55 protein-coding genes (2 of these 55 only partly in view) are annotated in these 57,671 nt (G+C 47.7%); 14 read left to right on the plus strand and 41 right to left on the minus strand.

What is annotated here, in order from left to right; genetic code table 11:
- The 6 genes from P402_RS0114640 to P402_RS0114665 all read left to right on the plus strand — a co-directional run.
- A protein-coding gene (locus P402_RS0114640; RefSeq protein ID WP_026829366.1) for a Glu/Leu/Phe/Val family dehydrogenase crosses the window boundary here: on the plus strand, positions 1–330 show its 3' portion. 813 nt of this gene lie to the left of the window's left edge; 330 of the gene's 1,143 nt are visible here — the last part of the coding sequence; its start codon lies off the left edge, out of view; it ends in the stop codon at positions 328–330.
- A gap of 14 nt (positions 331–344) precedes the next feature.
- Complete coding sequence (gene pdhA / locus P402_RS0114645; protein ID WP_026829367.1) at positions 345–1,397, plus strand: pyruvate dehydrogenase (acetyl-transferring) E1 component subunit alpha; 1,053 nt, start codon at positions 345–347, stop codon at positions 1,395–1,397.
- Between the two features lies 1 nt (position 1,398).
- Entirely contained in the window at positions 1,399–2,397 is a 999-nt protein-coding gene (locus P402_RS0114650) for an alpha-ketoacid dehydrogenase subunit beta (protein ID WP_026829368.1), read from the plus strand.
- 12 nt (positions 2,398–2,409) lie between these two features.
- Positions 2,410–3,615 carry a dihydrolipoamide acetyltransferase family protein gene (locus P402_RS0114655; protein WP_026829369.1) on the plus strand — a complete coding sequence of 402 codons (1,206 nt, stop codon included), beginning with the start codon at positions 2,410–2,412 and terminating at the stop codon, positions 3,613–3,615.
- Positions 3,616–5,016 (plus strand): dihydrolipoyl dehydrogenase family protein, encoded by a 1,401-nt coding sequence (locus P402_RS0114660; RefSeq protein ID WP_026829370.1) that lies wholly within the window; start codon positions 3,616–3,618, stop codon positions 5,014–5,016.
- 70 nt (positions 5,017–5,086) lie between these two features.
- Complete coding sequence (locus P402_RS0114665; RefSeq protein ID WP_026829371.1) at positions 5,087–5,590, plus strand: methylated-DNA--[protein]-cysteine S-methyltransferase; 504 nt, start codon at positions 5,087–5,089, stop codon at positions 5,588–5,590.
- On the opposite strand, the gene P402_RS16760 is transcribed toward P402_RS0114665, so the two are convergent.
- From P402_RS16760 to P402_RS0114750, 17 genes are all read right to left on the minus strand, one after another.
- Positions 5,579–5,983 (minus strand): VOC family protein, encoded by a 405-nt coding sequence (locus tag P402_RS16760; protein WP_051525173.1) that lies wholly within the window; start codon positions 5,981–5,983, stop codon positions 5,579–5,581. The two genes, P402_RS0114665 and P402_RS16760, sit on opposite strands and share 12 nt — an antisense overlap.
- Positions 5,984–6,248: 265 nt before the next feature.
- A complete protein-coding gene (locus P402_RS0114675; RefSeq protein ID WP_026829372.1) occupies positions 6,249–7,268 on the minus strand; it encodes an aldose epimerase family protein in 1,020 nt (339 codons plus the stop codon).
- Positions 7,265–8,755, minus strand: coding sequence for a UDP-glucose--hexose-1-phosphate uridylyltransferase (locus tag P402_RS0114680; protein ID WP_026829373.1), 1,491 nt, complete (start codon positions 8,753–8,755; stop codon positions 7,265–7,267). The genes P402_RS0114675 and P402_RS0114680 overlap by 4 nt, the downstream gene beginning before the upstream one ends.
- A gap of 30 nt (positions 8,756–8,785) precedes the next feature.
- Positions 8,786–9,784, minus strand: a complete 999-nt coding sequence (galE, locus tag P402_RS0114685) for a UDP-glucose 4-epimerase GalE (protein ID WP_026829374.1) — start codon at positions 9,782–9,784, stop codon at positions 8,786–8,788.
- Positions 9,785–10,957, minus strand: a complete 1,173-nt coding sequence (locus P402_RS0114690) for a galactokinase (RefSeq protein WP_026829375.1) — start codon at positions 10,955–10,957, stop codon at positions 9,785–9,787.
- The gene (locus P402_RS0114695; protein ID WP_026829376.1) at positions 10,954–13,086 is read right to left on the minus strand and encodes an alpha-galactosidase; all 2,133 of its coding nucleotides are present in this window, start codon (positions 13,084–13,086) and stop codon (positions 10,954–10,956) included. Before P402_RS0114695 ends, P402_RS0114690 begins: the two co-directional genes overlap by 4 nt.
- Positions 13,087–13,100: 14 nt before the next feature.
- Positions 13,101–15,095: a beta-galactosidase gene (locus tag P402_RS0114700; RefSeq protein ID WP_026829377.1), complete on the minus strand. Its 1,995-nt coding sequence runs from the start codon at positions 15,093–15,095 to the stop codon at positions 13,101–13,103.
- A gap of 25 nt (positions 15,096–15,120) precedes the next feature.
- Positions 15,121–15,906: a carbohydrate ABC transporter permease gene (locus P402_RS0114705; protein WP_026829378.1), complete on the minus strand. Its 786-nt coding sequence runs from the start codon at positions 15,904–15,906 to the stop codon at positions 15,121–15,123.
- Positions 15,907–15,919: 13 nt separating this feature from the next.
- Positions 15,920–16,885 (minus strand): carbohydrate ABC transporter permease, encoded by a 966-nt coding sequence (locus tag P402_RS0114710; protein ID WP_026829379.1) that lies wholly within the window; start codon positions 16,883–16,885, stop codon positions 15,920–15,922.
- 75 nt (positions 16,886–16,960) lie between these two features.
- Positions 16,961–18,271, minus strand: a complete 1,311-nt coding sequence (locus P402_RS0114715) for an ABC transporter substrate-binding protein (RefSeq protein WP_026829380.1) — start codon at positions 18,269–18,271, stop codon at positions 16,961–16,963.
- A 28-nt stretch (positions 18,272–18,299) separates the two neighbouring features.
- A complete protein-coding gene (locus tag P402_RS0114720) occupies positions 18,300–18,782 on the minus strand; it encodes a hypothetical protein (protein ID WP_026829381.1) in 483 nt (160 codons plus the stop codon).
- Positions 18,783–19,015: 233 nt separating this feature from the next.
- Positions 19,016–20,164, minus strand: a complete 1,149-nt coding sequence (locus P402_RS0114725) for an ROK family transcriptional regulator (protein WP_235188890.1) — start codon at positions 20,162–20,164, stop codon at positions 19,016–19,018.
- Between the two features lie 156 nt (positions 20,165–20,320).
- On the minus strand, positions 20,321–21,025 hold the full coding sequence (locus P402_RS0114730; protein WP_026829383.1) for a hypothetical protein: 705 nt from the start codon (positions 21,023–21,025) through the stop codon (positions 20,321–20,323).
- Between the two features lie 118 nt (positions 21,026–21,143).
- Complete coding sequence (locus tag P402_RS17220) at positions 21,144–21,272, minus strand: hypothetical protein (RefSeq protein ID WP_268745046.1); 129 nt, start codon at positions 21,270–21,272, stop codon at positions 21,144–21,146.
- 87 nt (positions 21,273–21,359) lie between these two features.
- Entirely contained in the window at positions 21,360–22,211 is an 852-nt protein-coding gene (locus tag P402_RS0114740) for an MBL fold metallo-hydrolase (RefSeq protein ID WP_026829384.1), read from the minus strand.
- A gap of 74 nt (positions 22,212–22,285) precedes the next feature.
- The gene (locus P402_RS0114745) at positions 22,286–24,955 is read right to left on the minus strand and encodes an MMPL family transporter (RefSeq protein ID WP_026829385.1); all 2,670 of its coding nucleotides are present in this window, start codon (positions 24,953–24,955) and stop codon (positions 22,286–22,288) included.
- A 35-nt stretch (positions 24,956–24,990) separates the two neighbouring features.
- Positions 24,991–25,434: a MarR family winged helix-turn-helix transcriptional regulator gene (locus P402_RS0114750; protein ID WP_026829386.1), complete on the minus strand. Its 444-nt coding sequence runs from the start codon at positions 25,432–25,434 to the stop codon at positions 24,991–24,993.
- Between the two features lie 148 nt (positions 25,435–25,582).
- Between P402_RS0114750 and P402_RS0114755 the strand changes: the two genes are divergently transcribed.
- On the plus strand, positions 25,583–25,774 hold the full coding sequence (locus tag P402_RS0114755) for a hypothetical protein (RefSeq protein ID WP_026829387.1): 192 nt from the start codon (positions 25,583–25,585) through the stop codon (positions 25,772–25,774).
- 60 nt (positions 25,775–25,834) lie between these two features.
- On the opposite strand, the gene P402_RS0114760 is transcribed toward P402_RS0114755, so the two are convergent.
- The 3 genes from P402_RS0114760 to P402_RS0114770 form a co-directional block, all read right to left on the minus strand.
- Entirely contained in the window at positions 25,835–26,284 is a 450-nt protein-coding gene (locus tag P402_RS0114760) for a universal stress protein (RefSeq protein WP_026829388.1), read from the minus strand.
- 29 nt (positions 26,285–26,313) lie between these two features.
- The gene (locus P402_RS0114765) at positions 26,314–26,763 is read right to left on the minus strand and encodes a general stress protein (RefSeq protein ID WP_026829389.1); all 450 of its coding nucleotides are present in this window, start codon (positions 26,761–26,763) and stop codon (positions 26,314–26,316) included.
- Positions 26,764–26,841: 78 nt separating this feature from the next.
- Positions 26,842–27,570: a hypothetical protein gene (locus P402_RS0114770; RefSeq protein ID WP_026829390.1), complete on the minus strand. Its 729-nt coding sequence runs from the start codon at positions 27,568–27,570 to the stop codon at positions 26,842–26,844.
- A 115-nt stretch (positions 27,571–27,685) separates the two neighbouring features.
- Here P402_RS0114770 and P402_RS0114775 point away from each other — a divergent pair, with 115 nt between their 5' ends.
- Positions 27,686–28,318, plus strand: coding sequence for a FusB/FusC family EF-G-binding protein (locus P402_RS0114775; RefSeq protein WP_026829391.1), 633 nt, complete (start codon positions 27,686–27,688; stop codon positions 28,316–28,318).
- Between the two features lie 53 nt (positions 28,319–28,371).
- Here the strand turns inward: P402_RS0114775 and P402_RS0114780 are convergent, their stop codons facing one another.
- The 4 genes from P402_RS0114780 to msrB all read right to left on the minus strand — a co-directional run bounded on the left by P402_RS0114780 (position 28,372) and on the right by msrB (position 36,952).
- Positions 28,372–29,892 (minus strand): GGDEF domain-containing protein, encoded by a 1,521-nt coding sequence (locus tag P402_RS0114780; RefSeq protein WP_081776661.1) that lies wholly within the window; start codon positions 29,890–29,892, stop codon positions 28,372–28,374.
- 204 nt (positions 29,893–30,096) lie between these two features.
- Positions 30,097–32,634 (minus strand): HAMP domain-containing sensor histidine kinase, encoded by a 2,538-nt coding sequence (locus tag P402_RS0114785; RefSeq protein WP_026829393.1) that lies wholly within the window; start codon positions 32,632–32,634, stop codon positions 30,097–30,099.
- Positions 32,635–32,793: 159 nt separating this feature from the next.
- Entirely contained in the window at positions 32,794–35,706 is a 2,913-nt protein-coding gene (locus tag P402_RS0114790) for a S8 family peptidase (RefSeq protein ID WP_026829394.1), read from the minus strand.
- Positions 35,707–35,851: 145 nt separating this feature from the next.
- Complete coding sequence (msrB, locus tag P402_RS0114795; protein WP_026829395.1) at positions 35,852–36,952, minus strand: peptide-methionine (R)-S-oxide reductase MsrB; 1,101 nt, start codon at positions 36,950–36,952, stop codon at positions 35,852–35,854.
- Between the two features lie 187 nt (positions 36,953–37,139).
- Between msrB and P402_RS0114800 the strand changes: the two genes are divergently transcribed.
- Positions 37,140–37,526, plus strand: a complete 387-nt coding sequence (locus P402_RS0114800; protein ID WP_026829396.1) for a DUF302 domain-containing protein — start codon at positions 37,140–37,142, stop codon at positions 37,524–37,526.
- Between the two features lie 136 nt (positions 37,527–37,662).
- On the opposite strand, the gene P402_RS0114805 is transcribed toward P402_RS0114800, so the two are convergent.
- The 8 genes from P402_RS0114805 to P402_RS0114840 form a co-directional block, all read right to left on the minus strand.
- On the minus strand, positions 37,663–37,890 hold the full coding sequence (locus tag P402_RS0114805; RefSeq protein WP_026829397.1) for a sulfurtransferase TusA family protein: 228 nt from the start codon (positions 37,888–37,890) through the stop codon (positions 37,663–37,665).
- A gap of 34 nt (positions 37,891–37,924) precedes the next feature.
- Positions 37,925–39,061, minus strand: coding sequence for an MBL fold metallo-hydrolase (locus tag P402_RS0114810; RefSeq protein WP_026829398.1), 1,137 nt, complete (start codon positions 39,059–39,061; stop codon positions 37,925–37,927).
- Between the two features lie 32 nt (positions 39,062–39,093).
- On the minus strand, positions 39,094–39,660 hold the full coding sequence (locus P402_RS0114815; RefSeq protein WP_026829399.1) for a sulfurtransferase TusA family protein: 567 nt from the start codon (positions 39,658–39,660) through the stop codon (positions 39,094–39,096).
- A 48-nt stretch (positions 39,661–39,708) separates the two neighbouring features.
- Positions 39,709–40,005 carry a rhodanese-like domain-containing protein gene (locus P402_RS0114820; protein WP_026829400.1) on the minus strand — a complete coding sequence of 99 codons (297 nt, stop codon included), beginning with the start codon at positions 40,003–40,005 and terminating at the stop codon, positions 39,709–39,711.
- Positions 40,006–40,027: 22 nt separating this feature from the next.
- Positions 40,028–40,333, minus strand: coding sequence for a rhodanese-like domain-containing protein (locus tag P402_RS0114825; RefSeq protein WP_051525198.1), 306 nt, complete (start codon positions 40,331–40,333; stop codon positions 40,028–40,030).
- Between the two features lie 75 nt (positions 40,334–40,408).
- Complete coding sequence (locus P402_RS0114830; protein ID WP_014969361.1) at positions 40,409–40,888, minus strand: DsrE/DsrF/DrsH-like family protein; 480 nt, start codon at positions 40,886–40,888, stop codon at positions 40,409–40,411.
- Positions 40,889–40,945: 57 nt separating this feature from the next.
- Positions 40,946–41,209, minus strand: a complete 264-nt coding sequence (locus tag P402_RS0114835) for a metal-sensitive transcriptional regulator (protein WP_026829402.1) — start codon at positions 41,207–41,209, stop codon at positions 40,946–40,948.
- A gap of 85 nt (positions 41,210–41,294) precedes the next feature.
- Positions 41,295–42,158 carry a LysR family transcriptional regulator gene (locus P402_RS0114840; RefSeq protein WP_026829403.1) on the minus strand — a complete coding sequence of 288 codons (864 nt, stop codon included), beginning with the start codon at positions 42,156–42,158 and terminating at the stop codon, positions 41,295–41,297.
- Between the two features lie 112 nt (positions 42,159–42,270).
- Here P402_RS0114840 and P402_RS0114845 point away from each other — a divergent pair, with 112 nt between their 5' ends.
- Positions 42,271–43,137, plus strand: a complete 867-nt coding sequence (locus P402_RS0114845; protein WP_026829404.1) for a sulfite exporter TauE/SafE family protein — start codon at positions 42,271–42,273, stop codon at positions 43,135–43,137.
- Here the strand turns inward: P402_RS0114845 and P402_RS0114850 are convergent.
- Positions 43,134–43,991, minus strand: coding sequence for a YihY/virulence factor BrkB family protein (locus P402_RS0114850; RefSeq protein ID WP_026829405.1), 858 nt, complete (start codon positions 43,989–43,991; stop codon positions 43,134–43,136). The genes P402_RS0114845 and P402_RS0114850 overlap by 4 nt on opposite strands.
- 185 nt (positions 43,992–44,176) lie before the next feature.
- On the opposite strand from P402_RS0114850, the gene P402_RS0114855 reads away from it, so the two are divergent.
- From P402_RS0114855 to P402_RS0114865, 3 genes are all read left to right on the plus strand, one after another.
- The gene (locus P402_RS0114855) at positions 44,177–45,277 is read left to right on the plus strand and encodes a nitric oxide synthase oxygenase (RefSeq protein WP_026829406.1); all 1,101 of its coding nucleotides are present in this window, start codon (positions 44,177–44,179) and stop codon (positions 45,275–45,277) included.
- Entirely contained in the window at positions 45,274–45,720 is a 447-nt protein-coding gene (locus P402_RS0114860) for an NUDIX hydrolase (protein WP_026829407.1), read from the plus strand. The genes P402_RS0114855 and P402_RS0114860 overlap by 4 nt, the downstream gene beginning before the upstream one ends.
- A 141-nt stretch (positions 45,721–45,861) precedes the next feature.
- Positions 45,862–46,548, plus strand: coding sequence for a hypothetical protein (locus tag P402_RS0114865; RefSeq protein ID WP_026829408.1), 687 nt, complete (start codon positions 45,862–45,864; stop codon positions 46,546–46,548).
- Positions 46,549–46,732: 184 nt separating this feature from the next.
- Here P402_RS0114865 and P402_RS16765 read toward each other — a convergent pair whose 3' ends face one another.
- The 8 genes from P402_RS16765 to tnpA all read right to left on the minus strand — a co-directional run bounded on the left by P402_RS16765 (position 46,733) and on the right by tnpA (position 57,113).
- Positions 46,733–47,512, minus strand: a complete 780-nt coding sequence (locus tag P402_RS16765; RefSeq protein WP_051525174.1) for a GNAT family N-acetyltransferase — start codon at positions 47,510–47,512, stop codon at positions 46,733–46,735.
- A gap of 104 nt (positions 47,513–47,616) precedes the next feature.
- Complete coding sequence (locus P402_RS0114880) at positions 47,617–49,005, minus strand: amino acid permease (protein ID WP_026829409.1); 1,389 nt, start codon at positions 49,003–49,005, stop codon at positions 47,617–47,619.
- Between the two features lie 224 nt (positions 49,006–49,229).
- The gene (locus tag P402_RS0114885) at positions 49,230–51,035 is read right to left on the minus strand and encodes a mechanosensitive ion channel (RefSeq protein WP_026829410.1); all 1,806 of its coding nucleotides are present in this window, start codon (positions 51,033–51,035) and stop codon (positions 49,230–49,232) included.
- Positions 51,036–51,256: 221 nt separating this feature from the next.
- Positions 51,257–53,128, minus strand: coding sequence for an ABC transporter ATP-binding protein (locus P402_RS0114890; protein ID WP_026829411.1), 1,872 nt, complete (start codon positions 53,126–53,128; stop codon positions 51,257–51,259).
- Positions 53,125–54,849 (minus strand): ABC transporter ATP-binding protein, encoded by a 1,725-nt coding sequence (locus P402_RS0114895; protein WP_026829412.1) that lies wholly within the window; start codon positions 54,847–54,849, stop codon positions 53,125–53,127. Before P402_RS0114895 ends, P402_RS0114890 begins: the two co-directional genes overlap by 4 nt.
- The gene (locus P402_RS0114900) at positions 54,842–55,330 is read right to left on the minus strand and encodes a MarR family winged helix-turn-helix transcriptional regulator (RefSeq protein ID WP_026829413.1); all 489 of its coding nucleotides are present in this window, start codon (positions 55,328–55,330) and stop codon (positions 54,842–54,844) included. Before P402_RS0114900 ends, P402_RS0114895 begins: the two co-directional genes overlap by 8 nt.
- Positions 55,331–55,617: 287 nt before the next feature.
- Positions 55,618–56,709, minus strand: coding sequence for an IS200/IS605 family element RNA-guided endonuclease TnpB (gene tnpB, locus P402_RS0114905; protein WP_026829414.1), 1,092 nt, complete (start codon positions 56,707–56,709; stop codon positions 55,618–55,620).
- Positions 56,710–56,714: 5 nt separating this feature from the next.
- Positions 56,715–57,113 carry an IS200/IS605 family transposase gene (gene tnpA / locus P402_RS0114910; protein WP_026829415.1) on the minus strand — a complete coding sequence of 133 codons (399 nt, stop codon included), beginning with the start codon at positions 57,111–57,113 and terminating at the stop codon, positions 56,715–56,717.
- A 206-nt stretch (positions 57,114–57,319) separates the two neighbouring features.
- Here tnpA and P402_RS0114915 point away from each other — a divergent pair, with 206 nt between their 5' ends.
- Positions 57,320–57,671, plus strand: partial view of a class I SAM-dependent methyltransferase gene (locus P402_RS0114915; protein WP_152538838.1) — the 5' portion only. 311 nt of this gene lie beyond the right edge of the window; the window shows 352 of its 663 coding nt (coding positions 1–352); it begins with the start codon at positions 57,320–57,322; the stop codon falls past the right edge of the window.

Below are 57,671 nucleotides of genomic sequence, written 5' to 3' on the forward strand. Positions count from 1 at the left end.
GGATCGGCCAACAATCAACTCGCCGACGATGCACTTGCGCTCGAATTAAAGCAACGCGGCATTTTATATGCGCCCGATTATATCGTCAACGGTGGCGGTCTGATTCAAGTTGCCGACGAATTATACGGTGCGAATCATGAACGTGTCTTATTAAAAACAAAACATATCTATGATGCGGTCCTCGAAGTATTCCACGAGTCTCATGCGGAATCGATCACGACACTCGAAGCAGCCAATCGGATGTGTAACAAACGGATTCAAATCCGCTCTCGTCATAACAACATCTTTACGAATACAATCAAACCGAAATGGAACATCCGTAACGACTAATGGAGGTGACACTGATGGAAACTGAATTTCCGATTTACCGGATCCTTGATGATGCGGGACACGTGATCGATACATCTAAAACCGACTCGCTGACAAAAGACTTGAGCCTCGCGCTATTCACACATATGAACCGGATCCGGACGTTTGACCGGAAGGCGATCAATCTGCAACGTCAAGGACGGCTCGGTACCTATGCTCCGTTCGAAGGACAGGAAGCGGCACAGGTCGGCAGTGCGTATGCGCTGCAGGACAAAGACTGGGTCTTCCCGACCTACCGGGATCACGGGGCGACGCTGACGTTTGGCGCCGATATGGTCCGGACGTTTTTGTATTGGAATGGCCGCGTCGAAGGCTGTGTCCCGACCGATGAGCTGCATATCTTCCCACCCGCTGTTCCGATTGCCACACAAATCCCGCATGCCGTTGGTGCGGCCTGGGCGGAAAAACGAAAAGGATCGACCCAAGTCGCTGTCGCTTACTTCGGCGATGGGGCAACATCGGAAGGTGATTTCCACGAAGGCATGAACTTTGCCAGCGTCTTCCAGGCTCCGGTCATCTTGTTTAATCAAAACAACGGGTATGCGATTTCCGTCCCGATTCAAAAACAGATGCATTCGGAAACGATTGCTCAAAAAGCATTAGCTTATGGTATGCCGAGCGTCCGGATTGACGGGAATGACGTTTTCGCCGTCTACTTAACGATGCAAAAGGCACTTGAAAGAGCCCGCTCCGGCGGCGGTCCGACCTTAATCGAAGCGGTCACATGGCGATTCGGTGCCCACACGACAGCGGATGATCCATCGAAATACCGGGATCAGGAACGCTCCCGGGACCGGATTGATCCCCTCACCCGCCTGGAAGATTTCATGAAAGAACAGGGATTCTATGACGAGCAGGAAATCGAAGCAATCCGGACCCGTCATCAAGAAGAGGTCGAAGCCGCCGTCAAAACAATGGAAGCCTTCCCGCCTCCTGACGTCAATGATTTATTCGACCATACGTACGCAACATTACCGGACGATTTAGTCCGTCAAAAAACGGACTATCTGACCGCAAGGGGGAATTGACATGGCGACACCTATCAATCGACAAACGGAGATGACGCTCGTCCAGGCTGTCACCGATGCCTTACGGACAAAACTGACGGACGATGAGACGACGCTTGTACTAGGCGAGGATGTCGGAAAAAACGGTGGTGTCTTTCGGGCAACGGACGGTCTACAGGAAGAGTTCGGTGAGGACCGGATCATTGATACGCCGCTGAGCGAAGCGGGAATCGTCGGAACGTCGATCGGTCTCGCGGTCAACGGGTTTAAGCCGATCGTCGAAATCCAATTTCTCGGTTTCATCTACCCTGCTTACGAACAAATCATGACCCACGTCTCCCGCATCCGGATGCGGACGATGGGGCGTTACGGCGTGCCGATGGTCATTCGGGCGCCTTATGGGGCCGGCATTCGGGCGCCGGAAATTCACTCGGACAGTACGGAAGCCCTCTTCACCTCGATGCCCGGCTTAAAGGTCGTCTGTCCGGCAACGCCTTACGACGCCAAAGGCTTATTGATTGCAGCGATTGAAGATCCGGACCCGGTCTTATTCCTCGAATCGATGCGCAGTTACCGCGCCTTTAAGGAACCGGTTCCGAGTGAGGCGTACACGGTTGAAATCGGCAAAGCCAAATGCGTCACGGAAGGTCACGACGTGACACTCATCGCCTGGGGGGCGATGGTGCAGGTTGCCCAAAAAGCAGCGACCGAAGCAACGACACGCGGTATCTCCTGTGAAGTGATTGATTTACGGACACTTTATCCGCTTGACCGGACGACGATTGCCGCCTCCATCCAAAAAACAGGTCGGGCTGTCATCGTTCATGAAGCACAGGCAACGGGTGGACTCGGGAATGATTTGATTGCTTTAATCAATGATACTTCGTTCTTGTATTTACGGGCACCGATTGCTCGGGTCACCGGATTCGATGTGCCGGTTCCATTATTCGCGCTCGAAGACCATTACATCCCGACGCCGACTCGTGTGCTTGAAGCGATCCAGCGTACGATCGATTTTTAAGGAGTGAGCAGGATGATTGAAGTGAAATTGCATGATGTGGGGGAAGGCATGACGGAAGGTGAAATCGCAAACTATCTGGTCCAAGTCGGCGATCGGGTCACAATTGACCAACCGGTCGTCGAAGTCTCGACTGACAAGATGGTCGCCGAATTGCCGGCTCCGGTGTCCGGGGTCGTCACGGATCTGTTAATTCCTGTCGGACAAACGGTTGGCGTCGGGACAGTCTTGTTATTGATCGAGGCAACGGAAGCACAACCGGCAGTCACCGTTGAACGAACGGTTGAACGGTCCGAGCAATCGCAACAACAACCAACCATGACCACTCTCCTGACGGAACGTCCAAAACGTGTGTTGGCGACACCTTACACCCGGAAAATTGCCCGCGATCTTGGCATCGATCTGGAACTAGTTCCGGCTGTCGATCCGTCCGGTCGCGTCACGGAAGAAGATGTACGTCGTTTCGTTGAAAGCGGAACGACTCCTGAGCCCGATCAGCGTCCAGTCGCGGTCGAGGCACCACCTGCGCCGGTCGATACGATTCCGTTCCGGGGCATTCGTAAACAGATCGCCAAAAAGATGACCCAGTCACTCTTTACGATTCCGCATGTCACCCACTTTGAAGAAGTTGACATGACCCGTTTGCTGGCATTGCGCGAAGAATTGAAAGCTGCCGGGAAACCGATCAGCGTCAACGCTTTTTTCATCAAAGCCTTGATCGTCGCCTTACAAGACTTCCCGGTCTTCAACGCCAAGCTCGATGAAGCAAACGAACAGATTATTTTGGAGCGGCAGTACCATATCGGTGTCGCGACTGAAACGACCGACGGATTGATCGTGCCGGTTGTCCGGGACGCCGACCAACTGACGATGCAACAGTTGCATACGCGTGTCGCGGAACTGTCTTCCCGCGCTAAGACGGGAGACTTGCGCGCTGCGGATCTGAAACCAAGCACCTTTACGATGAGTAATGTCGGACCACTCGGCAGTACAGGCGCAACGCCGATCATCAATTATCCGGAAACGGCGCTGATCGCCTTCCACAAAACGAAAAAACGGGTCTGTGTCGACGACCAGGATCAAATTGTCATCCGCTCGATGATGAATCTGTCGATGTCCTTTGATCATCGTGTGGCGGACGGCGCGACCGCCGTCGCCTTTACGAACCGGTTTGCCGGACTGATCGAACACCCCACTACTTTATTGATGGAGTTGATCTAAATGGTTGTTGGTGAACTGACCCAAGAACGTGATCTGTTGATTCTCGGCGGCGGTCCGGCCGGCTATACAGCTGCGATTCGCGCCAGTCAATTGGGACGAAAAGTGACCTTAATTGAACAAGCACAGCTCGGAGGGCTTTGTCTGAACAAAGGCTGTATCCCGTCCAAAGTTGTCGCGCATGCGGCGGAAGTGAAACAACAAATGAACCATTTGACTGCACTCGGTTTTTCGATCGAACCGACGCATGACTTCAACCAATTGGTAAAGTACCGGGACGGGATCGTCCATCAGTTACGCGCCGGCGTCGAAGCTTTATGCCAGGCAAACGCCATCGAATACATCCAAGGGACCGCCTCGTTCTTGGCGGACGACCGGATCGGTGTCGAACAGGGACATCAGTTCGACACGTACCGGTTCAATGATGTCGTGATCGCAACTGGAAGCCATAGTCTTCAGCAGACGTCCCCTCTCATCTTAAATGCAGAACAACTCTACCAGCTGACCGACTTGCCGGACCGGCTCGTCATCATCGGTCAGGACTATATCACGATTGAAGCAGCAATGAGTTTTCAGGCACTCGGCACACAAGTCACATTGATCGCCGACGCGTTTCAGCTCGATCCGAGCCTCGACAAAGAACTGCGGCGGCTCTTTAAAAAACAAAAAATCCGACTCGTAACGGGCATCGTGACCGCCATCGAGACAACGGATGAAGTGACGGTCACCGTCGTCAAAGAAGGACAGGAAACGACCTGGACCGCTCCATTTTTATTCCACTCGTTACCACGGATTCCAAACACACTGGAGTTGGGTCTCGAACGCATCGGTGTGACGATGGCAGAAGACGGCACGATTCCTGTCGATCCGTTCGGGCAAACGAGCCGGCCCCATATTTATGCGCTTGGTGACGTTACACCCGGTCCGCCACTGGCAATCCGGGCCATTCATGAAGCCAAACGAACCGCCGAACAGTTGGCAGGACAATCCCCTGATCCGACGATGCCCTATTATCCAACGGTCATCCGCTCCCTTCCACCGATCGTCTCGATCGGATTGACGGAGCAAGCGGCGACGGATGCCGGTTATGCCGTCCGGGTTGGTCAATTCGCCTTAAACGCCAATGGTGCAACGACGATTGAAGCCGGCAGTGGATTTGTCAAAGTCGTCACGGATGCCACGACGAGTCTGTTATTAGGTGTTCATATGATTGGCGAAGGATCGATTGAACTCGCCGGCACCTTTGCCCAAGCGCTTGAAATGGCGGCCAAGGAAGAAGATATCCGTTTCCCGGTCATGCCGCATCCGAGCCGGAATGAAGCCTGGACGGAAGCCATCGAATCTTTGGTTGGACAAGCTATCCACTTATCCCCCCGGCAACAAGCTATCTTGACGAAGTCGTAATCCAAAAACCGGTCAACTGAACAGTGACCGGTTTGTTGTATGAATTTTTTTAGTTGAAGGAGGGACAACGATGGACTTGTACTTTACGATGCTGAACTGGAACGGTACATCATTCCCGATTGCTGCGACGACGGATGGACTGTGTTACGTCGGCGCCTTAAACGAACCGGCTGACCTGTTTCCCGACTGGGCTCGGAAACAGTTGCCGCGTGCGGATCTCATCGAAGACACCCGGATGATGCAACCGTATCAGGAACAGTTGATGGAATACTTAAACGGCACACGGACCCATTTTTCGTTTCCGCTGCACTTGATCGGAACCCCTTTTCAACTGGAGGTCTGGAACGCCTTACGTCACGTGCCATATGGCGTGACGGCGACCTATTCGGATATCGCGGAACGGATTTACCGACCGAATGCGACACGCGCCGTCGGTACGGCAATCGGCAAGAATCGTGTCTTGATCGTCGTCCCCTGTCATCGAATCATCGGCAAAAAAGGTGGTTTGACCGGCTACTGGGGTGGATTGAATATGAAGCGGCAACTATTAGCATTGGAACAGTTAACCGGCTGATTCGCGTCCGTTTTCGGAGTACTCCAAAACGAAAGTGACCCCAAAAGGATCCGTCACTTGAGCATATAACCCACCGAAACTCGGCACGCCCAACGCTTCCATGATCTGACCGTCTTCTGCCAGTGCCGCGTAGGCGGCTGAAATTTCTTCGGTCGTCTCAAATGACAGCAGCAGCAGGATGTGCGAAGCCGCCGGAAGCGCTGACGAGACGTCCCACAGCATCAATTCAAAAGCATCATTCGCCAAATGGGCATGAAAGATTTCCTGTTGACCTAGCGCATTTGTTTCCGATAAGATGCGGCGTGGTTTTAACCCCAATGTCCGGTCATAATACGCAATGGCCTCTGCCGCTGTGCCATTCAAGGTAATGCAAGGTGTCGCTGGGTAACGCATATTCTCTCCTCCTCTTCGTGTCCCATCCCTTTCTCTAATCCGACGGTCGTTCCCTGCTTGATGCTCCGGAATAATTAGTTCTGATAAGCGGGTTCAAAAATCGCTGATAAACAAACAAGAGGCTGACTCAAAAGTCAGTCTCTACAAAGATAAGGGTGGCAGAATGATAATCTGCCACCCTTATCTCGTAAAAAAAGAATTACTCGCTACACACGGTTCTTGTTTGACTGGTCCCCATGTTGCCTGAAATCCATCTGTCCGTCCTTTACGAACCATCTGTCCCGAAGCGATATGTCGTTTCCCAGCGGTATGTCTCGCCCGGTCGTACTAACACGTCCGGGAAAGATGCCTCTTTGACGGCATTCGGATGGACCTGTGTCTCAAGACACAGACCGAGTGACGGACGTGAAGCGACACCGCGAATCGTATAGTTTGTTTCGAGTTGTGTACCGGTGTAGAGGACAACGACCGGCTGATCGGTCGTCACTTCCAGAAAACGGCCGCTTTCCCGGTCTTCCAGTCGAATCGCTTGTCCCGACAAGACGAACGGATGGTCATACCCGTTGCCGGCTGCCGTTGTTTCCGGATGCCCGGACTCCGCACCACTGCGGATCGAACGTCCGGTACGAAAATCAAGGGGTGTTCCGGTCACGTCACGAACCTCTCCGATCGGCAACAGATCCTCTCCGACGGGCAGGTACGTGTCACTCGGTACTTGCAAACGATGATCCAGAATATCCCGACGTAAGTTCCCCGACAGGTTCCAGTACGTATGGTTCGTCAAGTTCAACGGTGTTGTTTGGTCCGTCGTCGCTTCCATCGTCAACGTCAACGCCAGACCGTCGAGTTGATAAATCGCATCCAGCGTGACAGTACCGGGATAACCTTCCGCTCCATCCGGACTGACGTGCCGTAAATGGAGCTGCGTTTCCGTCATCTCCATGACTTCAAACAGTGCTTGATCAAATCCGTGAATCCCGCCATGAAGATGGTGCTCTCCGTCATTGGCTGCCAACGGATAAACGGTGCCCTCGACTTCCATCCGCGCTTGGCCGATGCGTCCGGCGACCCGGCCGACAATCGCTCCAAAGTACGGGGAATGGTTTTGATACTCTTCGACGGTCTCCAGTCCAAGGACAACACTTTCCCTCACACCGTCCCGGTCTGCAACACGAATATCGTTGATGATGCCGCCGTAGTTCCAAATCTCAACTTCAATCCCAGGTTGCGTCAACGTGTGCCGCACGAAATCGATTTCCGGAAGTGATTTTGTGTGCTCACTCATCGTCGATCACCTGCCACTTGGCGGCTGACTGTCTCAAGAAACCGCCCGAGTCCGGCTTGTCCGTGCTCTGTCTGCTTGAAGACACCACAGTCTTCGAGACCGCGAACGAATTTTGCTGCGACAGCCTGGCGGACATAGTCTGATACGTCTTGTCCGGCATAGGTTGCCTTCAGTTCTTCCGCCCAAGCTTGGTGCGACGGAGCGACTTGGCTTGTGCCGGTGATGAATTGTTCGACTTCTTTCAGTTCACTGAGCAGACGGGCCGGCAGAACAGCGAGTCCCATCACTTCAATCAAACCGATGTTCTCGCGTTTAATATGGTGAATATCCGCATGCGTATGGAAAATGCCGTCCGGATGTTCCGCCGACGTCCGGTTATTGCGCAAAACCAAATCCAGTTCAAATCGTTCTCCGCGCATCCGGGCAATCGGTGTCACCGTGTTATGGCGGACACCGTCCGTCGCCGCAATGATCTCATGCTCGGCATCTTCGTATGTCAACCAAGTCTGATACACCTCGTCTGCTGCATCGAGCAAGGCCGACGCATCGGAACTGCTCAAGCGCACGACCGTCAGCGGCCAGTGCAGCGTTTCGCCGGTGACGTCCGGATGATCCGGTAAAACAAACTCGTGCAACGCCTGTGCCCGGTCCATCGCAAATTCATAACGACCACCCTGATAATGGTCATGCGTCAAAATCGAACCGCCGACGATCGGCAAGTCGGCATTCGACCCGGCAAAATAATGCGGAAACTGAGCAACGAATTCAAGCAACCGCGCAAACGCTTGACGGTTAATCACCATGTCCCGGTGCTCCTGCGACAAGATGATGCTGTGTTCGTTGTAATAGACGTATGGGGAGTATTGCAAAGCCCACGCTTCGCCTTCAAGGGAAAGCGGAACAATCCGGTGGTTGGCTCGGGCCGGATGATTGATGCGGCCGGCATAACCGACGTTTTCAACACATAGAAGACACGTCGGATAGCTCGAATCAACGATTTCCGTCTGCGCCGCCGCAATTTCACGCGGATCTTTTTCCGGTTTCGAGAGATTGATCGTAATATCGATTTCACCATACACCGTATCCGCCTGGTATTGAATATTCTTAGCGATTCGTTTTGTTTGAATATAGTTGTTCGCTTGACTGAGTTGATAGAAGTAATCGGTCGCCTGTTGCGGACTTTCCGCATACAACCGACGGAAGGTCGAAGTGATGGTCGACGGACGATCGACGAACACATCCATCAGTTCCGCTGCCAACCGTTCTTTCTCGTCAAGACGTGCTGCCAATTGTCCGGCAGCAATCTGTTGTTCAATCATCGCATCCAAGATGTCGGGAATCGACGCGGTGTCGACAGTACCCGGATCCGTGTAAGCTGCTTCGCCCAGCAACGCCAATAATCGGTTTCGTGCATACACCGCGTCTTCCGATTGAATTAACTGGTGACGGATTGCCTGCTCTACTAATTGTTTGATGAGTTCGTTCATCGCCTTCACTCCCCTAAATCCATTCTCTCTTTATCGTACCGGTGTCTTGTAGCCTTTCGGACGTTGTTCATGCCAGCGCCACGCATCTTGAATGATCGTTTCGATGTCCGTCCGGCTTGGCTTCCAGCCTAAGACTGTTTTCGCCTTATCCGATCCGGCAATCAACGTACTTGGATCGCCGGCACGTCTTGCGACGACTTGTTCCGGAATCGCATGTCCCGTCACGCGGCGTGCGGCTTCAATGATTTCCCGGACTGAAAAACCGCGGCTTGAGCCAAGATTAAAGACATCACTCGGATTGCCCTGTTTTAAATACTCAAGCGCAAGCAGATGGGCATTGATTAAATCCTCGACATGGATATAGTCACGGATACATGTCCCGTCCTCCGTCGCATAATCATCGCCGTAAATCGAAATCACCGGACGTTGATTGTTTGCAACTTCGAGAACGAGCGGGACAAGGTGGGTTTCCGGTGTATGGTCTTCCCCGATTTCACCCGTCGCGCGTGCTCCTGCAACATTAAAGTAGCGGAGTGCGACATAGTTCAGACCATATGCCGTTTCACACCAACGCATCATCTTCTCCATCATCAGCTTCGTTTCACCGTAAGCATTCGTCGGATTTGTCGTGGCCGTCTCAAGAATCGGCATCTGTTCCTGTTCCCCGTATGTGGCAGCTGTCGACGAGAAGACGATTTGCTTCACGTCATGTGCCATCATGGCTTCGAGCAATACTTGTGTGCCGTAAACGTTGTTGTCGAAGTAGGCGAGCGGATGCTCCATCGATTCACCGACTAACGAGAAGGCGGCGAAATGGACGACCTGATCGATTGTTTCCGTCTCAAACACCGTATCAAGGAAGGCACGATCCCGGATATCCCCTTCGTAAAAACGGGCTTCCGGATGAACGGCTTCCCGGTGACCGGATTTTAAATGATCGATGACGACAACTTCCTGTCCGGCATCCACCAGTTGATAAACTGCATGTGATCCGATATATCCTGCTCCACCTACTACGAGTACTGCCATTTAGATGACCTCCTGTTCGACTTCTCGTGCTCCATCACCAACCGTTGCCGTGTAGAACGATGCCGGATAACCGATTGCGGTCTCGTATGCTTGACCGACTGCCGTCATGAATGTATCGACCGTTTCGGCTTTAACGATGGCAATCGCACAACCACCAAAACCGGCACCCGTCATTCGGGCGCCAAGGACTCCCGGTTGCGCCCAAGCTGCTTCGACCAATGTATCCAGTTCTTTCCCCGTCACTTCGTAATCCACTCGCAAAGAATGATGTGAGGCATTCATCAGTTGACCGAATGCTTCGAGTCTCTCTTCTTTTAGCGCATCGAGCGCCTGCAACGTCCGCTCGTTTTCAGAAATCGCGTGACGCGCCCGGCGTTGTAATCGTTCGTCCTCAAAAGACACTGTTTCGAATTCATCCATCGACCATTGGCCGAGTGACGCATACGGTCGGTACTGTTGCAGATACGTCAGTGCCGCTTCACATTCCGAGCGGCGCTCGTTGTATTTCGAATCCGCCAGCTCACGGCGCTTATTTGTATTCATGATGATGATCGTATAACCGGACAAATCAAGTGGGGCATACGTATAGTCAAGCGTCTCACAATCAAGTAACAGACCGGATCCCGCTTTGCCCATCCCGATTGCAAATTGATCCATGATGCCGCTGTTGACACCGATGTACTGGTTTTCGACCTGCTGACCATATTTGACGAGTTCGATCCGATTAACATTCAGATTGTACAGTTTATCGAGCAAAACACCGATGACCAGTTCAAGCGAAGCGGACGAAGACAGTCCGGCACCATTCGGGATATCACCTTTGATCAAGATGTCGCATCCTGTATCAATCCGGTAACCGGCTTCCCGTAATATATGAATCATCCCTTTGGCATAGTTGGCCCAGCCATCGGCAGATCGATGCGTTAAGTCATCACCTGCGACTTCGATGATGCCGTCGGCTTCAAAGTTCAGCGAATAAAACCGGAACACCGCATCATCCCGCTTGCGGGCGACCGCATGAGTCCCGAGCGTCAAGGCACATGGAAAGACATGTCCACCGTTGTAGTCTGTATGTTCTCCGATCAAATTGATCCGCCCCGGCGCAAAAAAGCGGTGGGTCGACGGTTGACCGAATTGTTGTTCAAAAATATGTTCTAATGTCTGGTCTGTCATGCGATCGGCTCCTTTGACTCTGATGTAGGGATGCTGCGGTGAACCGGCTGAATGTGTAGACAACAAGCTTCATAATCTGTCGTATAGGTGATTGTCAATCCTTGTTGCATCAAGTACGCACCGCTGAGCTGACGCCCGTCGACCTGATACACACCTGTTTTCTCAAGTCCGTGCAGACGGAAGTGGTACTGGTTTGAGCCGTGCTGACGCATCGGTGCTACTGCCAGGACAACCGTTTGATCGTTTGACGTATATTGCATGAGGGAAGCAGCCACGTGGTCTGCCGACAATCGGTACTGACGTCCGAATTGAACGGTTTCCCGAATTGTTTTATACGTCGCAATCCACTCGGTTGCTTCCTTTAACTCTTCAGCTGTCCATTCGCTTAAGTTGCCGCCGATGCCAAGTGTTCCTTGCATCGATGAGACGAAGCGGGTCGCAAGCGGTAAGTTCCGGCCGTTCAGCCAGTTTGGACCATCCGTCACCCAACAACTCATCATTTTCGCATTATAGGCAAACGAAAAATCATGTTGGATCGTCAAACGGTCCAGTGGATCCGTGTTATCACTCGTCCAGACCTGTTCCGTCCGTTTGAGAATCCCAAGATCAATCCGTCCGCCGCCTCCGGCACAGGCTTCAAAATCCACTTTCGGGTGACGTGTCCGCAACTCGTCAAAGATCCGGTACAATGCATCGACATGACGCTTCCATAATTCTTGCTGCGCTGCTGGTGTAGCGTCTTTTAGACCCGGTTCTGAAAAAGCGCGGTTCATGTCCCATTTGATGTAATCAATCGCGTGTGTCTCAAGCAACTCATCCATCATCTCGAACACGAATTGTTCGACTTGCGGTAAACCAAGGTTCAGAACAAACTGATTGCGCGATGTCGTCCGGCGTGCACCGGGACTATGGTAAATCCAGTCCGGATGTGTCCGGTAAAGATTTGAATCGGGATTAACCATTTCCGGTTCCACCCACAAGCCAAACTGCATGTTTTGTTGTTTCACGTACTCGATCAACGGTGTTAAACCGTTTGGGAATTTTTCCGGATTCACGATCCAGTCACCGAGACCGGCCTGATCGGAGTTTCGTTCACCGAACCAGCCGTCATCAACGACGAACAGTTCGCAGCCGATTGCGGCCGCTTGATCGACGAGCGCCCGTTGTCCGTGTTCCGTCACGTCAAAATAGGTCGCTTCCCAGGAATTATAGAGGACGGGCCGGACCTTGTTCCGGTCTGATTCCGGCATGATGACGTCACGCTGGAAATCATGCGCCCGGGCACTCATCCCGGCAAAGCCGTCTGCCGCGTATCCGATATAAAAGTCCGGTGTCGTCATCTGTTGACCGGCTTCGAGTTTCCAACTGAAATCAAATTCATTCATCCCGCCCGATAGTTGAACAAATCCAAAGGCATCCTGTTCGAAGTGCATCGACCAGTTACCGGAATAGGCAAAATGTCCGTAAATGACTTCACCGGTTGATTCGGTCGCCCCTTGTTCAAGTGCAAACCAGGGATTCGCCTGATGACTCGTCACACCCCGGCGGCTGTCAATCGTCTTACGTCCCGACGTTAGTGGCGTCACCTGTTTTTGGAATTCACCGGTCCATGTCCCGGCGAAGTGGTGCACGTTCAAGTTCGGCCGTTGCAGAATTCCCATCGCAAAGGATTGGGCTGTCGTCAACCGGATTGATTGTGTTCCAGTATTCTCAATCACGAGGGACCGTCCGATCATATCGTACGCTTCGTACACGTCATATTTGATGCCGACCCGGAGTTCTTGTAACGAATCAAACAACCATAACGTCAATCCACTGTCGGATTGCTCGGCGCGTTCAAACACGAACTGACTGATTCGTTGTCCGTCCTCCCGTTCTGATTTCAAAGTCGGTTCTGTGTAGACCATCTCACCAAATGGAATGAAGTCGTAAACCGCGACACCATCCGGTGATTCAAATGAGCTATGCGCAAGAACCGGATTCGGTAATGCTTCATAGTCGGATGGATACGGCAGACGTGCTCCAAAATACGTATGCAACACCTTGCCGTGCTGTCCGATCGTCACGACATGCGCGACATGTTGTCCTTCGAGGACGAACCGCTGATTCGGCAGTTCAAGAATGGCCATGGTCGTTCTCCTCCTTACGTTGTCAGAATCAGCGTCTCGAGTGGGGCGAGTGTCACTGTTCCACTATATGTCTCGTTCGTATTCAACTCTTTATAGGAAGCATCGAGCACCACGTCCCGGCTTGCTTTTGTATCATGGTTCATGAAGAAGACGAAATCACGTGTTTCCCCGTGACGGCGGACGACCTCGACTTGATCCGGTGCTTCAAACATCTGAACGCCGGCATCAAGAAACGCTTGCCGGTAAATCGTATCGATCATCGCATCATCAATCGATGCACCAATGTACGTGATTGTTCCTTTATAGACATTCCGTGTCACGGCAGCGACTCCGTCATAAAACGTATCGCGGTAGACAGCAAGCGGTTCAGCGGTCGTCGGTGTAATCAAATCACACCAGAGCCGGGCCGGTGAACCTTGGCCTTCAAAGGCACCAATGCCTTCCACCCGGTTTTCCTGCACGGCTTGCAACGATTCGTACTCATCGATTTCGATTCCTGCATACGGTGCGAACTTGCCTGGTAACGTTAAAGGCAAGACATTGTTATGCGGGTCCTTGACGCCGGTCCGGTACGTGAAGATGACGTGTCCGCCCTGCTCCATGTAATCAATCAGTGATTGGTCAAATGTCGGGTTCGTTAAAAAATAGAGTGGAACGATGATCAGTTTGTATTGATCGAGCCGGTCACCCGGGAAGACGATATCCGTCGACGCTTGACGCCGGACGGCACCGCCGTAGAAACGGACGAACTCGGTCCGGAAATCAAACGCATCACTGTGCGGCTGATGGGTCCAGGCCCAGACGTTCTCCTGATCAAAATAGACGCCGACTTCCGCTTGATAGTTGCTTGCGTTGATTTCGTCACCAAACGTATTCAGTTCGGTCATGATTTGTTTGACTTCGTTGAATTTACGCTTCGGTTTTCCATCGTGATCGATGATCCCGTGGCAAAACTCTTCCGTTCCGAACAATGCTGCCCGGAAGCGGAAGTAGACGATGGCTTCCGCACCGCGTGCGACCGCCTGATACGTCCACAAACGGATATGACCGGGGCGCGGCAGGTAACCGATTTTACTCCAGCCCTGCGCTCCACTGAGTTGCTCCATCACCCAAAATCCTTTTCCTTGTTTCGAAGAGCGGCAGAGATCATGATCGCTCGCCATTTTCTCGAAACGGTTCGGTTCCGGCAAACCGCCCCAGACCGGATAGTTATCAAAAGCAACGTAATCGAGATCCTGTGCCATCTGTTGTTGATTGACGGCCATATCACTGTACACGAGGTTATGTGTAATGAACGCATCCGGATGAATGTGTTCCCGGAGTGCATCGACCTGCAGTTTGTTGTAATGGTTGTAACCGTCGGCACAGAAGCGATCGAAGTCGACGAGTAATGACGGGTTATGTTCCTGATAGACTTTCCGCGGCACCGGGATCTGCTCCCACGCCGTGTAGGTCTGACTCCAGAAGACGGTTCCCCATGTTTCATTTAACGCATCGAGCGTGCCGTAACGGTTTTTGAGCCAAATCTGGAAAGCAGCCCGGTCGACGTCGCTGTATGAACGATCTGATTTTTCATGGCCGTATTCGTTGTCAGTCTGCCAACCGATCACACGCGTATGTTTCCCGTACCGTTTCGCCATCTCAGTCGTGATGGCAACCGAAAACTGTTGATACGTCTCGCTGTGAACTGTATAGTGGCGACGGGCTCCAAAGCTGATGGTCACACCATGCTCGTCTGCCGGAAGAATCTCCGGATACTTGTGACACATCCACGCCGGTGGTGTTGCGGTCGGTGTCCCGAGGACGATGTCAAAACCGGCGACACTCAAGCGTTCGATAATATCGTCCCAAAACCGGAAATCGTAAACTCCTTCTTCCGGCTCCATCATCGTCCAGGCAAATTCCGCCAACCGAACGACGTTGACACCAAGTTCTTTCATCAATCGGAAGTCTTCCTCCCATAACGTACGTGGAGTTTGTTCCGGGTAATAATCGACGCCTAAATACATTGTGCTCCCCCTGACTCAAAACAAATTATTTTACTGCACCTGCCGTCATTCCTTTTTGGAAGAAACGTTGGAAGAAGATATAGAAGACCATTGTCGGTAAACTGATTAATACGAGTGACGCATAGATTTTCCCCGGATCACCGCCGAGCGCATCTTTGAAGAAGCTTGGTGCCATCGTGACCGTTTGATAAGCCGGATCCGTCATGAACGTCAAGACCATCAAATACTCATTCCACGAGTTGAGGAACGCATAGATTAACGCTGTTGCCAGTGCCGGTTTCGCAAGCGGCAACATGACTTTAAAGAAGACTTCAAGAATCGTCGCGCCGTCAATGTATGCGGCTTCCATTAATTCGTTTGGCAACTCGTCAAAATATCCTTTAATCAGCATCAGACCGAACGGCAGGAAGAACGCGACTTCCGCCCCGATCAAGCCCCAGTGGTTATTCAGACCGTCAAACGACCGTAATGTGAAGAACAACGGAACGATCATGGAAGCGACCGGTAACATCAGACCGGCAAGTACCATGTTGAACAACAGACGTTTTCCGGCGAATTCGAGTTTCGAGAACGCGAATGCGGCAAACGCAAGAATCGTGATCGAAATGATGATCATGAAGAAAGCGACGAAGAAACTGTTAAAGACGAATGTCGGGAAATTCGGGTTTTGCAGCGTTGCGATATAGTTTTCAAATCCGTTGACACGTAAGCTCTCCTTGAACATGACGAAGATCGGGAACAGCCAGACGATCGAAGCAAGCATCAGGACGAGGTTGATGACCCAACGGCTTTTTTTAGATTCTACATTCATGGGACGTTCCTCCTTAGTTATCCATTTTCTTTTGAACACGTAACTGGATGTACGTAATCAGTAAAGCGATTGTCAGCAAGATGATGGCAACAGCACTTGAAAAGCCGACTTCTTGTTGCAGCATTGATTTACGGAACAGGTACGTCGAGATGAATTCTGTTGAAGAACCGGGCCCGCCGGCTGTTGTGATCCAGACCAGGTCAAACGTCTTCAGACCACCGATTACACCGAGAATCGATAACGTGAACGTCGTTCCTTTTAAGTTCGGGAAGACGATGCTCCAAAGCGTCCGGAAGAATCCGGCACCATCGATTTTAGCGGCTTCAAAGATTTCTTTTTCAATCGTCAGCATCGCCATGTAGTACATGACCATCGATGAACCGGTCCACTGGAAGATGTTGATGGCAATGACCGAGTACAACGCGATATCCGGATCACCAAGCCAGTTTTGTTCTAAGCTGCCGAGACCAATCGCCCGGAGGAATTCGTTGATGTAACCGAATTGGAAGTCGTAAATTTGTGAGAATGCGGCACCAAGGACGACCGGACTCAGGACAACCGGGAAGAAGAAAACCGATTTCATGGCGGTCCGTAACGGTCCCTGTGTGTGCAGGAAATACGCGAGAACAAGACCGATAAAGGCTTGAATCGTAACGGTTAAGATCGTGAAGATGAACGTATTTTTAAGCGAGAGGTAGAAATCCGGATCCCGGAACATTTCCGCGTAGTTTTCAAACCCGACGAAGACTTTATCAAATGAAATGCCGTCCCATGAGAAGAAGGAGTTATAGGCGTTATAGAAAATCCCGTAATAGATAAACGCGACGACAAACAGGACGATGGGTCCGACGAACGCCCAACCGACCATGTTTTGTTTCATTTTTCCTTTTCTTTTCTTTTTCGGAACATTTGAACGGGGTGCCGGTTTCAGCGGCTCGGCTTTTGGTTTGATCGGCAATTCTTGTTGCTCTGTCTGCATAACGATTTCCCCACTTTCTTGATCTTTAAAAATCAGGAAGTGGCACGCAGAGCGCACCACTTCACTGTATCGTTCTTATTTTTTCGATTGATCGGCTGCATCCTGAACACGTTGGAGTGCTTCTTTCGGATTTTGACCCGTCGCGATGTTTTGAAGTTCCTTACCGAGGATATCGTTAAGTTTTGTATCACGGATACCACGGCTTGCTACAGCTTTAGAAAGTGTTTCGTTCAGCATTTTGTATGACTCTTTTTCCCCTTCAGATGTGAAGGCTGCATCTGAATCAATTTTGACATCCTTGATTCCAGGTGCCATTTCGAACTCACCCATGTAGACTTCCTGTCCTTCACCTTGGCTCATGAAGGCAACAAACTCAGCTGCACCTTCTTGTTGTTTTGATTCTTTATTGACGGCAAGCGCCATATCGATTGATGCGATGATTGGTTGTTCTGTTCCACCTGCAAGGTTTGGAAGCGGTGTGAAGCCAAGCTCATCTTTGATTTTCCATTTGTCTTTTTTCTCAGCTGTCGTCATCGAGTGAGCTTCCCATGAACCGATAACCCACATCGCTGCTTTTTTATCGAAGAACTGGTTCATCCCGTCATTGTATGTCGCAAGTCCGAGTGCTCCTTCTTGGAAGACTTTATCTTTGAAGAGATCCTGCCAAACTTGAGCTGTCTTGACCATCTCGTCGTCTGTCCATTTCGCTTCGCCGGACAAGACTTTTTGAATGTAACCCGGTGCGACCTGGTGGCTTAAAACGTTGTAGACATCGATATCGATCCACGCATCTTTTGCTCCAAGCATCAATGGAATGACTTTATCGCCCGACGCTTTGATCTTTTTGACAGCGTCGACTGTTTCTTTGTAGTTCTTCGGTGGTGTGACACCGTATTTATCAAGCATCGTTTTGTTGTACATCAAGTAGGCTTGACCCGTAAAGCCGATTGGGACCGCATATTGTTTACCGTCAATCGTCGTTTGATCGATGCCGAGCTCGACGAATTTGTCTTTCCATCCTTTGCCGGCTGCTTTATCCATGTAAGAATCGACTGGCACGACACGGTCTTTGTACTGCTGGATCATTGGTTCTTTCAGACCGATGATGTCTGGTCCCTTACCAGATAACATCGCGACTTGAAGTTGTTTTTCATAGTCTTCGCTGTAACGTTTGAACTCGACGACATATTTGTCTTGTGATTTGTTGAAGGCATCGACGACTTCCTTACCGGCTTCAGGCTGAGGTGCCCAACCCCACCAGGAAATGACGGTTTTTCCGTCTTTTGTTGTCGCCTGTTTTTCATCTTCGCCACCACAAGCGGCAAGTAATGCCGATAATGTCAGAACTGATGCAGCTGCGAGTACTTTGGTTTTTTTGAATTTCATGTGAGTGATCCCCTTTGTATGTGAGTGGTCAAGCGTACTTTCTAAGCTGTTGCCCTTCAAGCTGTGCGTGTTGACACCATTGTTCGATGACTTCCATGCCAATCGGCATCCGTTGGAGTTGAATCAAGACTCGTGCAATCAGTCGCAGACGGTAGTCTAACGTGTCCACTTCCGGTGTCACGAACAGATAAAATTCTCCACCGAGCGTCAAACAACCGGCTGTGCGCATGTGTTGCATCAACACCCGTAATTCAATGTATCCGTTCTCATTTTTTCGAAGATGAAGTTCTGAAGATCGAATCGTCAGTACCCCTTGTACGGACGACATTCGAAATTGAAAGACTCCATCTTGTCGTGGCCGAACGAGAACGCCGTCTTGATCTGCAGACCGCTTATCTCCCGGCTGTTGTTCCGTCATATCTCCTGTCAAACGGTTCACGTAAAAGCCACGGATTGCTCCGTAACGCCCGAAAGCTTCACGGTAGGAAACCCATAAATCCTCTGTTTCCATCTGCGCGACGCCCCCTTCTTTCTGTTTCAGCTTAACCGGTCCCTGCCGGTCTGCATCCACCTCCACTGGTTGATGAAAACTTAGTAAATTAAATTTATTATCTAACTTTAAGAAAACTATAGCACATGCTGTTTTGTTTTGTAAACGGTTTCAAAAAATATTTTTTCTTCGTTCTTTTCACAAAAAAAGCTTGCCGGATCCGGTGAAAACACCGTAACCCAGCAAGCTGCATTTTAAATGGTTTGAAAAATACTGTTTGTTGCGAGTGCCGCTGCACTGAGTGCCCCTTGTTTTTCACTCCAGGGAACCATCTTAACATCGGTTTCACGTGAAGCCGTCGTCAAGGCCGTGTGTTCGACCCGTTCTTTGATTTGATCGACGATGGAAGGAGCCAGTTCAAACATCGGTCCTCCAAGTAAAATCCGCTTCGGATTGATCAGATGAATCGTATTCAGGACACCGATTCCGATGTATTCACCCGCCCGGTGGTACGCGGCTTTCGCGTACGGATCCCCGTCCGTCAGACGTTTTCTCAGTTCCGCCAGTGTCTTGACTTGCGGGTCAATGGCTTCAAAATCACGCAACAACGCTTTTTCCCCAGCCAATGCTTCGAGACATCCCCGATTCCCGCAGGAGCAAATCGGGCCATCCAAATCAAGTCGCATATGCCCGACCTCACCTGTAATGTGATTTTCGCCGTCAATCAGCTTCCCGTCCAGGACATACGCCCCTCCGATTCCTTCTCCGGCATACAGATAGAAAAATTGGTCGACCCCGACGCCTTCTCCGAATAACAATTCGAATGAAGCGAGAGCCCGGACATCGTTTTCGATAAAAACAGGGTACGCAAACCGATTTTCCAAATGTTCCTTTAATGCCACATCATGGAGATGAAAACGAGGGGCAAATAAAATCACTCCGGTCTCCGGATTGACCATCCCGTGAACGGATATTCCGATGCCGTGAATCGTTCCGACCTGCTCCGTCGCCTCAATCAGTTCTTCACACAACAGAACGACAGCCTGCATTAATTCTTCGTTTGTATCAAATTTACCCATCGTTTCCACTTCGTGAATCGTATTTCCGCTTAAATCCGCGATGACTCCGATGAAGCGGTGACTTGTCGCATCAATCCCGATGACATATTGTTCTTTCGCCACGAGTTCGAGCAGAATCGGCTTTCGTCCACCGTTTGAAACACCGAGTTCACGCTCTGTCACGAGTTGATCCGCAATCAGTTCTCCGACGATGTTCGAAACGGTCGGTTTCGTCAGTTTTGTTTGTTGTGCCAGTTCCACTCGTGAAATCGGTTGATACATCCGAATCAAACGTAATACAAGTGCCCGATTGTAGGAACGCATCCACTTTGAATTTCGTGGCATCTCTTTAACCATGTTCGTCCCGCATCCCTTCCATTCTTGTCTCTATATCTATTCTCGCATATTTTGTAAGGGATTTCATGGTTACCCAAAGATTCGTTGCGATTTAACTTTTCCGAAAACGCTCGGTGAATTCACACGACCTCATCCTGTTTTTAGTCACGCTTCATCATACGGCTGTTCAATGACTAAGACACGACTTCCGTCTGCATTTTCGGTCAGTTCCATTTCGATGATGGCTTCTCCGACCAACAGCACAATCGGTAATGCTGGATCGGTGTTCCGGAAAAAACCGACCCGTCCCTGATAAACATCCATATAGTCGGCAAATAAAAACGTTCCGTTGACATGCAGTTCATCTTGATTCGGATTAAATTCAAGTCGCGGCACGCCATACCATGCCTCACCGTTCAAATACAGCAATGGCTTTTTCCCCATCACTTCACTCGATTCCCGCCGCATCTCGATTGCTCCTTCGGTGTCATAATACAACCGGTCTGTTCCTCTGGTTGCAATGACGATTGGATTCCCTTGATACAACACAATTTCTAAAATTTCATCCGCCTGTTCCACGTAGTAACCGGATGCGTCAGAGATCGCAAAACTAATCGTGTACAGTTGCATCCACGATACGATATCTGCTACCTCGACCGGTTTTAAAAACAAAGCCGAAACGAGCCGGACCTCACTTTTTGTCATCGCTAAATTAACATAAATATCAGCCAGTTGAATCGTTCGGATCTCGTTTGACTGATACACCTCATCATAGTCGGGAACAAACATCGTTTCATAATAATCGTCCATTTCACGTAATTCAAGCGGCGGCATACGACGGTCAAAGTCGGCAATCTGGATGCGTTTCATGGGGAAGTGCCTCCTTTTCGTAAAGTTCATTTTGTCCTTTGTATTGAATTACCCAATATCTGGTTCCGTTGCACTCCCCTAAAACGAAAAAAATCACCCTGGGCTACAGGATGATCCGTCATTTCACAAAAAATTGATACAGCAGATATAAGGCAAAGCCAATCACTACAAGGACCGTGAAAATATTAGCTGTTCCAAAAAACACACGATTGGCCGTTTCATTCCGATCTTCAGGCTTACGATCCATTACGAGAACTCCTTTGCTAAAATCCATTTTTTTCTATCTTATACATAAGGAATTCTCGAATGATCTGTTCAGCACCTGCTGTTTTAATTATTTTTTCGCACCATTTGCAAAAAATACGAGTGTTTCTTCTTCGTCTGTCGTCAGTTCCCGTCCGACCAGCTCACGGTACAGCCGCTGCATCTCCGGTAGATGCCCTGCTGCTCGTTGCGTCACTTCAATGATTTGGCGTAAGACGTGTACCTCTTTCTCAAACGCGCCCTTCGACATCGCTTCGCCGTGCGACCAGACATAATAGTCAGCGTCGTACTCGGCGATGACATCCAGTAACCGGGTCGTCTGCCCCACCGTATAGTTCCACTTGGCAGAAAAGATGTCGGCATACATCGCATCTCCTAAAAATAAAACCCGTTCTTCCGGAATATAGACAAGAGCACTCCCTGGTGAGTGGTCATTCTCGACCTGCCGTAACAGACACGTCACGCCTCCAAGGTCGATTTCAAGTTCTCCCGAGAAACGAATCGTCGGCAAGATGACTTCAATCTCCCGGTCCTTCCCGAACTCGAGTTTGATCGCATCGGCACAAAACGGAATTTCAATCCCCTGTTGGATCCGCTCCGCAAGCGCCTCGTCCGACCAGTCATAGTCCATCATCTTCCGCATCTCGTCGACGGTCCGTTTGGTCGCAATCGTCGGTACAGCCATCTGCTTCATACCGAAAATATGATCCCAGTGCCAGTGGGTCAATGCGACGAGATCCGGCCGTCTCAACCCGTGTTTCTCTATCTCGTCCAAAAAGAGTGTCGCGTGCTGACTGGAGTTACCGGTATCAATCACAAGACTCCGCTCGTCGCCCGTAATGACGGCAACGATTGGCCGATCCGTTTCACTGACGGGCGTTTGATACCAAATCCGGCTCGTTAATTGTTTAAACTGTTGCATCTTGATCGCCTCCTGTTTGTAGTATAACGAAAAAGTCCATCCGGATGATGTCCGGATGGACCAGTCGAATCAACTTACTTCTTATTTTGCTTTTGACGGAACGGCCACCAGACACCTTTTCCGAACGATACCGTGATCGCTGGAATCAGGAGCGGTAAGACAATCAATCCGTACAGGAGCAGACCTGTGATAACGATCGTCGCAATTTGAACCAGACTCAGAACACCCGACGGCATCATCGCACCAAATGTTCCGGCAAGGATGATGGCAGCCGTAATGATGACGGAGCCCATTTTCTTCATCGAGACATACATCGCTTCATTTGTCTCGAGTCCATTAATCGTTTCTTCCCGGAACCGGTCGAGCAGGAAGATCGAATAATCGATTCCTAAGGCAACGAGCATGACGAATCCGAAAAATGGAACGGCCCAGCTGATGCCGTCATAACCGAGACCATTGACGAAAATCAGTTCAGCAATCGATACCGACGTATAGTACGTCAACAGAAGCGAACCGATCATAAACAACGGCATGATCAATGAGCGGAACATAATCGCAAGGACGATAAACAAACTGATGATCATGATGACGACAGTCCGTGAGAAATCGGCTTTTGACGTATCATTTAAATCACTGTTGATGCTCGAGATACCGCCATACGCAACTTGTGCCTGTTCAAGCGGTGTATCTTTCAGTGTACTCGCTGTCGTTTTCTTGATGGCAGCGACCGTTTCGATTGCCTCCGGTGAATACGGATCATTGTCCAGGATGACTTCGAATTTCAGACCGGTTTTGTCATCAATCGTATAGCGGTCGATGACAGGCTCGAAGTCTTTACTCGATAAGGTGTCTTTTGGAATGAACATCCCGGTACCGCGAATCGTTTTGGAGTTGCCCATCTCTTTTAGGAAATCGGCTGCTTCTTTCAAACCGTCTTCGATTTTACCAAGACCATTATTAGCAGATCCGACACCATCAGCCAGTTGGGTTAATCCGCTACCGAGTTGACCGGCTTGTGCGCCTTGCGTTTCAATTCCGGTTGCCGCTTGTGCGATTCCCGTTTGAATTTGTGTCAATTGACCGGATAACGCTGTCAATGTTCCGACAGTTTGCGGAATGTTTTCTGCTGACTGCAATCCTTGGCCGACAAGCGCCAACTGCTGATTGATTTGACCAAGACCATCTGCAGCTTGTTGCAATTGTGCTGCACCCGCTGACGCCTGGTCACCGGCCGGAATCTGACCACTGATATTCTGTAAATTGTCTTCCACAGTCTGAAGACCTTGACCGACTTTACCAAGTCCATCTTTTGCATCCGTCAGACCAGATGCAACTTGTTTCAATTGTTGATCGACATATAAATCGTCAATGACATCGCCTGTCGGACGCGAAATCGACCGGACAGCTTTGACACCATCGAGTTTGACCAGTTCACGGCTCAACTGTTCTGCATACGGAACCGTTTTTTCAGTCACGATGTTTTGGTCGTCCTTCAGAATAATATTGACCGGTAACGACTCACCGGCACCAAATCCGTCTGAAATGGCATTTAATCCTTTAACCGTCTCATACTTTGCACCAATCTCATCGACGGTGTTGAACGATAGATCGTCATCGTATGTGAACAAGGTCGGGATTGTTACGACAGCGACGATGGCCATCGCAAGCAATGGACGACGAATCGATAAACCACCGTATCGGGCCCATAAACGACTGTCCTGATGACTTGCCGCATTTTTTGACGGCCAGAACAATTTCTCTTTTAACGTCGCCATGAAAAACGGGACGAGTGTAAAGAGAACCAGTAACAAGACCGCGATTCCGACTGCAACGGCGACCGACGATTTAAAGATCGGGAAATCAGCGAAACCAATCGCCGAGAAGCCGACGAGGACGGCAAGACCACTGATGAGAAGGGTCCGTCCCGCTGTTTTATAGGTATTGACGATGGCTGTCTCGACATCATGTCCGGCAGTCAATTCTTCTTTATACCGGCTCAGAAGCAGGATACAGTAATCCGTCCCGATCCCGAAGAGAATCGCTACCAGGAAAATCTGCGTGAAGTTCGAGACCGGGAATCCGAACCAATCAACGAAAAAGGCGACAAATGATTGACTCATTAAATAAGTTACACCAACCGCAAATAATGGAACGAATGGTGTGACGATCGAACGGAAGACAATCAACAACAGACCAAAAATCAGACCGACTGTGATTAATTCCGTTCGTTTCAATCCTTCTTGTGAACTTTTGTTCACATCGGCATTGATGAGTGATTCACCCGTCAGATAAATCGTCCGATCGTCCGGTAAGAGGTCACTTCGGATATCTTCAGCGAGTGCCGTGATTTCTTCTTGCGTACCATCAACGGTAATCGGAACGAGAACTGTTTTTTTGTCTTTTGAAATCAATTGTCCTTCCGTTTCCTTACTCTCAAACGGATTCAGGACTCCTGTCACCGGTTTATCCAGCTTCTCTAAATCTTTGACGATTTGACCGATTTCCGTCCGGTCTTCTTTCGTAACGGCTTCCTTTAATGGAATGACCAGCGAAATCGTTTCTTCACTTGCACCGGCTGCTTTTAAAATATCCGCTGCCCGTTGTGAATCTGTATCACTCGCGAGCTGAATGGCACCTGCATCTTCTGCTTGTTTCGATAAGTTTGGTGCTGCTAAAAATAATCCGACTGTCGCAAGCAACAAGACGATTACGATCGGCCAACGCCATTTGACGATTTGTCGCATTCCCGTTCCACCTCTTCTGTGTCTATTTTTCTAAATTAATCTTCAATCTTTAAAATGGCTTTGACTTTCCGGAATGTCTCGATGAATTGTTTGATTTCGTCATCATCGACCTTGCCATCAATCAATTGTTCCAAATAACTATAAATCGCTTGATCCGAGGCCTCGACGACTTCTTTTCCCGCTTCCGTCAAAATGATCCGTTTTGTCCGGTGATCATCTTCCGAACGTTCGACTTCGACCAAGCCGTGTTCATTTAACTTTTTCAGACGATTTGAAATCGCACTTTTGTGAACACCTTGGATGACGGCAATCCGTCCGGAAGCGATTGGTCCATATTTATCGACTAGCTTCAACAAATGCAGTTGTTCTGGTGAGTAGAGACGCCAAACCGGTGAATCCACTGATTTCAAGACACGTTCTGTCCCATGAATCATCACTTCTTCAAATAACTGAACGGCTTCCCGAAGATTTTCCTTCATGATTAGTTTACCCCCTAAACTCATACCAGTAGTTTAGCCCCTAAACCAGATAGCGTCAACTCCAAACTGTCACAAAATATCCTGACATACAATTCCAATCTTCGTTATGATGGAAGAGCATACATCCTACACAAAGGGGGATTAACACATGACCGCATTATTTTGGATTGCACTCGTGATCTGTGTACTTGGACTTATTTTTACAATGATGGTCGGACAGAGTCGGAACGAAGAAACTTACAGCAACAGCCAAACGGCGAAAAACATGTCCTGGATGTACTTGGTATTGTTGCCCGTCATCTTGATTATTCTAGGCGTGTTTTATTATTTATTGACATAAGTCGAAAGAATGAACAAAAAAAAGCTGCCTCGATTAACCATCGAAGTAGCTTTTTGGCACTTATTTGAGTGTTTTCGGGCGAACGATATAGATGTCACATTTGGCGTAACGGGAGATGTTTTCAGAGACACTCCCAATCATGATTCGTTCCATCGCATTCATCCCGACGGCTCCACAAACGATCAGTCCCGCTCCGACACGCGGTGCGATAACTTTCGGAATCAAGGTCTTAGGTGACCCGCTTTCAATGACCAGTTCGACCTCTGCTACGCCTTCTTCAATCGCCCGTTTTTGATATTTATCAAGAAGTTCCTGTGCGTACTCCGTAACGTTTTGATCGATGAATCGTTGGTTGGCACGGACGTTGGCAAAGGTTTGGATATCAATGACATGTGCGATAACGAGCTTTGCTTGATCGAGTTTTGCGAACTGGACGGCTTTTTCGAAAGCTAAGTCTGCCGTCTTTGATCCATCGACCGCGACTAAAATTGTATGATAGTGACTCTCCATCGTTGTTCACCCTTTCCACTCAGGCACGTTTACAACATCCGATCGTTTTCATTCTCAAGTGCCCGGTTCTCGTGATCAAGCTTCCGCTCCGCCTCAATGCCTTCCGGTTCACTCTCTAAAATACTCTTCGGCTCAGGTGCCGGGCGTTTCGCCCCTTCTTCGTCCGCAAGCAGGACATAGGCACCGTTTTTAACGCTCGCCACATGCTTGTCGACCTCTCCGTCCGCTAAACCAAGTGAATCAAAAGCGGCACGTGTTTCCTCGTCCGTTACCGGTTTTCCGGTAAAGCGTTCGAACAATGTCCGTTTCCCGGCAACGAGTTGTGCGGCCGATTGCCCCCGTAACATCGCCATATCGGTTTTATCCTGCAGGACGACGTATAAATCTTCTTCTAAATATCCTGCAAAATGCAGATCTTCAATCTGGCGAATTAAATCCGTCTCATTTTCGTACGTACCGATCAACTGTTTTTTCCCCATTGGTCATTTCCCCCTTTTATACTTCTATAAGGGATATACCCCAAAAAACCAAAAGCAACGTCATCAACTGTTGTTTTCTTACGAAACCGGTCTTTTTTCTTCCGCAAACAATTTTTCACGTTTCCGAAAGACGATAATCACCGCTACAGTCACAATGATGACACTGAAGATCGTGATGCCCTGTTGAAAGTCTGTCAATCGTCCATTAAAGAACAGACCAATGTAATACCAGATCATGACGAGTCCGAATACCCAATCGGTATGAACGAAAATAAAGAATGCGGCTCCAAGCGCAAAAAGAATCAGCATCACCGTGACCCATTCCGACGTCGTCAATCCGAATAGATCGTCAAATCGAAAGTCCCGCAAAATCCGAAAGGGCAGAATTAAAATCTGAATGCTCGACCAGGCGAGAAAGACTGAAAACGGTGAGCGCATCCAGGGGGAACGGTTCGGGTGATGCTGAATTTTCATATAAATGATGCATAAAGCAATAAAAGAAATCGTCGTCAAGACAAGCTCCCATGGCGGACCGATGATGCTGCTGGCACCATATCCGATCATCGTCAGCATGAACCACCCGCTCATATCAAAAATCAATGTCCGGTCGGCCGGGTAAGCCTGAACCGGTCGAATACACCAAATCAATAAGGTCGTATAGACAACGCCAAAAATCGCATCAATGAACGGTGCCGGCATGATTGCGAGACGTTCTCCTGCCGGTGCATCATACCAGACGACACGGGCCAAGAGGACAAATAAAAAACTGATCAAGTTCAACAAACGAAGTCCGGTTAACGGTTGCATGATCGGACACCTCCTCAGGTATTCATTTCCCGCCTGTCGAATGACGGAAACAAGGAAAATGTCGTTTTGACAAAAGAGATTCAGTGAATAGAGGACTACAAAGGAGCGATGTCATATGGAACCCTTCATTAAGCCGTTTCAATACAATTTCATCCGGAGCCAAGTCGATTTATTGACCCAACAGCTGACGACAGTCCATGATCCGGATGTGTTGGATGCTGTTATCTACAGTGCCGCCCAAAAGATTTTTGACCTGATTCCGGTTCTGACTGCGGAGCAAGAAGCATTGCTGATGCTCGTGCGAAATGTAAAGTCGGAAGCTGATTTAATCCGGTATATCGAGAAGATACAACCGCTCGTCGCGTCTTTTCCGTCCATTACGGAATCACAACTTCAACAACTATTTCGAAAAACAAAGAAGTTACGGCATCCGCCGCTTCATTCCTTCGATTTTTTCAAGACGACCTATTTAAGCTGGAATGATACCGGAAACAAAAAGAAGTTTTTTGTCTATCCTCTTCAAGGAGAATGGATCGGCGTCGAAGGTCATTACGTTCCCACCATAAAAAAAGGCATCTGTACGGTCTGTCATCAATATAGCGATGTCACTTTGGTCTCTGCTCGTACGCATCAGTCAGCTGACCACTACCGGGCTGTCGGCAACTATATTTGTATCGACAGTGACCATTGTAATGAGCAAGTGACGGATCCCACGTCTCTTGAAAAATTATTGGCTAAAATGAAGTAACAACAACAAAAGAGGAGCGGACCGAGTTGAATCGGCGCTCCTCTTTTGATGGATCAGACTTCCACATGAAACTGATTTTTCCCGCGGCGTTTTGCTTCATACATCGCGACATCTGCTTGCTCAATCAGGGCTGTGCGCGACGTGGCGTGGGTCGGATAAATCGCACCGCCGATGCTAGCGGTCATGAAGACCGGTGTCTCCTGGAGAATGAACGGCCGCTCGAACAAGTCAATCAACTGTTGACCGCATGCTTCGATGTCCGACTCCTCTTTCACATCAAATAATAACACCACAAATTCATCCCCACCCTGTCTCGAGATGACCGTGTTATGCGGTAATCGTTTTTCAAGACGGTTGGCAATGTCGATGATCAGTTGGTCTCCGACATGATGGCCGTATGTATCATTCACTTGTTTAAAATGATCGATATCAATGAAATACAAGCCGACGAAACGTTGATGGATTTCTGCCCGCCGCAACTCTTCCTTAAACAAACGGGCAAATAAATACCGGTTCGGTAAATTGGTCAGGGCATCATGGTAGGCCATATGCTCCATCTCTTCGAGCGCCTGTTCGAGAGCGGCCGTCCGCTCCTCGACCTTTGCCTCCAGATTTTCACGCAGACGCTGATTATCCATCACAATCCGTACCTGTCTTGAAATCAGCAACGGAACCGCAATCATCAGACCAATCGTCAACCCATTCCAACTGACGGCCTGCCGCGCCATTGTCACGAATAAAATCAAAAGGAAAACATAGGGCATAACGAGACGAATCCCATCGAGAATCTGACGATTGATCTTTAATCCAATTGGCCGTTCATCGACATCAAACAGGATAGCCGCCCCGCCAATCAACAAGACCGTTGCTAACCAGATGGGATCGAGCCACATCACAGAAATCGGAAAACCTGACCGGTATAATGCGACATATAGTAAATCAGCAATGAGTTGTAGATGAAATCCAACTAAAATCATCAACAAGGGAATGCTGTTTCCACGTTTCATGACGCCAAAAAATAAGATGATCATTCCTCCGAGCAACAACAAGTCACCGAGTGGATACCGAAGCAACAAAAAGGTCTCAAAGCTGAGTAACTCCGCCTGTTCCAAGTAAGGAGTGACAAGATAATGCCAGGAAATCGCCCCCGTCACGATCAAGATAATCAATTCATCAAACAAAAAGAACCGTAAATTCACCTGCGAACGACGACTGATTAAAAAATAACAAAACGCCAGCAAATAAAAACCAATTTGCAGGCTGAATACTAAATCAATGCCGTCAAAAGATCCCGATCGTTCAAGGTTGCGCCTTTCAACAATCAATTGTGCTGTCTCACCAATTGCTAACGATACATTTCCGAACAACAACAGTAAAAACAGACGTTGCGTAAAGGGACGAGTCGGATGACGGCGCACCGCGATCACTAGCAAGACCGTCGAGACGACAGCACCCAAAATCATAAACAGGCTGTTGCCTATTTTTGAAAGTTCCGAAGACGTGCCGATGATTCCTAACCATAACGTATGAGACAAGACCCATCCGCCAATGATTCCAAAGATTAGTTTATACATCGTTCACGCCCTTCCCTTTTTTTTGACTAGTTCGTTTGTCCTATATGATTATCGGCAAAACTTTTGGTTTTTTAACTATCTTTCCATTATATTTAAATATTCTTTACCTGTCCTGTTTTTTCTTCGAAGCAGGGCACACGATTTTCACTTGATTAGAAAAAAAACAAGCACCGTTGCCGAAGCAAAGCGGTACTTGTTTTGACTTTAGACATTCTCGGTAATGTGTAACGGCAACTGGACCGTAAACGTACTGCCTTGTCCTTCTTTTGACTCGACATGAATCACACCGTCGTGTTCTTTGACGATTTCCTTGCAAATCGATAATCCAAGACCCGTTCCACCAATCCGGCGTGTATCTGAGTTATCGACCCGATAAAATTTATCGAACAGTTGGGAGAAGGCATAATGTGGAATGCCAATCCCGTGATCCGTGATCCGAATTGTGGCATTTTCTTCATCGGTGCCGATACTGACTTCAATTAATCCACCTTCTGGTGAATACTTAATCGCGTTATTCACCAAGTTGTTCAGTAATTGTTTAATGCGCGCTTCATCACCAATGATTGCCGGACGTTCCGTCCCTAACATTCGGACACGAATGTCATGTTGTCCATTCGACACATCATATAAGTCGACGACCTGCTGAACGATTGTACATAAATCAAGATGCGCCATTTGGTACAGTTGTCCTCCGGACTGCATCCGCTGAACATCCAAGAAATCGGTCACCAAATTCGACAACCGTTCCGTTTCCGTATGAATCGTCGCTAAATACTTCCGTTGCTTCATCGTATCGATCTCACGGTTCAACATCAGCTCCGTAAATCCATAAATCGACGAGAGTGGTGTGCGCAATTCATGCGATACGGTTGAGACCAGTTCAGTTTTTAATCGATCGGCCTCTGTTTCCCGGGTAATATCCCGAATGACCAGGATGACACCTTTCCAGCCACCCTCAATATCAATCCGCTCTGCATAGACTTCTAAATGGGCCGTATTGTTTCGAACATCAAATTGAACTTTATCCGGAGAGACATCTCCTGCCCGAATCAAGGTCAAATAATCATTAAAACGATCGACATCATCCACGATATTACGCATCACTTCAATCACATAACTGCCGGATGATAACGTCCGGTCTTTCGTGAACTCTGACTGGAGTTCCGGTACAAGTTCAAACAAGGGACGGTTCACGTATAATTCATCATTTCCGTCTTCCAGATAAATGATGGCTTCTCGAATCGAATCAAGAACTTGTTCCGTTTTTTGTTTCTCTTGTTTCATCTCGTCATAAGAACGTGTCCGAAGCAATGATAACGTCATCTGTTGGGAAAACTCACGCATATCGGCTAATTGTTGCGCTTTATACGTCGACTGGTAACGTACCATGTAAACCGCCGCCATTAACTGATTTGTTGATGGATCGTAAATCGGCAGTGCGACTTCATGGGTACTGAAGCTGTAAGGAACATCATCCTTCCGGGAAACCCGTTTCTCTGACTGGACAACTTGATTGCGAAGCATCATCCGATTGAGGACAGATGTTTCATCTTCTAATAATGCCTCGACTTGTTGAATCTTCATCCCGTTTGTCGTAGCTCCGATATACTGTCCATCCTCATATAATAGTAAGGAACCATACTCAGAGGACGTGATTTCTAACATCTTCCGCACGATGGCCGGATACGACTCCACCGTCTCACGGACCGCAAGTGCTTCTGTCAACTCACTTCGCATTTTCAGCTTTTCCTCGTTTTGCTTGGTCGTTTGATATGCTTCTTCCAATTCTTCCTGTTGTGCTTGGAGCTCTTCCTGTTGTGCAAGCAATTCCTCACTTTGCGCCTGTAACTCTTCGTTTTTCCCTTGTATTGCTTCTGTATGGGAGCTGGTTGTCACTGCCATTTGATTAAAGGATGACCGAAGCATTCCAATTTCATCGGTGCGTTGCTCATTTAAGTCCATTTCAATCGGTTCGTTCCGCGATAACTTTTGATTGTCATCAATCAGACGCAACAGTTGTTTCGTCATACGTCGGATAAATGGATGCACGAACAATAAAATAAACCCAACCAACACTAAGATGCTCGAAATCCAAATCCACTGTGTTTTTGCGACTTCACTCCGCAGATTCATGACGGCATTTTCCTGTTGAGCTTGTAAATTATCTCGGTAATCCTCAAGTGCCACTGATGCCCGTTCGATATCCGGTGTAATATCAATTGATCCGTCCGCTGAAGGTTTCAATTGTCCCTGCTCGACAAGCCGTTTTGCAATCGGCAATGAAAACAGACTGTCACCTTGTAAAAAATCTTCATTAATCTTATTGTCTTTTTTTCCATTGACGTATGATTGCGTGACCGGGAAAAGCGCTCCGTAATACAAGTCATATAAATTCATCATCTGTGCAGCAAATTCTTCTTCTTCATCTGTTTTTGCTTTACGGGAAAACCAATCGGTCTCACTCTTGATTTCGGTTCGTAAATCCTCGACTTCATCAAACCGGTCTTGATCTCCGAAAATGACGAATCCCCGAAGCCCGAATTGAACGGTCTGCCAGTTATCCCACAGCGTATCTGCCCGTCGGTTTTGCTCGCTGATAATCTCCAGATTGTTACGCGATGACTCGATCCTGCCCTCCATATAATCGTAGACAAAAAACGAGGTGACTGAAACCAACACGAGTACGGTATAAAAAACTGCCAACAATTGCCTTCCGATCCGCCTCCGAATCCATTTGATCATGAAATATCCTCCTCATCATCCTCGTAGAATGATGCTTTTTTGAAATAAATGTAATCACTTAAAAGTATCATAATTCTAAAAAAAATACTTTAAAAATAAGATATCTGGTAAAAAAAACAAGCCTTTTCCGTTTTACCCGAAAAAGGCTTGTCTGAAGACTTATTTTTTAGCTTTTTTGACGACGATTGACGTGCTCGTACTTTTTTGTTTAAAGCTGTTTTCAACATAAACAGAAAGCTTTGCTCCTGCTTTTTGTTTGGCAATCTTGACTGTGAACGTACCTTTTGAAGTGACCGTTCCTTTACCGATTACTTTTTGCTTTGCGTTTTGAACATAGACACGCGCTTTTTTCTCACCTGTCCCGGTTACTTTCGTTTGACCGGCTGTGACTGTTTTGACTTTTGGTGCCACTGGAGGAGCAACAACTGTAATCACTGTCGCTTTACTCGAACGGTTCGCAATGTCTTTCACTGTGATAGCAAGGCGGGCATTCGGTGCTTGTTTTTTGACCTTCACCGTGAACTTCCCTTTGCTGTCGACAGTTGCTGTACCGACGACTTTATTTTTTGCATCTTTGATCGTGATTTTACCTTTGGCAATCGCTGTCCCTGTTACGGTTGTAGCACCGGCGAGGACACGATTGACTTTCGGAGCAGCCGGAGCCTTTCCTGGTAAAACTTCTGTCCGTTCCGATGTTACATCAAGACCATTCGCATAACGAATCGTCAAGACGGATGCTTTTTCCTGACGGGGAATCGTCACACTGTATTTACCGGCTGTTGCTGTTGTTTTTGCTAACATTTTTGCTGTGTCTTTTGTATCCGTCAACTTTTTCGTCGACCAGATTTCAACTTTTGTACCCGTTTTGACTTGTCCACTGACAACGAGTTTGTTGTCATAGACCGGATTTACTTTTCCGTTTAAGTGCAGTTGAGAGATGGCACGTGTGATGTTGACTTTTCCATATCCCGAGACCGGGCTGACGAATGCCGGGAAGTCCGGAGTGCTGTCCTTCTCGTATCCTGGTGGATATTCATCTTCCATATCTTCGTCTTCATCGTACCAATCATTCGGATTCTCAAAGGCGAGTGGTTCCGCACTCGTCCGTAAGATTGTCTCGATTTGTTTTGGTGTCAGTTTGGAATCGAGTGACGCAAGAATTCCAGCGACTGCTGCGACATGTGGTGACGCCATGCTTGTTCCGTCCATGTAGACTGTATTACCGTCCGGGACAAGACTTGCGATTTTCGAACCTGGTGCAACTACATCGAGTCCGATGCCGTAGTTCGAGTAATCGGCAACCATGCCGAGCGGGTTAGTTGCGCCGACCGAGATCGCATACTCAGAGCTCGCCGGGAAACCAACAGACATATCATATTCGTTACCTGACGCTGCGACGACCGTTACACCATGATCTGCCGCATATTTCATCATATACGCCATCGTCCGGCTTTCACCGCCGCCAAGACTCATGTTGATGATTTTTGCCCCGTGATCGACTGCATATTTAATTCCGAGTGCAATTGCATCGGTTTCACCTTCACCGTTAGCGTTCAAAACCTTAACGGGAAGAATTTTTGCTGACTGATGGATACCGCGAATCCCGTAATCATTTTCGAGAGCCGCTGCGATCACACCTGAGACGTGTGTTCCGTGACCGTTATCGTCGAGTGCATTTCCGTTACCATTCACATCGACGTAGTTCTTTTCCTGGGCAATATCAACTTTTCCTTGGAAGTCCTTGAGGCGATAATCGACCCCTGTATCAATAACTGCAATCGTGACTGGTTTTAACTTTTGACCTGCATTGTTTTTCAAGAATTTTTCGAATCCGATTCCCGCATCCGGGAACTGTTCGACGCTCGATTTTTGGTTGAGCGACCATTGATAGTCGTAGTTGATGTCTCCTGTTGCACGGTATGTCTGGACTTCTTCGACATACTCCACAGCATTTGATTTCTTTAACGATTGTTTGAGAACGGCTGCCGACTGATTTTTAACTGTCGGATCTTCCGTGACGATGACAAACTCACCGGTTTTACCAAGCGACAACTTCTCAACGTCTGTTGCCTGTGTGCCGGCGATTTTCATCGTCCGCTGCGTGTGACCCGGTTTCAACTTAACGATGAACCGTGTTTTCGCTTCTGACTTCACTTGAATCCCGAACGGTTTGAATGCTTCTGTTAAATCTGAACCGCCGATGCTTTCAATGTTCGCCGTTTTTGCGACTTGATTGATTTCCGTTGCGATGACTTCCGGTGACGCGTCACGTGTCAAGGCATATAAACGGTTGACCGCTGCTTGGTCGGTTTTCGTCAATGTGTACGCTGTCCCGTTGACAAGAGCTGTCATGGCCGGCTTCAGTGATTTTAAATCTTCGTAAGCTTGTGTCCGTTTATCCTTGTTAAATAATAATGTTTTAACGACATACGGTGATGCTTTGTAATACAACGAGGTTAAGCTGCGTCCTTGTTCCGATTGGCTCAACACTTGTTTTTGAATCGCATGCATCAAGGCAAGCATCGGTTTTTCGTCCGACGTTTGTTTGAGTGCTTCTTCCGCCATACAGCTCATATCGCTGATCGGCTCGTATTCAACCGCCAGCTTAACATTGTTGTACGTCAACTTGACGTTTGCTGGTTTGACCGTTTTAACTTCTTCCGTCTCCGGATAATAATCGACTTTGACGTAGTACGGTCCGTCCCATGCATAAGGAACAGCCAGCTTCGTGATGTCTTTGTCACTTGGTTCCGCGTATCCGCGGTAACGGTCAAAGGTCTCATCCTTCGAAGCCATCTCTTCACTTGGGTAAGCCGTTACTTCAATCGGCTGATCCGTATCAATCGATAATTCAAAGTGTGTCGCCGTTTTTTCAATTCCGGCCTGGTGTTCGACCTTATACCAGTATGTATTCTTTTTCTCTACTCCGGTTTCAAGAACTGTTTCCTGTCCGGCTTTTAATAAGACAGCTTCCGACAATTCACTTGCCGCTGCCGTTTTCACAGCTGACGGCCCAATTCCGAGTGTCAGAATCAAACAGCTCAGCATGAGCCAAATCGTTAACTTTTTCACGACGTTCCTCCTCAAGATATGATCTTACATTGTTTATAGTATAAACAATATTTGGATAAAATGGATAGTTATTTTTAGAATGTCTACCTTACATTTTCGAAAGAAAAAGGATTTTTCACGAAAGTGAAAAATCCTTTTTAGCTAATTATTTAAATTCAGAAACATACTGACCGTAACCTTCTTTTTTAAGATCGGCTTTCGGTACAAATCGTAAAGCGGCTGAGTTCATACAGTATCGTAAGCCTGTCGGTTCAGGACCATCGTTAAAGACATGACCAAGATGGGCATTCCCGTGCCGGCTTCTGACTTCCATCCGCTTCATCCCTAATGCAAAATCACTTTTCTCAATGATATTTCCTTTTTCTAACGGTCGAATGAAACTCGGCCATCCGGTTTTCGAATCAAATTTATCATTAGAAGAAAATAACGGTTCGCCGGAAATCAGATCGACGTAAATCCCGTCCGCCTTCAAATCATGGTACGGATTGTCGAATGCCGGTTCTGTCCCATCTTCCTGGGTCACTTTATACTGAATATCCGTCAACTTCGCTTTGATTTGTTCGTCGGTCAATTTCGAATACTTGGGTAAATCCAGTTTTGGTTGATCATTCCAATATCGATTGATGAAGTCATCACGTCCGGATGCAGCCCGGTAAAATTTATATTTCTTTTCGCTCTTCAAATAATAGTCTTGATGATACGCTTCTGCCTCATAGAACGGACCGGCTTCAATTAACGGCGTGACGATTTTTTTGTCAAAGATGCCGCTTGCTGCCAAATCTTTCTTCGATTGTTCCGCAATCTGCTTTTGTTCCGCATTCGTATAGAAAATCGCTGTCGTATAGGATTCGCCTTGATCGACAAACTGACCGTTTGGATCGGTCGGATCGATTTGACGCCAGTAGACATCAAGCAATTGTTTATACGAGATGACCGATGGATCAAACGTGATCAGGACTGCTTCCCGGTGACCGGTCGTCTCCGCCGACACTTGGTTATACGTCGGATTTTCAACATCTCCACCGGTATAACCGGAGATGACTGATTTGACTCCTTTTAACTCTTCAAACGGCGGTTCCATACACCAGAAACATCCTCCGGCAAGAATTGCCGTCTCTTCTTTTGTATACGACAGCTCTTTGCTTCCGCTCGATTTTGCCTGTTGTTGCTGGAAAATAAAGTAGCCGCCAATCATAATCGCAATCAATGCTACGACCGATAGAATCGTCAACATCCGTTTCTTCATCTCCCCTCACCCTCCTTTTTTAAGCTTACGTCCCCCACTGTCTGATGGATGTCTTTTTTCTAATGTACCTTGATTTCCCACAGTTTGTCGCCCAGTCTGCTTTCATTTGGCATATTCAAAACATACGATTCATCCTCTTGAAAGAGGGAAATACATCTAAGACACTAAAAAACCGGGAGGGGTATTCATGTTTGACTATACAGTCAACTCGAATCATTCAACGGAGAAAACAATCGAACGTCTGAAGACAGAACTTGCTGAGGTTTCGTTTGGCGTCTTATGGGAGTTTGATTTAGCGAAAAAATTTGCCGAAAAAGAGTTACCGTTTGACGACCAATATCATATCCTTGAAGTCTGCAATCCGAAAGAAGCCCACCGTGTCTTATCGGCTGAACGACGGGCCGGCTACTTTTTGCCGTGTAAGCTCGCTGTCTATACAGAAGGCGGACAAACGAAAATCGGAATGCCGCGCCCGACCTCACTGATCGGTTTGGTCGAAGACGACGAACTGAAGCAAGTCGCACTCGATGTCGAACGACAACTCGTTGACGTCATCGAAAAAAGTCGCCTGTAACTTCATCAGAAAAAGCGATACTTTGCTGACTTACAAGCAAAGTATCGCTTTTTTGAATTCTTTCATAAATCCCGAGTTCTATCCAGTTCACTCCTTTAAAAAAAGAGGACTGTCGCCAGCCCTCCTTCAACTTGAATTATCCTTTTTGGATCCAGAATTTTAAGACGCTGGCCTCTTCTTCGTGTTTCACAAGCTCATGACCACCTGATTTTGCCCACGCTTGCAAATCATTTTTAGCCCCTTTGTCTGTTGCATGGATTTCAAGAACCTGTCCTGATTCAAGTCCTGCGATGGCTTTTTTTGTTTTGACGATGGGCATTGGGCAGGCAAGCCCTTTTGCGTCGAGTACGAGTTCTGATTTCATAATGATAATTCCTCCTGAAGTAAGTTGTTTTTGTTTAACGGACGGCGCAACGGTTTGGTCCGACTTCCATCTCGCGTTGTGCTTCGAGACCCGGTGTCTGTTTCCCCATGTTTGTCTCACGAATTTCTTGATAGGCATTTGGTTGCGGTGGAAGATTTTCGGTCACCATCTTCCGGAATGTTTCTTCATCTTCGATGTTCAAGCCGTGATTGTTTGCGAGTAAGATATCGAGTTTTTCTGCGACACTGCCGTCTTCATTTAACTCTTCGATCAGCATGAAATGGGCCGGTAAGACCATCAAATCTTTTGTGAGTTCGCGGTACGTTTTGTAAAGCGACTCCCGCAGGTCACCGACCCAGTCTTCTGCCAGACCGGCTAAATCCGGACGACCAATCGAATCGATAAATAAGATATCACCCGTTAAGAGATATCGATTGTCGACAATAAACGACGTGGAACCGATTGTATGTCCCGGGGAATACAGTGCCCGGACATCGATTTTTGTATCGCCTACTTGAACGTGGCTTCCATCTTCGAGTGCTGCATAATCAAACGTGACATCTGTCGCATCTTTTGGTGGCAACCAGTAAGTCGCTCCCGTTTTTTCAGCAATCTCACGCCCGCCGGAAATGTGATCGGCGTGAAGATGTGTATCAAAGACATGCGTGATGGTAAGTTGACGCTCGTTGGCGTAATCGAGATAAACATCTGTCATCCGTGTTGCATCCACGAGGACGGCTTCGCCTTCCGAGATGATCATGTACGATAAACAACCTTTCCCGATCCGGACGAATTGAACGACTTCACCTTGATCTGCTCCAGTTTCATTTAATGATCCAAGTGAAATCGGCTCCAAGTGTTCGCTCCAGGCTTTCATGCCTCCTGAAAGATACGAGACGGTCCGTCCCGCTTCTTCCAATAAATCCGCTACAAAAATCGATGATCCTTCTTTTGCACAGACGACGAGAACAGGTTCATCTGTCGGCAGTTGATCTAAAATATCTTCGACACCGTCGAGTAAATCGAAATACGGAACATTGAGATACGAAAACTGTTCTCCTTCAATTTTCCAGTCTTGAAATGCATCTTCATTTCGGACATCTAAGATAAACATTTTTTCACGGTGAATGATTTTTTGCGTGACTTCTTTTGTTGTCATTGCTTGTGCCATCTGCTTGATTCCTCCTGATCATAATTTACGGATTAAATGGTTTGATTCGTGTCATACTTCCAGTCACTCATGCCAGGGATCACATTTTGAACGTTGAATCCTTTCACATCGAGCTGTTGGCAGGCTAAGTCACTCCGACTGCCTGTCCGACAGACGACATAAATCGTTTTCGATGTGTCGAGTTCTCCGATTCGCGTCTCCAGTTCACCGAGCGGAATGTTGACGGCATTCGGGATATGGCAGAACGCATATTCAGCAGTTTCCCGGACGTCCAAAATGAGCGTATCCGGATTGTTGCGAACCGTTTCAACGGTCTCGTTCGTAACAACCGATTTAAATTCCGGTGCTTCTTGCTCGTCACCGGAAGATTTACGGACGTAATGCCGTAAGACATCTCCTTCTTCGATCGTTCCAAGATATTGATTCCCGGTACTGTTCGCCCAGGCACGAAGATCGGCTGTTGATCCTTTGTCAGTTGCCTGAACTTCCACGACTTGACCCGGTTCCAGCGTCTTCATCGTTTTTTTCGTCCGAACAATCGGCATCGGACATGCTAAACCACGTGCATCAAGTACGATATCCGTTTTGATAGTCTGCAAAAGTATTCGCTCCTTTTACCTATAGGGGTATAATTAAGATTAAAAAAATTAGTTGGTTTTACCTTCGTACGACATCATGCCGCCATCCATATTGATGACATCAAAGCCTTGTCCTTCAAGGTACGTTGCTGCACGGCCACTGCGGGCACCAGAACGGCACACCATGACATATTGTTTTTTCTTATCGAGTTCGTTCATTTTAAACTCGACGAGACCAAGTGGAATATGAATCGCTTCCGGGATCTTGCCTTCTTTGACTTCATCCACTTCGCGGACATCAATGATGTTGAGTTGTTCCCCGTTTTCAAGCTTTTCCTGTACTTCTTTTGCTGTGAATCGTTTCATCTGTGATTCCTCCTCGTGTTTTTTAACGCCAAGCGTTCATTCCGCCCGACACTTCTATAACCTGGGCATAACCCGCTTTTTTTAATTGTTTGACCGCCTGTTTACTGCGCATGCCGCTCTGACAGATCACGATGACTTCTTTGTCTTTCGGAATCTTGTCGAGTTGTGTCGGCAATACTTGAAGCGGAATGTTTTTAAAGCCTTTAATGTGATTGTCTTTGAATTCGCCAGGTGTGCGGACGTCCAAATAAAATCGGTTGCGGTCACCTAACTTCTGTTTTAATTCGGAGGTCGACCATTTGTTGATACCTTTAGTTGGTGCGAACATCCGATAAGCAAGAAACGCAACGATGATTAGAAATACGATAGTCAAGATATCCACTTACATCATCCCTCCTCGAGATTAGATGAACAGATTGACGTTTCCGTCTTCCGCATCAGCAAGATATGCGGCGACGCCGGCATATTCAATTCCATCATGCAATTCTTCTTGTTTTAATCCGAGCAAGTCCATCGTCATCGTACACGCGACCAGTTTTACGTCTTGCTCTTTCGCCAGTTCAATTAGATCGGGAAGCGGCATTGCGTTATGTTTTTTCATGACGTTTTTGATCATCTTTTGACCGGCACCACCAAAGTTCATCTTCGAGAGTGGCATCTTGTCTGCTCCGCGCGGCATGAATTTCCCGAACATTTTTTCAAGTAACGTTTTATCCGGTTGAATCGGTTCATCCTTGCGCATCGCGTTTAATCCCCAGAACGTGTGGAAAATCGTGACTTCATGATCGTATGCCGCTGCACCGTTGGCAATGATATATGCTGCCATGACCTTATCGTAATCTCCACTGAACAATACAATCGTTGTTTTTTTAATCTCTGACATCTGAATAATTCCTCCACTTACTTTACCCTAAGGGGTATATTTTATTTTAAAAATTTTTTATCTGCTCTTCAATAACAGTTGAACGGCTTCTGCTACGGCTTGTTCATGATTGTCTGCCGTGTCATCGTTCGTCACGCAGTCAATGAGGTTTTCACTCACGACCAGTCCAATGACACGATCAATCGCACTGCGTGTCGCACTCAGTTGAGTGACAACATCTTTGCAAGATGCTTCTTCTCTCATCATCCGGGTGATGGCGTGAAGTTGCCCTTCAATCCGGTTCATCCGGTGAATGATTTTATTTTCGTATGTTTTTTCCATATGAAGAACACGCTCCTTTTCTTCGTGTGACCTGTCTCATACCTAATGGCTACATTCCATACAATAATACCTATAGGGGTATAAGTCAACGAGAAAGTTTTTCGTCTGATCCGGAATGTTCATTCATCCACTTTTGAGACAGACGGGTAGTCTCCCCTTTTAACGTAATGAATTGAAAGATCCGTTGATCAATTTGTGAATCATCATGTGTCGTAAATCTTTCCGAATCGAGTAAGGTGCCCGCCAAACGTTCCGAGAGAATCGAAATTCCCGTCCCGTTCGTGATCAATTGTTTAATCAACCGATTGGAATACACAGTAATGATTCGTTTTGGAACAATCTGTTGCGTGGCTAACCATGTTTCCAATGCGAACCGGGCGGCTGACCCTTCTTCCCGGTAAATCCAAGTCGCCTGTTCCAAAACAAGGCTTTCATGACCGATGATCCGTAATCGGTCGGTCGCAAAAGGACTCGCATCGATTTGCTGGGAATGATGCGGTCCTTCCACCATCCCTAGATCGATTTCGTAATGGAGTAATGCCTGCTCGACTTGTTCTTGATTCATCACCCGGGCATCAACTGACACGTCCGGATAAGCGACAAGAAAGTCGTGGATCATCTGTTCTAACATCGCTTCATAGATGGTATGCGTCGCGGCGATTCTTAACGTCCCTCGGGTGACTCCTTCTAAATCATCCATCTCTTGTTCCAACCGTACCGTCTGGTGCAGAATTTCTTTGGCATGGCGATACACAATCCGTCCGGCTTCTGAGATTTCAATCGTCTTGTTAAACGTATGCCGATGAATCAGACTTTGCCCGAAATGTTCTTCGAGATGCTTTAAATGAAGACTGACCGTCGGTTGTGAAATATACAGCCGTTCAGCTGTTTTCGTAAAATGTTTTGTTTCGACTAACGTAACAAATGTCTTCAGTTCATTAAAATTCATTTCCTCACCTCATCTATTTTTCTGATCTTTAGTATCAGTATAATTCATTTTCCTGATTAAGACTTTCCACGTAAAGTCATCTGTATCACTTCACAGAAAGAAGGAACACCCCTTGGAACTATTACTTTTTCTTTTACTCGGCGCCGCAATCGGCATTCTTTCCGGCTTTTTCGGAATCGGTGGTGGCATCATTCTGACCCCTCTTTTATTGATCTTAGGGTACGCCCCGAGCACAGCGATTGTCTTAAGTTTACTGTTGACGCTTGGTTCGACGGTGACCGGCACTTTTGCCCACCTCCGCCAGAACAACTTTCATCTTCGGGATGCGGGTACTATTGGGCTGGCAGGGATCATCGGATCCGCTGCCGTTACGCCTGTCGTCTTTTGGATGGAACAACACAGCGGCGCAGACATCGTCATTTCCACTCTGTACATCGTCCTGTTGCTTCTGTTTGCGATTCAATTTTTAAAACCGACCAAAAAAATCATCCGGGAGACGCCTGTTCCGCACGCTTCGTTTTATAAATTGATCGCAATCGGCGGAGCCGCCGGAATTCTGTCGTCCTTGATGGGCGTCAGTGGTGGCTTTTTACTCACCCCGCTTCTGATGGGATGGGTACGTTTCCCGCTCAAACAAGCCATCGGAACCAGTATCGCGGCAGCTACGTTAATTGTACTCGGTGGGATCACGAGTTATTTCATCTCAGGAACACAGGCTCCGCTCGGTTTAGGAGTTGTTTTAATTATTGGAGCACTGATTGGCTCACCACTCGGCGCTTCCTTTCTCAACCTCTTCAGCACGCACTTTGTCAAAAAGAGTTTGGGCAGTTTTTATGCAGCTGTCGCAACGAGTGTTTTCTTGAAAACGACACACTATGAACAACTTTCTCTGCTCCTGCTCGCTTTGTTTACGACCGGATTGATTGGTCTGTTCTTTTATCAAAAAACGGTTCAACGTCAAACAAAAGACTGCCCTTAACGGACAGTCTCTTGTTTGATTTTTTCTGGTTTTAAAACTTTGGCTTCCTTCTTTTGACGCATCCGTTCAGCATTCATCAAGCCACCAAGCATCAAGACGACCGACGAAAGATAAAACCAGGTCATCAAGACGATGATCCCGGCGAGTTGTCCGTAAAGACGGTCATAACTGCCGAATTCTGCGTAGTAGGAGAAGAATTCCGATACAGCCTGCCAGGCAATCGTCGCAAATAAGGCACCCGGAAAGACTTGACGGACTGTCAGTCGCACGCTCGGCAGGACACGGTACAACAGGATAAAAAAGACCAACAGGAACAGTGAGCCAAGTCCCCAACGGAACAAGAACCAAATCCAGGAGTAGTTGGTGACGACATCATTGACGAGTGCAAAGTGCGTAATAAAACGGCGTGTCAGCTTTTCTGCCACCGGGACGAGGAGTGACATCGGTAAGATGACCATCATTCCGACTGTAAAGCCAAAATCCTGTAATAAGCCTCTCCAAAATGGAACCTTCCGTGTTACTTCCAACGCATCATTCAACGAACGGACCAGTGATTGGACCGACATCGAAGCAAGCCAAAAAGCTGCCAGGAAACTGATCGAGGCGAGTTTTAATCCACCATCATCAAAGATTCCGACGACGTTCTTTCGAATCAGATCATACGTTTCGGCCGGAGCAAACGGACGAATCAAATCGAGTACGTCACCCGATGTAAACGGTAAAAAGGAGACTAATCCAACTACAAATAATAAAAATGGAAATAAGGACAACATCAGATAATAGGCGAGTTGAGCCGATTTATCAAAAAAGGCTTCGCCGAAAAAACGGGCAAATACAGGTTTTAATAATGACATAACAATTTCCTCACTTTCAAATAGTTCTTTCCTCTATCCCCCTTTTAGTACATTTTCTAAACTTTTAACGTCTTTTGAACTCATAAGTAAGCGTTTAACGATTATCGATTGGCAGAAAGCTGAAGCAGGCGGTACACTGAAACAAGAACAATCGTCGTGTTGGATAAAAGAAAGGATTCTATGCCGTGCCCACTTTACTTGCCGAAGCCGAACGCTTCTTAACTGACTATATAGAACAATACCCGCAGGACAGTAATCGCCTGCATGAAGTCCGTGAAGAAGTTTCACGGACAGGGACATATGAACAAACGTCCCAAGAGTTAGCATACGGGGCAAAACTCGCCTGGCGTAACAGCAACCGCTGTATTGGCCGCCTCTTTTGGGATCAGCTACATGTCATCGACGCACGCGATGCTTTAACCATCGAGACAATACGCGATGCTTTATTTGAGCATATCGAGTATGCGACGAATGATGGGCGTGTCCGTTCGACGATCACGATTTTTCACCCGGACCGTGTCCGCGTCTTGAATCATCAGTTGATTCGTTATGCCGGATATGAGACCGCGGAGGGCATCACCGGGGACCCGAACTCAATTATTTTCACTAAACAGTGCCAGTCACTCGGCTGGTCTGGTCAAGGAACTGCATTCGATATCTTACCGTTGTTGATTGAACTCGACGGGCAGGTCAGCCTGCATCCGCTGCCGGACGAGCTGGTCCTCGAAGTAACAATCACCCATCCTGACTACGACTTATTCGGCGACCAAACCATCAAATGGTACGCCGTACCGATGATCTCTGATATGCGGCTCGAAATCGGCGGCATCTCCTATCCGTGTGCGCCGTTTAACGGCTGGTACATGGGAACGGAAATCGGCGCCCGTAATCTAGCGGATACCGATCGTTATGACCTCTTGCCCCTTGTTGCCAGACAACTCGGGCTCAATACGTCACGGGAACGTTCCTTATGGAAAGACCGTGCCCTCGTCGAGTTGAATCTGGCCGTTCTCGATTCGTTTGAACGGGCTGGAGTGACAATCGTCGATCACCATACGGCTGCCAAACAGTTTGCCCGATTCGAAAAAAATGAAGCCGCGTGTGAACGGGATGTCACCGGCGACTGGTCCTGGCTTGTACCGCCGATGAGCGGTGCCGCGACGCACCTGTTCCATAAAGACTTTGATCCGACAATTAAACGGCCTAACTTCTTTCCCGGTATTGCTCCGGCGGAAAAAACAACTGCCCCCACCGGTTGTCCGTTCCATCAGGAGGTCTCACGATGAATTATGTCAAGACGCTGCGGGATCAAGTCGGACAAACGCCGTTGATCTTGGTCGGTGCCGTCGTGCTTGTCATCAACAACGAGCACATCCTACTCGAACAACGGAATGAATCGCAGGCACGGTTCGGACTGCCCGGCGGATTAATGGAATGGGCCGAATCCACGGAAGAAACGGCCCGTCGTGAGCTCTTGGAAGAGACCGGTCTCGTCGCGGAACAGCTGACATTGCTTGGTGTTTATTCCGGAAAAAATTACGTCACGACGCTTGCAAACGGGGATGTCTTTCAAAGCGTAACCCTCGCTTACGTGACAACTGAAACGTCCGGTACGTTACGGATCAGCGAGGAAAGTTTTGCGTTGACCTATTTCCCGCTAACGGAATTACCGGACAACATCGTCGGATCGCATCGTGTGATGATTGAAGACTATCTAAAACAAAGTTGACCTACATCGCTATAAAATGAATGACCAAACGCCTTCTTCAGTAAACGAAAGAAAGGCGTTTTTGGTTTTATTTTTCTTTTTAATTTCACGCCACCTTAAAATGTTATAAAATGGAATTAAAAGAAGAATTGGAGATGTGTTATGAAGAAAATAATTTTATTTGCTTGTTTGCTTTTATTAGTAAGTGTTAACCCTTTACATTCAGAAGCTGCATCTTACTCCAAAAAGATCAAACAGGATTTTACCATGTATGATAAATCTAAAAAGAAATACACCGTTTCTGTACGGTCGTCCAAAGCAACTTGTCATAAGGCGACTTCAAACGATATTTGGTGGATTAAAGGAAAAGATGAGTTATGTAGTGGAAAATTCGTACTCTATTTGAACGGAAAATCTACCAACTATAAATACACGTATACAAAATCAAATCCTTACGTATTCAGTACAACAGATGCTAAAACAAGTGCTATTCTTAAAAACAAGACAGGTTACCCCGTCGTCTTTTCACTGACAAATAAAGAAACATACTCTTTCATTAATTTAAAAACATATACTATCTCGAACAAAAAATTAGTGAAACAAAGCAATACATTAATTTCATATGGAGTTAAACCCAAGATGAATGGTAACCTAGTACAAGTTCCTATTTATGATAATGGCGGTTATGGATTCGGATACGTATTCAACGATTTCACAGTGAGTAATACAAAATGGATTGATGAACGCTCACATGATTATATCTCGCAAGACCCAAACAGTAAAAGATACAAAAATGGTATGAGTGAAATGAAAAAATACCAAAGTTCATTGAGTTATTTTGTAAAGTAACCGCTTCGCAAAGAATTGAGGGTATTTTAATGATGAACAAAATCATGCTAATCATGCTTGGTGGCACCGGAATCCTGTTTGTGATTTTTGCCATTATCGTCATGATCAGTTTATGGACCTGAAAAAAAGCCATGATGTGTGGCGTTCCCTCCGTGGGACTTCCACACATCATGGCTTTTTTGTATCAGATGGTTTGACTCATGACGAATTGCTTCAATTCCCGTTGCTTCCAACCGGCTTGCCGTAAATCTTCCCACACTTGTTGATTGGTCGACTGCAACTGATAACGGGTTCCCGTCAAACGGCGTGTCGCTTCTGTCGCGACCCGTGCCACGTCTTCCTCTTCCGTTACAATCGCAAAAATCGACTCATGGGCGGTCGCAATGAACGCCCCGTCAAGTTCATAATACTGTGCTTGCGCCTGCTTCATTACCGTCTGGTCTTGTTGCCAGATGTATTCCCCTTGCTGTATGTAGCGTCGCTCAAATGCAACAGCATCAATCTCGATAAGCGGCTCCGTCTGGTCGGGTTCTTCCCGAAGAAAATAGCCGAGTTCGTCGACTGTGCGGTAGCCGAATTTCTGGTAGAGCGAAATGGCCGGCTCATTTCCTTGAATGACTTCAAGCAGCAAACAATCGATCTTCAAAGACTTCGCATAACTGAGTTGCGCTTCGTATAATGCTTTTGCAATTCCAAGTCGACGGTACTGCGGATCGACCGCTAGTCCACCACAGCGCATGACTGATTCTTTTTTAATCTGCTTTACGCCGTTCAGCCAAATCGCGACCGGCCGTTCCCCGTGATACGCGATGAATGAATGCTCCAGCTGATTCCCATCTCGTTTCAAAATCCGTTCTTCGAATACTTCAAGCGAGAGGCCCAGCGGAATCATGTAATCGCTGAACCCTTTCTTCATGATTGAATATGCCGTCTCTGTATCAGGTGCCCGTTTAATATGGATCATCTCGGATCGCCCCTTTCCTTACAAACGTTCGCCTTTTCCAGTGTTCATTCCTGCCAGAAGTAAACAAAAAAGCCATCCAGAAACGGTCCTGGATGGCGTGAATGTTATTGGTGTAATTTCGAGCGTGTTCTTCCATATCCGAAATAGACGAGTAAGCCAATCCCTGTCCAGATGAAGAAAGCAATCCATGTGAATGTTTGAAGATTCAACATCAACATGATGCAGGCGAGGACTGAAAGAATCGGTAAGAACGGAACCCATGGTACTTTGAACGCCCGTTTCAAATCAGGACGTGTTTTCCGTAAGATGACGACGGCAATTGAAATTAGAGCGAATGCTGCGAGTGTCCCAATGTTAATCAATTCTGCCAGTGTACCGAGCGGGACGAATCCGGCGATCAAACCGGCTGTCGTTCCAAGAATCCATGTTGCTTTCACAGGCGTATGTGATTTTTCATTCACGTCTGAGAAGATTTTCGGCAATAATCCGTCACGGCTCATCGCGAACAAGAGACGAACCAGACCAAATGTCATAACGAGGATAACGGTCGTCATACCGACGATCGCACCTAAGTCGACGAATCCTGCGACCCAGTCTTGACCTGCAAATTTTAATGCCAATGATACTGGACTGTCGACACCTTCAAACTGTTTGAACGGTACGATTCCGACCATGATGGCCGATACGACAACGTATAATACCGTAACGATGGCAAGTGATCCTAAGATTCCGATCGGCAAGTTACGACCCGGATCTTTAACTTCTTCTGCGGCTGATGTAACAGCATCAAAACCGAGGTATGCGAAGAAGGCAATCGCTGAAGCCTGTAAGACACCACTGATACCGAACGGTGCGAACGGCGTGTAGTTGCCCGGCTCGACATACCAGATGCCGACGACGATGAATAAGACAACGACGGCGACTTTAACAAGAACCATGATATTGTTGACGCGTTTCGTTTCCTTGATGCCCAACGATAATAAGAACGTGATGACCATCAAGATCAGGAACGCCGGTAAATTGAAGAATGTTTCGCTTCCGGGTACAGCACCTGGTGCTGCCGTTATTGCGGTCGGCAAATTGACACCGAATCCGGATAACAACGACTGGAAATAACCGGACCAACCTGTTGCAACGGCACTTGAAGCTAAACCGTATTCCAAGATGAGACACCAACCGATGATCCAAGCCACCAGTTCCCCAATCGTGGCATACGTGTACGTGTAGACACTACCCGAGACGGGAATCATCGATGAAAACTCGGCGTAACAGAGAGCTGCTAATGCACAGACGATAGCAGAAATAATAAAGGCAACCGGTAATGCGGGTCCTGCATACAACGCTCCTGTTCCGGTCAGGACAAAGATCCCCGTCCCGATAATCGCACCAATCCCAAGTAAAACTAAATCAAAGCCTGACAAATGCCGTGCCAGTTTGGAATGGCTTTTTTGATCCATCATCACACTGACATCTTTCTTACGAAGCAAACTCATAAAACACCCTCCGAACTTTCTCTTTTTTCTGAATATTCAAATCATTTTTCTAATTGACCTTTTCATCATAACAAACGATGTCAGCTTTTATAAGCAAAAGTTTCTGTTTTTTTTCACAAATTGGTCAAACCAGCTTTGTTGTTTTACTACAATACAAACATGTACATACGCGTTAACGCACTAAAAAAACTCCTCCACCGGCTGGTGAAGGAGTTTTACTGATGTTACGGACGATCATTTGGGTGATCTAAGTTCGGACCACGGTTTGTGTCCGGATCAATCGGATAATCGTCTTGCTGTGCTAAATCATTTTCAGGAAGTGCACCCTTTGGCGTACCATGTGTCGGGTTTACGTTCGTAGAAGATGATGGTTTAGAAGCTTTTGGTGCTTGATCTGGCGTGACATCATCTGCTGCTTTTGACACTGCACCTTTTGCTGCTTCTTTTAAGCTTGGCTTCGTCGAAGCAGACGGTGTGTTGTTTGACGGCAGGTTCGATGTGTCGATATCTGTATTTTCGGCTTTTTTCTGGAGACGATCGAGGTAACGTGATGCATTATCACGGCCACCTAAACCAAACGCGAGTCCGAAAGCAAGAGCAACAGCACCAAGGATCAAGATGAACGCTGAGTTGACGATTGTAGCGGCAACACCAAGTTGATCAAGTGCCATGAAGACAGCAAGAGCAAGGATGGCATATTTCGCGACGCTTGAAAGAACTTTTAAATCCGAGTTAGCAAACAGGCTGTCCATTGTACGTTTCACCAAGTTGCTGATGATGATACCGATGGCCAGGATGATGATCGCTGTCAAGACGCTTGGAAGGAAAGCAAGAACCGCGCGACCGAGATCAACCATGAAGTTAAGACCGATCAAGTTGAAGGCTTCAACGACGAACAAGACGACGATGACGATTTCAACGAGTGATCCGACGATTGATGATGGTGATGTCGATGCATTGTTTGCATCCCAGTTACCGATTTTCAAGTGGCGTGTTAAGTTGTTGAAACCGAGGCGCGACAAAAGGTCTGCAACGAATTTCTTAACAAAACGACCAATATAAAGACCGACAAGAATCAAGACGATACCGACGATGATGTTTGGAATCATACCAAGAACATCATTTAACATATTGATGGCTGGCCCTGTGATCCCTTTAATGTTGAGTTGGTCCAGTGCCGAAATCGTGATTGGGATTAAGATCAAGATGAAGACGACTGTACCTAGGATTGAAGAAAGTGATTTTGTATCTTTTTGTTCGTTTGTACCAATGTTGAAGCGTGAAGCAAATTTGTCTGTACCTACTGCATGCAGGAAGTTCGTGACGATATCGCGAACGATTTTCGCAACGAGGAATCCGACGAAGAAGATCGCTGCTGCAGCAATCAGACGCGGGATGAAACCAAGGAACGACGAGAGTAATTGGCTGAACGGCTCAGAAACACTTTCGATGTTGAGCGCACCAAGTACACCGGGTAGGAACAAAAGTAAAACAAGATAGAAGACGATTTCGCCTGCAATCTTCGGATAGTTTGAAAGATCCGTTTGACCTTGAAGCATTTTGTTCGAACGGACTTTTTCGTTCGACATCAACTTCGTTCCGCCTTTGACGATGACCATGCGGAGTACAACCGCGATGACGTAAGCAAGAAGAAGAATCAGTGCTGCTTTCAAGATATTCGGGATCGCTGCGAGCAATGTGCCCATCGTATCCGCAAGTGGTCCTGCGATGATGTTCAAGTTCAAGATGTTAAAGACTAGGATAAGAACAAATACCATCAAGACCCAGAAAATCACAGTTCCGATGATTTTTTCAGGTGTCCACTTTTTCTTTTGTGGTGGTGTACCTTCTTTTTGTGGTGACAACTTATGAACGACACCCGATTTTTCTAATGCTTTTTGAATGCCGTTTGCGATCAGCTTCGCAATCAGCCATCCGATCAGGAAGACGATAAGTGCTCCTAAAATATTTCCGAGAGTTCCTAGAATCCCGTTGACGTCAAATGACGTCGTGTTCCAAAAGTTGTTCATCCTGCCACACTCCTTCATCTCTAAATAATATATTTCCGACACTTCTTTAATTTCCCCAGCTAAAGGAATCGCTAAACCACTTTTAACCTGAAAGTGGCAGTTTGTGAATAGTATTTAAAAAAATGGATGATTCTGATTAGAACCATCCATTTTGGAAAAACTATTTTATTTTAGTATCGTACTGTCATGATTTCGTAGCAGACTAGAAATTCCAACTTACTTTAGACTACTTCTTTTTCCGAGAACTGACTGTTGTAAAGATCGGCATAAAAACCGTTTGCTTCGAGCAAGGTTTCGTGCGTTCCCTGTTCGATGACCTGTCCCTGATCCATGACTAAAATCAAATCCGCATCTTTAATCGTCGACAGACGGTGAGCGATGACGAAGCTGGTCCGTCCTTCCATCAAGCGTTTCATCGCTTGCTGAATGAAGATTTCTGTCCGCGTATCGACGCTTGACGTCGCTTCATCGAGAATCATGATTGGCGGATCAGCGAGGACGGCGCGGGCAATCGTCAACAACTGTTTTTGCCCTTGCGAGATATTCGATGCTTCTTCATTTAGTACGGTATCGTAGCCGTCCGGCAATGTCCGGATGAAGTGATCGGCGTGGGCTGTTTTTGCGGCTTCGACGATTTCCTCTTCCGTCGCACCAGTTTTTCCGTAAGCAAGATTATCACGAATCGTACCGTTAAAGAGCCACGTATCTTGCAACACCATCCCGAACGTCGTCCGCAAATCCTCGCGTGACATCTTCCGGGTATCGATGCCGTCAATCCGGATGACACCACGATTCAATTCGTAAAAGCGCATCAATAAATTAATCAACGTCGTTTTCCCGGCACCGGTCGGACCAACGATCGCCACCGTTTGCCCCGGTTTGACGTCGATGTTCATGTCTTCAATCAACAACTGTTCGTCGTAACCGAAGTCGACATGCTCGAAAGCAACCGCTCCGTCGGCTTTCGTCAGTTGATGAGTCGTCACTTCCTTGACTTCCTCTTCTTCATCCAACAGTTCAAAGACCCGTTCGGCAGCAGCGACCGTCGACTGGACGATGTTCGCAATGTTCGCCGTCTGGGTGATCGGTTGCGTGAACTGACGTGTATAGGTGATGAACGCTTGAATGTCCCCGATCGAGATGCTGCGCTGGGTGACGAGAATCCCCCCGACGACACTGATCAAGACGTAACTGATATTTCCGATGAACATCATCATCGGCATGATGATCCCGGAGATGAACTGGGCTTTTCGTCCCGCTTCATACAATTCTTCATTAACCGCATCAAATTGTTCGACCGCTCTGCGTTCATGACCAAATGCTTTGACGACCGGGTGACCGGTATACATCTCTTCAACATGACCGTTCAGTTGTCCGAGCGTCCGTTGTTGATCGGCAAAGTATTTTTGCGACCGTTTCAGAATCGGACGAATCGCGAAAATCGAGATCGGTAACGAGACAAGTGAGATCAATGTTAGCAACGGACTGATCGTCAGCATCATGATTAAAATCCCGACAATCGTCACGATCGACGTGATGAACGAGGTCACACTTTGTTGCAGCGTACTGCCGATTGTATCGATGTCATTCGTGACCCGACTGAGCGTCTCCCCGTTCGGCCGGCCGTCATAATACTTGAGTGGTAACCGCTCCAGCTTCTGATTCACATCTTCGCGTAAATCATAGACGGTTTTTTGCGCAATCCCAGACATCAGATACTGTTGCAGGTAACTGAACAGACTGCTGATGACATACAGTCCGGCGAGTAACAGCAAAATCTGTCCGATTTTCGTAAAGTCGATTTCCGCTCCCGGAACCCCCTGGAACTTGGCGTATGCTCCTTCAAACAGTTCCGTGATCGCCGTCCCCATGATTTTTGGTCCGGCAATCATAAAGATCGTACTGAGAATGGCTGCGACAAAGACAGCTATGAGAGCGTTCCGGCGTGGTTTCAGATAACCGAGCAAACGCCGGAATGTCGCTTTGAAGTTTTTTGGTTTTTCGCCCATCATCATCATGTTCCCGCCGCCAGGACCACCACCCGGTCCACCTGGAGGACCGCCGGCAGGTCGTTTTGTATTACTGGTACTCATGCGATCTCCTCCTCTGACAGTTGGGATTTGACGATTTCCTGATAGACGTCGTTTGTTTCATACAGTTCGTCATGCGTTCCGATCCCGGCAATTTTACCTTCTTCGAGGACAATGATCTGATCGGCATCCATGACCGTGCTGACACGCTGGGCGACGATCAGGACGGTTGCATCCTCGGTTTCCTGCTTCAAGGCTTTCCGTAACGTTGCATCGGTTTTAAAATCGAGAGCGGAGAAGCTGTCGTCAAAGACATAGATGTCCGGTTTACGGACAAGCGCCCGGGCAATCGACAATCGTTGTTTTTGACCACCGGAGACGTTGGAACCGCCTTGTTCAATCATTGAGTCATACTGGTCTGGCATCCGTTCAATAAAATCTGTCGCTTGAGCGACGCGCGACGCATGCTGGATCTCTTCGTCCGTTGCGTCCTCTTTCCCGAACCGGATGTTATCCGCGATCGTTCCGGTGAACAACAACGCTTTTTGCGGGACAAAACCGATTTTCGAACGTAATTCTTCCTGCGGGACAGCTTGGCTGTCAACACCGTTGACTTGGATGCTACCGTCCGTCACATCATAAAATCGCGGAATCAGATTAACGAGCGTTGATTTTCCGGAACCCGTTCCGCCAATGACGGCCGTGATTTCACCCGGTCGGGCGGTAAAGCTAATATCTGATAAGACCGGTGCCTCTGCTCCCGGATAACTGAATGTCACCCGGTCAAAGACAAGGGTCCCGCGTTCGCGGTCAGCGGATGCTGTTCCGGCATCGACCATCGTCGGTTCCATCTCGAGCACTTCATTAATCCGTTTCGCCGAGACCGCTGCCCGGGGAATCATGACGAACATGACGGACGCCATGACGAGGGCAAACATGATCTGCATGACGTATTGAATGAAGGCCATCAAGTCTCCGATTTGCATTCCGCCGTTATTGATCCGGATGCCACCGAACCAAATGACACCGACGACCGTCAAGTTCATCACGAGCATCATGACCGGCATCAAAAAGGCCATGATTTTATTGACCTTGATCGAGACATCCGTTAAATCCGCGTTCGCTTTTGTTAAACGGACCTTTTCCTGCGATTCCCGATTGAAAGCGCGGATGACACGAATCCCGGTCAGGTTTTCCCGTAAGACTAAGTTCAAGCGGTCAAGCCGTTTCTGGACTTGGCCAAATAACGGAACCCCTTTCCAGAGAATCAACAGAATCGACACGACCAATACCGGCATCGCGGCAACGATGACGAGTGACAGCTTCGCATCTTTTGAGACGGCCATGATCAGTCCACCGACAAACATGATTGGCGCACTGACGACCATCCGCAGCATCATGATGACAACCTGCTGGACTTGGGTAATATCGTTTGTCGTCCGCGTAATCAAGGAAGCCGTTCCGACCTGATCAAACTCCTGTAACGTAAACCGTTCGACGTGATTAAAGACTTTTCGGCGGATGTCGCGTCCGAGTCCCATCGCGGCTTTTGAGGAGTAGTAACTGGCAGCAATCGCCGCAAGTGCCCCAAGCCCCGTAATCCCAAGCATGACCGCACCGATTTTCCAAATGTACGCCGTATCTCCCGTCACGACCCCTTTATCGATGATGTCCGCCATTAAGGTCGGTAAGTATAAATCCGACATCGATTGGGCGAAGACCAGAATCAAGACAGCAAAGACGGCCCATTTATAGGTCGTCAGATTTTTGAGTAACTTAATCATCTGTACAGCCTCCGTTTCCTGGTGACAAAATCTCCTTTAATCCTTCCGCAATTTGCGCGTGCGTCTGCAACATCTGTTCAAAGACGGCAGGATCGATTTGATCGAGAACCTGTTCGAGCCGTTGTTGCATCCCGGCTTCCTGTTGTTTGATTGTCTCGACGAACTGCCGACCGTGATCACTCAAACGTAAGACGACTTCCCGCCGGTTGTCCGGATTCGTTTCCCGGATCACCCAGCCCGATTGAACAAGTCCTTCAATCGATTGACTGAGGGTGCTTTTCGGTAAATGTGTATGCGCGGCAAGGTCCTTTTGCGTAATCGGACTTCTTGGGGCAATCGTCATCAAGCTGTGAAATTGCGGTAAACTGAGTCCATTTTCCTGCGCTGTCTGATGCGCCGCCCGAACAAGATGCCGTTGCACATTCCAAAACGACTGCATCATGGCCGTTGAACGAACCGGCTCCCGTTGCTCTGTTTCCATCCTTCCACCTCCGTGTTCCATTTCGAATCGTTCCATATCGAACGATTATCTATGTAAACTAAATTACGCCCATTTAGGTCGAATGTCAACGCAGAAACAATGTGAAAATGCACATATTTGCAACGAGGATATGATTCATCTCACGTATAATGAAAGAAACGTACAAGTGAACTACTCACCACTTATTTGCTTCGCAAATTGAAGTGGAAGCTTCTTGGGAAGATCGTACTTTTACTAGCTACGGTTATTTACCAAGCTCATCGGGTGGTTCCCACCCTGAAGGGTTTTCAGTCTGCTAACAGCAACAAGTTGATACTTGCATTGATATCTCGATCATGATGCGCACCGCAAGTACATGTCCACTCGCGTACATCGATTGTTTTCTTCTCGCCTTTTACTCCACAAGAAGAACAGATTTGGGTCGAGGCGTACCATTGATCCGCCTTGATAAGTGTTCGTCCGTAGAATGCGCATTTGTATTCTAACTGTCGGACGAACCCATACCAACTGACATCTCCAATCGATTTGGCGATCTTATGGTTCTTCATCATGTTCTTCGATTTAAGTGTCTCGACGACGATGACTTGGTTATCGTCAACCATCCGTTTCGACAGCTTATGAAGAAAATCTTGACGTTGATGTGCAATCTTTTCATGCTTCTTGGCGAGGATGATCCTCGCCTTCTCTCGGTTCTTACTCCCGATCTCCTTGCGGGACAAGGCGCGTTGCGCCTTCTTTATCTTCTCTTCGGACTTTCGAAGAAAACGAGGATTGTCAACCTTCTCAGAAACACGCTCATCATTTGTCATGATGGCGAAGTGCTCCAAACCAAGGTCGATTCCTACTTTATTTTGGGCTGGAACCCATTGCGCTTCGGCTTGATCGACAAGGATGGAGATGAAGAATTTCCGCGTCTTCGTCATCGAGACCGTCGCGGACTTGATCACACCATCAAACGGACGATGTTGTTTCAACATCACAAAACCGATTTTAGGAAGTTTCACCTTACGATCTTCGATGCGGATGCTTCCCTTCAGATTGTTTGTTGTGTAAGAGGCTCGGTCGTTGTGCTTCGATTTGAATTTCGGAAACCCGACAGAGTTATCCCGAAAAAAGTTGGTATACGCCTTGTTTAAGTGCATCTGAGCGTTCGCAAGAGAAAGACTGTCGACTTCTTTGAGGAAAGGGAATTCGGGCTTGTACTTTGCCGGGGTTGGGAGCTTCTGCTTCGCGTCAGGGTTGAGCTTCGAATCTTCATACAATCGGATCCGCTCTTCGAGCATCTTATTGTAGACGAAACGGACACAACCGAACGTCTTCACGAAATATTCTTGTTGGGGTTTCGTCGGATAGAGTCGAAACTTGTACGCCTTCAGCAAAGCAATCACTCCTTTCCTTGTTTTTCGATATAGTGTCTGATGACGTCGCTTGTCGCACCTCCGGTCGTCACGAGACAGTAACTTCGAGACCAGAACATTTCTTTCCATAGTTGTTTCTTGACATGCGGAAAGTCTCGTTTGATCAGTCGGCTGCTTGCACTCTTGTAAGCGTTCAGAAACTTTGACATTTCCGTGTTCGGGTGTGCTTTGAACCGCACATGGATATGATCGCCGTCATGATGCCACTCGTTCAGCGTGATATGATACGACGCGCCGATTCGTTCGAACGTCTGTCTCGCGAACTCCGAGATGGCGTCATCGATCACTTTTTGTCTGTATTTCACGACGAGGACAAGGTGATAATTCAGAAGGAAGACTGAATGTTTATTTGTGTCCATTTTCATTTATATATCAGTCCTTTTGATGAGTTACACTGATTGTATCAAACGATTGCAGTCTTACCAAGACGGGCGATTCATCTCCCACCTACGCTTGGCTTCGCCCCGGTACGCTTAGAGGTGGGAGAATTCTCGCTAAATTTAGTTAAACGCAACCTATACCATTTACTCAAGCGAATCCGAAAAACAATTCGGGGCACTGGCTTTAACGATTGAACGGAATTTCTAAGCGGAAGGAGCGGATCACCATCATTGCCACCATTAAACGTTTCATTGATCAGCAATATGCACATCCTACAGGACGGTTTGGCACATACATCGGGGAAAAGATGGTGAGACAACATCAACCTGAGACTGAGTGGACCGTAAATCTGCTGAACGTCCAACAAGATGACACCATTCTAGAACTTGGCTGCGGGGCAGGTTATGCCATCGAGCGACTTGTCCATCAATCATTAGCAAAACAGATTACCGGTATCGATTCTTCTTCTGCCATGCTGCGTTCGGTACAAAAAAGAAACAAAGTGGCGATCCAATCCAATCGGGTTAAGGTACTGTATGGAG

It is taken from the genome of Exiguobacterium sibiricum 7-3 (assembly GCF_000620865.1).
Lineage (GTDB): Bacteria > Bacillota > Bacilli > Exiguobacteriales > Exiguobacteriaceae > Exiguobacterium_A > Exiguobacterium_A sibiricum_A.

Coding starts and splice junctions, on each gene's coding strand:
- pdhA (WP_026829367.1), top strand. CDS start 345: ATGGAAACTGAATTTCCGATTTACCGGATCCTTGATGATGCGGGACAC.
- P402_RS0114650 (WP_026829368.1), top strand. CDS start 1,399: ATGGCGACACCTATCAATCGACAAACGGAGATGACGCTCGTCCAGGCT.
- P402_RS0114655 (WP_026829369.1), top strand. CDS start 2,410: ATGATTGAAGTGAAATTGCATGATGTGGGGGAAGGCATGACGGAAGGT.
- P402_RS0114660 (WP_026829370.1), top strand. CDS start 3,616: ATGGTTGTTGGTGAACTGACCCAAGAACGTGATCTGTTGATTCTCGGC.
- P402_RS0114665 (WP_026829371.1), top strand. CDS start 5,087: ATGGACTTGTACTTTACGATGCTGAACTGGAACGGTACATCATTCCCG.
- P402_RS16760 (WP_051525173.1), bottom strand. CDS start 5,983: ATGCGTTACCCAGCGACACCTTGCATTACCTTGAATGGCACAGCGGCA.
- P402_RS0114675 (WP_026829372.1), bottom strand. CDS start 7,268: ATGAGTGAGCACACAAAATCACTTCCGGAAATCGATTTCGTGCGGCAC.
- P402_RS0114680 (WP_026829373.1), bottom strand. CDS start 8,755: ATGAACGAACTCATCAAACAATTAGTAGAGCAGGCAATCCGTCACCAG.
- galE (WP_026829374.1), bottom strand. CDS start 9,784: ATGGCAGTACTCGTAGTAGGTGGAGCAGGATATATCGGATCACATGCA.
- P402_RS0114690 (WP_026829375.1), bottom strand. CDS start 10,957: ATGACAGACCAGACATTAGAACATATTTTTGAACAACAATTCGGTCAA.
- P402_RS0114695 (WP_026829376.1), bottom strand. CDS start 13,086: ATGGCCATTCTTGAACTGCCGAATCAGCGGTTCGTCCTCGAAGGACAA.
- P402_RS0114700 (WP_026829377.1), bottom strand. CDS start 15,095: ATGTATTTAGGCGTCGATTATTACCCGGAACAAACTCCACGTACGTTA.
- P402_RS0114705 (WP_026829378.1), bottom strand. CDS start 15,906: ATGAATGTAGAATCTAAAAAAAGCCGTTGGGTCATCAACCTCGTCCTG.
- P402_RS0114710 (WP_026829379.1), bottom strand. CDS start 16,885: ATGCAGACAGAGCAACAAGAATTGCCGATCAAACCAAAAGCCGAGCCG.
- P402_RS0114715 (WP_026829380.1), bottom strand. CDS start 18,271: ATGAAATTCAAAAAAACCAAAGTACTCGCAGCTGCATCAGTTCTGACA.
- P402_RS0114720 (WP_026829381.1), bottom strand. CDS start 18,782: ATGGAAACAGAGGATTTATGGGTTTCCTACCGTGAAGCTTTCGGGCGT.
- P402_RS0114725 (WP_235188890.1), bottom strand. CDS start 20,164: ATGCCACGAAATTCAAAGTGGATGCGTTCCTACAATCGGGCACTTGTA.
- P402_RS0114730 (WP_026829383.1), bottom strand. CDS start 21,025: ATGAAACGCATCCAGATTGCCGACTTTGACCGTCGTATGCCGCCGCTT.
- P402_RS17220 (WP_268745046.1), bottom strand. CDS start 21,272: ATGGATCGTAAGCCTGAAGATCGGAATGAAACGGCCAATCGTGTGTTT.
- P402_RS0114740 (WP_026829384.1), bottom strand. CDS start 22,211: ATGCAACAGTTTAAACAATTAACGAGCCGGATTTGGTATCAAACGCCC.
- P402_RS0114745 (WP_026829385.1), bottom strand. CDS start 24,955: ATGCGACAAATCGTCAAATGGCGTTGGCCGATCGTAATCGTCTTGTTG.
- P402_RS0114750 (WP_026829386.1), bottom strand. CDS start 25,434: ATGAAGGAAAATCTTCGGGAAGCCGTTCAGTTATTTGAAGAAGTGATG.
- P402_RS0114755 (WP_026829387.1), top strand. CDS start 25,583: ATGACCGCATTATTTTGGATTGCACTCGTGATCTGTGTACTTGGACTT.
- P402_RS0114760 (WP_026829388.1), bottom strand. CDS start 26,284: ATGGAGAGTCACTATCATACAATTTTAGTCGCGGTCGATGGATCAAAG.
- P402_RS0114765 (WP_026829389.1), bottom strand. CDS start 26,763: ATGGGGAAAAAACAGTTGATCGGTACGTACGAAAATGAGACGGATTTA.
- P402_RS0114770 (WP_026829390.1), bottom strand. CDS start 27,570: ATGCAACCGTTAACCGGACTTCGTTTGTTGAACTTGATCAGTTTTTTA.
- P402_RS0114775 (WP_026829391.1), top strand. CDS start 27,686: ATGGAACCCTTCATTAAGCCGTTTCAATACAATTTCATCCGGAGCCAA.
- P402_RS0114780 (WP_081776661.1), bottom strand. CDS start 29,892: ATGTATAAACTAATCTTTGGAATCATTGGCGGATGGGTCTTGTCTCAT.
- P402_RS0114785 (WP_026829393.1), bottom strand. CDS start 32,634: ATGATCAAATGGATTCGGAGGCGGATCGGAAGGCAATTGTTGGCAGTT.
- msrB (WP_026829395.1), bottom strand. CDS start 36,952: ATGAAGAAACGGATGTTGACGATTCTATCGGTCGTAGCATTGATTGCG.
- P402_RS0114800 (WP_026829396.1), top strand. CDS start 37,140: ATGTTTGACTATACAGTCAACTCGAATCATTCAACGGAGAAAACAATC.
- P402_RS0114805 (WP_026829397.1), bottom strand. CDS start 37,890: ATGAAATCAGAACTCGTACTCGACGCAAAAGGGCTTGCCTGCCCAATG.
- P402_RS0114810 (WP_026829398.1), bottom strand. CDS start 39,061: ATGGCACAAGCAATGACAACAAAAGAAGTCACGCAAAAAATCATTCAC.
- P402_RS0114820 (WP_026829400.1), bottom strand. CDS start 40,005: ATGAAACGATTCACAGCAAAAGAAGTACAGGAAAAGCTTGAAAACGGG.
- P402_RS0114825 (WP_051525198.1), bottom strand. CDS start 40,333: ATGTTCGCACCAACTAAAGGTATCAACAAATGGTCGACCTCCGAATTA.
- P402_RS0114830 (WP_014969361.1), bottom strand. CDS start 40,888: ATGTCAGAGATTAAAAAAACAACGATTGTATTGTTCAGTGGAGATTAC.
- P402_RS0114835 (WP_026829402.1), bottom strand. CDS start 41,209: ATGGAAAAAACATACGAAAATAAAATCATTCACCGGATGAACCGGATT.
- P402_RS0114840 (WP_026829403.1), bottom strand. CDS start 42,158: ATGAATTTTAATGAACTGAAGACATTTGTTACGTTAGTCGAAACAAAA.
- P402_RS0114850 (WP_026829405.1), bottom strand. CDS start 43,991: ATGTCATTATTAAAACCTGTATTTGCCCGTTTTTTCGGCGAAGCCTTT.
- P402_RS0114860 (WP_026829407.1), top strand. CDS start 45,274: ATGAATTATGTCAAGACGCTGCGGGATCAAGTCGGACAAACGCCGTTG.
- P402_RS0114865 (WP_026829408.1), top strand. CDS start 45,862: ATGAAGAAAATAATTTTATTTGCTTGTTTGCTTTTATTAGTAAGTGTT.
- P402_RS16765 (WP_051525174.1), bottom strand. CDS start 47,512: ATGATCCATATTAAACGGGCACCTGATACAGAGACGGCATATTCAATC.
- P402_RS0114880 (WP_026829409.1), bottom strand. CDS start 49,005: ATGAGTTTGCTTCGTAAGAAAGATGTCAGTGTGATGATGGATCAAAAA.
- P402_RS0114885 (WP_026829410.1), bottom strand. CDS start 51,035: ATGAACAACTTTTGGAACACGACGTCATTTGACGTCAACGGGATTCTA.
- P402_RS0114890 (WP_026829411.1), bottom strand. CDS start 53,128: ATGAGTACCAGTAATACAAAACGACCTGCCGGCGGTCCTCCAGGTGGA.
- P402_RS0114895 (WP_026829412.1), bottom strand. CDS start 54,849: ATGATTAAGTTACTCAAAAATCTGACGACCTATAAATGGGCCGTCTTT.
- P402_RS0114900 (WP_026829413.1), bottom strand. CDS start 55,330: ATGGAAACAGAGCAACGGGAGCCGGTTCGTTCAACGGCCATGATGCAG.
- tnpA (WP_026829415.1), bottom strand. CDS start 57,113: ATGAAAATGGACACAAATAAACATTCAGTCTTCCTTCTGAATTATCAC.